This window comes from Qipengyuania sp. RANM35, assembly GCF_041021145.2.
GTDB classification, from domain to species: domain Bacteria; phylum Pseudomonadota; class Alphaproteobacteria; order Sphingomonadales; family Sphingomonadaceae; genus Qipengyuania; species Qipengyuania soli.
Window position 1 is genome coordinate 2654416 of sequence record NZ_CM196433.1, and the last position, 56849, is coordinate 2711264.

Annotated in this window: 51 protein-coding genes (2 of these 51 only partly in view); 25 read left to right on the forward strand and 26 right to left on the reverse strand. The window is 64.9% G+C overall.

Going from position 1 to position 56849, the window contains the following annotated elements; genetic code table 11:
* The 9 genes from RAM60_RS13355 to RAM60_RS13395 form a co-directional block, all read right to left on the reverse strand.
* Positions 1-2715 carry the 5' portion of an NAD-glutamate dehydrogenase domain-containing protein gene (locus RAM60_RS13355; protein WP_369027321.1) on the reverse strand. It extends 1983 nt beyond the left edge of the window, so 2715 of the gene's 4698 nt are visible here — the first part of the coding sequence; it begins with the start codon at positions 2713-2715; its stop codon lies off the left edge, out of view.
* Positions 2716-2902: 187 nt separating this feature from the next.
* Positions 2903-3880, reverse strand: a complete 978-nt coding sequence (locus RAM60_RS13360) for an LLM class flavin-dependent oxidoreductase (protein ID WP_369026354.1) — start codon at positions 3878-3880, stop codon at positions 2903-2905.
* Positions 3877-4716: a tetratricopeptide repeat protein gene (locus RAM60_RS13365; protein ID WP_369026353.1), complete on the reverse strand. Its 840-nt coding sequence runs from the start codon at positions 4714-4716 to the stop codon at positions 3877-3879. Before RAM60_RS13365 ends, RAM60_RS13360 begins: the two co-directional genes overlap by 4 nt.
* Positions 4713-5456 carry an alpha/beta fold hydrolase gene (locus RAM60_RS13370; protein WP_369026352.1) on the reverse strand — a complete coding sequence of 248 codons (744 nt, stop codon included), beginning with the start codon at positions 5454-5456 and terminating at the stop codon, positions 4713-4715. Before RAM60_RS13370 ends, RAM60_RS13365 begins: the two co-directional genes overlap by 4 nt.
* Positions 5457-5501: 45 nt before the next feature.
* Complete coding sequence (locus RAM60_RS13375) at positions 5502-6578, reverse strand: M48 family metallopeptidase (RefSeq protein ID WP_369026351.1); 1077 nt, start codon at positions 6576-6578, stop codon at positions 5502-5504.
* A 4-nt stretch (positions 6579-6582) separates the two neighbouring features.
* Positions 6583-7674, reverse strand: a complete 1092-nt coding sequence (locus RAM60_RS13380) for a YjgN family protein (RefSeq protein WP_369026350.1) — start codon at positions 7672-7674, stop codon at positions 6583-6585.
* A 67-nt stretch (positions 7675-7741) separates the two neighbouring features.
* Positions 7742-7936 (reverse strand): helix-turn-helix transcriptional regulator, encoded by a 195-nt coding sequence (locus RAM60_RS13385; protein ID WP_200981816.1) that lies wholly within the window; start codon positions 7934-7936, stop codon positions 7742-7744.
* The gene (locus RAM60_RS13390; RefSeq protein WP_369026349.1) at positions 7933-8538 is read right to left on the reverse strand and encodes a hypothetical protein; all 606 of its coding nucleotides are present in this window, start codon (positions 8536-8538) and stop codon (positions 7933-7935) included. Before RAM60_RS13390 ends, RAM60_RS13385 begins: the two co-directional genes overlap by 4 nt.
* Positions 8535-8714, reverse strand: a complete 180-nt coding sequence (locus RAM60_RS13395; RefSeq protein ID WP_369026348.1) for a hypothetical protein — start codon at positions 8712-8714, stop codon at positions 8535-8537. The genes RAM60_RS13390 and RAM60_RS13395 overlap by 4 nt, the downstream gene beginning before the upstream one ends.
* A 160-nt stretch (positions 8715-8874) precedes the next feature.
* Here RAM60_RS13395 and RAM60_RS13400 point away from each other — a divergent pair, with 160 nt between their 5' ends.
* The 3 genes from RAM60_RS13400 (at position 8875) to RAM60_RS13410 (ending at position 13553) form a co-directional block, all read left to right on the forward strand.
* Complete coding sequence (locus RAM60_RS13400) at positions 8875-10536, forward strand: alkaline phosphatase D family protein (RefSeq protein WP_369026347.1); 1662 nt, start codon at positions 8875-8877, stop codon at positions 10534-10536.
* Between the two features lie 260 nt (positions 10537-10796).
* Entirely contained in the window at positions 10797-12794 is a 1998-nt protein-coding gene (gene thrS, locus RAM60_RS13405) for a threonine--tRNA ligase (RefSeq protein ID WP_200981819.1), read from the forward strand.
* An 18-nt stretch (positions 12795-12812) separates the two neighbouring features.
* Positions 12813-13553, forward strand: coding sequence for a TSUP family transporter (locus RAM60_RS13410; protein ID WP_369026346.1), 741 nt, complete (start codon positions 12813-12815; stop codon positions 13551-13553).
* A gap of 71 nt (positions 13554-13624) precedes the next feature.
* On the opposite strand, the gene RAM60_RS13415 is transcribed toward RAM60_RS13410, so the two are convergent.
* Genes RAM60_RS13415 through RAM60_RS13425 form a run of 3 tightly spaced genes read right to left on the reverse strand, consistent with a single transcriptional unit; the run spans position 13625 to position 16489 of the window.
* Positions 13625-13756: a hypothetical protein gene (locus RAM60_RS13415; RefSeq protein ID WP_281388118.1), complete on the reverse strand. Its 132-nt coding sequence runs from the start codon at positions 13754-13756 to the stop codon at positions 13625-13627.
* A gap of 58 nt (positions 13757-13814) precedes the next feature.
* Entirely contained in the window at positions 13815-14783 is a 969-nt protein-coding gene (locus RAM60_RS13420) for an agmatine deiminase family protein (protein ID WP_369026345.1), read from the reverse strand.
* An 8-nt stretch (positions 14784-14791) separates the two neighbouring features.
* Positions 14792-16489, reverse strand: coding sequence for a M28 family peptidase (locus tag RAM60_RS13425; RefSeq protein WP_369026344.1), 1698 nt, complete (start codon positions 16487-16489; stop codon positions 14792-14794).
* A 107-nt stretch (positions 16490-16596) separates the two neighbouring features.
* On the opposite strand from RAM60_RS13425, the gene RAM60_RS13430 reads away from it, so the two are divergent.
* From RAM60_RS13430 to RAM60_RS13465, 8 genes are all read left to right on the forward strand, one after another.
* Positions 16597-19275: a bifunctional [glutamine synthetase] adenylyltransferase/[glutamine synthetase]-adenylyl-L-tyrosine phosphorylase gene (locus RAM60_RS13430; RefSeq protein ID WP_369026343.1), complete on the forward strand. Its 2679-nt coding sequence runs from the start codon at positions 16597-16599 to the stop codon at positions 19273-19275.
* Positions 19275-19751, forward strand: coding sequence for a peroxiredoxin (locus tag RAM60_RS13435; protein WP_369026342.1), 477 nt, complete (start codon positions 19275-19277; stop codon positions 19749-19751). Before RAM60_RS13430 ends, RAM60_RS13435 begins: the two co-directional genes overlap by 1 nt.
* On the forward strand, positions 19748-20548 hold the full coding sequence (locus tag RAM60_RS13440) for a ferritin-like domain-containing protein (protein ID WP_369026341.1): 801 nt from the start codon (positions 19748-19750) through the stop codon (positions 20546-20548). Before RAM60_RS13435 ends, RAM60_RS13440 begins: the two co-directional genes overlap by 4 nt.
* Before the next feature lie 126 nt (positions 20549-20674).
* Positions 20675-21373 carry a M23 family metallopeptidase gene (locus RAM60_RS13445; protein ID WP_200981826.1) on the forward strand — a complete coding sequence of 233 codons (699 nt, stop codon included), beginning with the start codon at positions 20675-20677 and terminating at the stop codon, positions 21371-21373.
* Between the two features lie 148 nt (positions 21374-21521).
* On the forward strand, positions 21522-23069 hold the full coding sequence (locus RAM60_RS13450; protein ID WP_369026340.1) for an acyl-CoA synthetase: 1548 nt from the start codon (positions 21522-21524) through the stop codon (positions 23067-23069).
* Positions 23069-24370 carry a cytochrome P450 gene (locus RAM60_RS13455; protein WP_369026339.1) on the forward strand — a complete coding sequence of 434 codons (1302 nt, stop codon included), beginning with the start codon at positions 23069-23071 and terminating at the stop codon, positions 24368-24370. Before RAM60_RS13450 ends, RAM60_RS13455 begins: the two co-directional genes overlap by 1 nt.
* Before the next feature lie 172 nt (positions 24371-24542).
* Positions 24543-25163: an OB-fold-containig protein gene (locus RAM60_RS13460; protein ID WP_369026338.1), complete on the forward strand. Its 621-nt coding sequence runs from the start codon at positions 24543-24545 to the stop codon at positions 25161-25163.
* Positions 25164-25183: 20 nt separating this feature from the next.
* A complete protein-coding gene (locus tag RAM60_RS13465; RefSeq protein WP_369026337.1) occupies positions 25184-26929 on the forward strand; it encodes a flotillin family protein in 1746 nt (581 codons plus the stop codon).
* Positions 26930-26986: 57 nt separating this feature from the next.
* On the opposite strand, the gene galU is transcribed toward RAM60_RS13465, so the two are convergent.
* On the reverse strand, positions 26987-27871 hold the full coding sequence (gene galU / locus RAM60_RS13470) for a UTP--glucose-1-phosphate uridylyltransferase GalU (RefSeq protein ID WP_369026336.1): 885 nt from the start codon (positions 27869-27871) through the stop codon (positions 26987-26989).
* Between the two features lie 131 nt (positions 27872-28002).
* Between galU and murA the strand changes: the two genes are divergently transcribed.
* A complete protein-coding gene (murA, locus tag RAM60_RS13475; protein ID WP_369026335.1) occupies positions 28003-29286 on the forward strand; it encodes a UDP-N-acetylglucosamine 1-carboxyvinyltransferase in 1284 nt (427 codons plus the stop codon).
* A gap of 62 nt (positions 29287-29348) precedes the next feature.
* Positions 29349-29570, forward strand: coding sequence for a hypothetical protein (locus RAM60_RS13480; RefSeq protein WP_369026334.1), 222 nt, complete (start codon positions 29349-29351; stop codon positions 29568-29570).
* Here RAM60_RS13480 and RAM60_RS13485 read toward each other — a convergent pair.
* Positions 29564-29845, reverse strand: coding sequence for a ribbon-helix-helix domain-containing protein (locus RAM60_RS13485; protein WP_369026333.1), 282 nt, complete (start codon positions 29843-29845; stop codon positions 29564-29566). The two genes, RAM60_RS13480 and RAM60_RS13485, sit on opposite strands and share 7 nt — an antisense overlap.
* 115 nt (positions 29846-29960) lie before the next feature.
* On the opposite strand from RAM60_RS13485, the gene RAM60_RS13490 reads away from it, so the two are divergent.
* The gene (locus RAM60_RS13490) at positions 29961-30692 is read left to right on the forward strand and encodes a DUF4019 domain-containing protein (protein WP_369026332.1); all 732 of its coding nucleotides are present in this window, start codon (positions 29961-29963) and stop codon (positions 30690-30692) included.
* 40 nt (positions 30693-30732) lie between these two features.
* On the opposite strand, the gene phbB is transcribed toward RAM60_RS13490, so the two are convergent.
* Together phbB and RAM60_RS13500 are read right to left on the reverse strand one after the other, a co-directional pair.
* Positions 30733-31458, reverse strand: a complete 726-nt coding sequence (gene phbB / locus RAM60_RS13495; protein ID WP_200981835.1) for an acetoacetyl-CoA reductase — start codon at positions 31456-31458, stop codon at positions 30733-30735.
* A gap of 150 nt (positions 31459-31608) precedes the next feature.
* Complete coding sequence (locus RAM60_RS13500) at positions 31609-32370, reverse strand: hypothetical protein (protein ID WP_369026331.1); 762 nt, start codon at positions 32368-32370, stop codon at positions 31609-31611.
* A 335-nt stretch (positions 32371-32705) separates the two neighbouring features.
* Between RAM60_RS13500 and RAM60_RS13505 the strand changes: the two genes are divergently transcribed.
* From RAM60_RS13505 to holA, 4 genes are read left to right on the forward strand one after another with little or no spacing between them, the layout of a single operon-like run.
* A complete protein-coding gene (locus tag RAM60_RS13505; RefSeq protein WP_200981836.1) occupies positions 32706-33155 on the forward strand; it encodes a DUF3576 domain-containing protein in 450 nt (149 codons plus the stop codon).
* 58 nt (positions 33156-33213) lie between these two features.
* Positions 33214-35727 (forward strand): leucine--tRNA ligase, encoded by a 2514-nt coding sequence (gene leuS, locus RAM60_RS13510; protein ID WP_369026330.1) that lies wholly within the window; start codon positions 33214-33216, stop codon positions 35725-35727.
* The gene (gene lptE, locus RAM60_RS13515) at positions 35727-36227 is read left to right on the forward strand and encodes an LPS assembly lipoprotein LptE (RefSeq protein WP_369026329.1); all 501 of its coding nucleotides are present in this window, start codon (positions 35727-35729) and stop codon (positions 36225-36227) included. The genes leuS and lptE overlap by 1 nt, the downstream gene beginning before the upstream one ends.
* On the forward strand, positions 36224-37267 hold the full coding sequence (gene holA / locus RAM60_RS13520) for a DNA polymerase III subunit delta (protein ID WP_369026328.1): 1044 nt from the start codon (positions 36224-36226) through the stop codon (positions 37265-37267). Before lptE ends, holA begins: the two co-directional genes overlap by 4 nt.
* On the opposite strand, the gene RAM60_RS13525 is transcribed toward holA, so the two are convergent.
* The 4 genes from RAM60_RS13525 to RAM60_RS13540 are packed head-to-tail and all read right to left on the reverse strand — an operon-like array spanning position 37264 to position 40260.
* Positions 37264-38391 (reverse strand): nucleotidyltransferase domain-containing protein, encoded by a 1128-nt coding sequence (locus tag RAM60_RS13525; protein ID WP_369026327.1) that lies wholly within the window; start codon positions 38389-38391, stop codon positions 37264-37266. The two genes, holA and RAM60_RS13525, sit on opposite strands and share 4 nt — an antisense overlap.
* A 7-nt stretch (positions 38392-38398) precedes the next feature.
* Positions 38399-38950, reverse strand: coding sequence for an LptA/OstA family protein (locus RAM60_RS13530; protein WP_510639873.1), 552 nt, complete (start codon positions 38948-38950; stop codon positions 38399-38401).
* A complete protein-coding gene (gene lptC, locus RAM60_RS13535) occupies positions 38950-39618 on the reverse strand; it encodes an LPS export ABC transporter periplasmic protein LptC (protein WP_369026326.1) in 669 nt (222 codons plus the stop codon). Before lptC ends, RAM60_RS13530 begins: the two co-directional genes overlap by 1 nt.
* Positions 39619-39642: 24 nt before the next feature.
* On the reverse strand, positions 39643-40260 hold the full coding sequence (locus RAM60_RS13540; RefSeq protein ID WP_369026325.1) for a ribonuclease D: 618 nt from the start codon (positions 40258-40260) through the stop codon (positions 39643-39645).
* 42 nt (positions 40261-40302) lie between these two features.
* Here RAM60_RS13540 and ung point away from each other — a divergent pair, with 42 nt between their 5' ends.
* Together ung and RAM60_RS13550 are read left to right on the forward strand one after the other, a co-directional pair.
* Entirely contained in the window at positions 40303-40983 is a 681-nt protein-coding gene (ung, locus tag RAM60_RS13545; RefSeq protein ID WP_369026324.1) for a uracil-DNA glycosylase, read from the forward strand.
* A gap of 74 nt (positions 40984-41057) precedes the next feature.
* Positions 41058-42536: a serine hydrolase domain-containing protein gene (locus tag RAM60_RS13550; RefSeq protein WP_369026323.1), complete on the forward strand. Its 1479-nt coding sequence runs from the start codon at positions 41058-41060 to the stop codon at positions 42534-42536.
* A 1-nt stretch (position 42537) separates the two neighbouring features.
* On the opposite strand, the gene RAM60_RS13555 is transcribed toward RAM60_RS13550, so the two are convergent.
* Positions 42538-43317, reverse strand: coding sequence for an SDR family NAD(P)-dependent oxidoreductase (locus RAM60_RS13555; RefSeq protein WP_200981846.1), 780 nt, complete (start codon positions 43315-43317; stop codon positions 42538-42540).
* 86 nt (positions 43318-43403) lie between these two features.
* On the opposite strand from RAM60_RS13555, the gene RAM60_RS13560 reads away from it, so the two are divergent.
* Together RAM60_RS13560 and RAM60_RS13565 are read left to right on the forward strand one after the other, a co-directional pair.
* A complete protein-coding gene (locus RAM60_RS13560; RefSeq protein WP_369026322.1) occupies positions 43404-44186 on the forward strand; it encodes an enoyl-CoA hydratase in 783 nt (260 codons plus the stop codon).
* Between the two features lie 70 nt (positions 44187-44256).
* Positions 44257-45264, forward strand: coding sequence for a hypothetical protein (locus RAM60_RS13565; RefSeq protein WP_369026321.1), 1008 nt, complete (start codon positions 44257-44259; stop codon positions 45262-45264).
* Here RAM60_RS13565 and RAM60_RS13570 read toward each other — a convergent pair.
* The 5 genes from RAM60_RS13570 to RAM60_RS13590 all read right to left on the reverse strand — a co-directional run bounded on the left by RAM60_RS13570 (position 45221) and on the right by RAM60_RS13590 (position 54668).
* On the reverse strand, positions 45221-46204 hold the full coding sequence (locus tag RAM60_RS13570) for a YeeE/YedE thiosulfate transporter family protein (RefSeq protein ID WP_369026320.1): 984 nt from the start codon (positions 46202-46204) through the stop codon (positions 45221-45223). The genes RAM60_RS13565 and RAM60_RS13570 overlap by 44 nt on opposite strands.
* Before the next feature lie 54 nt (positions 46205-46258).
* Positions 46259-47695, reverse strand: a complete 1437-nt coding sequence (locus tag RAM60_RS13575) for a glutamate synthase subunit beta (protein WP_369026319.1) — start codon at positions 47693-47695, stop codon at positions 46259-46261.
* The gene (gene gltB, locus RAM60_RS13580) at positions 47695-52350 is read right to left on the reverse strand and encodes a glutamate synthase large subunit (RefSeq protein WP_369026318.1); all 4656 of its coding nucleotides are present in this window, start codon (positions 52348-52350) and stop codon (positions 47695-47697) included. The genes RAM60_RS13575 and gltB overlap by 1 nt, the downstream gene beginning before the upstream one ends.
* Before the next feature lie 239 nt (positions 52351-52589).
* Positions 52590-53414, reverse strand: a complete 825-nt coding sequence (locus RAM60_RS13585; protein ID WP_369026317.1) for a hypothetical protein — start codon at positions 53412-53414, stop codon at positions 52590-52592.
* A 9-nt stretch (positions 53415-53423) separates the two neighbouring features.
* Positions 53424-54668, reverse strand: a complete 1245-nt coding sequence (locus RAM60_RS13590; protein WP_369026316.1) for a TIGR04063 family PEP-CTERM/XrtA system glycosyltransferase — start codon at positions 54666-54668, stop codon at positions 53424-53426.
* 80 nt (positions 54669-54748) lie between these two features.
* Between RAM60_RS13590 and RAM60_RS13595 the strand changes: the two genes are divergently transcribed.
* The 3 genes from RAM60_RS13595 to RAM60_RS13605 form a co-directional block, all read left to right on the forward strand.
* Positions 54749-54934, forward strand: a complete 186-nt coding sequence (locus RAM60_RS13595; protein WP_369026315.1) for a hypothetical protein — start codon at positions 54749-54751, stop codon at positions 54932-54934.
* A complete protein-coding gene (locus tag RAM60_RS13600; RefSeq protein WP_369026314.1) occupies positions 54927-56309 on the forward strand; it encodes a DUF5935 domain-containing protein in 1383 nt (460 codons plus the stop codon). The genes RAM60_RS13595 and RAM60_RS13600 overlap by 8 nt, the downstream gene beginning before the upstream one ends.
* Positions 56310-56422: 113 nt before the next feature.
* Positions 56423-56849, forward strand: partial view of a MaoC family dehydratase gene (locus tag RAM60_RS13605; RefSeq protein ID WP_200981855.1) — the 5' portion only. 23 nt of this gene lie beyond the right edge of the window; the window shows 427 of its 450 coding nt (coding positions 1-427); it begins with the start codon at positions 56423-56425; the stop codon falls past the right edge of the window.

A 56849-nucleotide genomic window follows, 5' to 3' on the forward strand; every position in this document is an offset into this window, starting at 1 on the left:
GTCGTAACCCTTTGAGCCGCCGCTGGCGAAGGCATCGTCGAGCCAGAAATCACGGGCTTCGGCAATGCCGTTGGCGATGTCGGAGAAAGTCGCGGTGCCCTTGTCGGCGGCGACCACGAAATAGGGGTCATCACCGTCCGTGATCACGACGTCCTGAGGGTGGACGACCTTGTCGTTGACAATGTTGTCGGTGACCGAGAGCAGCGTGCGGATGAAGATCTCGTAGCTGGCACGGCCTTCGGCGGCCCAACCCTCGCGGTCGGTGACCGGGCTCGGCAGCTGCTTGGGATAGAAGCCGCCCTTGGCCCCTGTCGGCACGATAACCGCGTTCTTGACCCGCTGGGCCTTCATCAGGCCGAGGATCTCGGTGCGGAAATCGTCGCGCCGATCGGACCAGCGCAGGCCGCCGCGGGCGACCGGGCCGGAGCGCAGGTGGATGCCCTCGACGCGGCGCGAATAGACCCAGATCTCGCGCCAGGGAACGGGCTTGGGCAGGCCGGGGACGAGTGCGGAATCGATCTTGAAGGCCAGCGCCTCATGCGACGCCGGGGCAAACGCATTGGTGCGCAGGATCGCGTCGATAAGCGCATTGTAGAGGCGTAGCAGTCGGTCGTCGTTGATCGCCTTGACCTTGCCCAGCCCGCGCTTGATCGCGGCGCGCGCTTCCTCGATCGCGGCCTCGCGTCCCTTGCCGAATGCGGGATCGTGGCGCGCGGTGAAGAGCGCGACGAGTGCGCGCGTCACATCGGGCGCCGCAGCCAGGGCATCGACGACGGTATAGATCGTGAAGCTGGTCCCGGCCTGGCGCAGGTAGCGGTAAAAGGCGCGCAGCCAGTTGGCCTCGCGCGCAGACAGTCCGGCTTCAGGCACGAGGCGGTTGAACGGGTCGTTCTCGGCCTCGCCATTGAGCACCGCAGAGATGGCTTCCTCGATCGCTGCATCGCGTTCGATGAGGTCCCTGGGATCGCTGCTGTCCTTCGACTGCAGCTTGAAATCGTGGATCGTGCCGAGGCGCCCGTCGTCGAGAACGGTCGGCATTTCCGACTGCACGTGAAAACCGAAGTTCTCGAGCGCAGGGACGCCCTCGGACAGCGGCAGGCTTCCTTCCGACTGATAGAGCTTGAGGCGCAAGCAACCCACGGCCTCGCGGTCACAGAAATACATGCGCGCGCCGCGCACGACTTCCTCGCTCTCGAGGCTGGCGCCGAGATGGTGGAGGCGGGAAATGTCGAGTGCTGCCTCGCGCACGCCGAAACGGCCGCGAAACGCAGTCGGGAAACTGTCGGCAAAGCGCAGGGCGAGGGCAGCCGCACGCAAGGGCTCCTCGAACTGGGCGAGTTCGGCTTCGACAGCTTCGCTCCAACCGCGCAGCAGCGTCTGGAGCTTTTCCTCGAGCACATGCTCGTCGGGCACGCCCGCGCCATCGCGGATGTCGAGTACGAAGCGCAGCATGGCAAGGTTGCCGCCTTCGACCTCGAGGCTCCAGTCGAGCAGCCGCGCCGAGGCGCCGTCTTCGAGCAAGGCCTGGATTTCGAGGCGAACCTGCGTTGCGAGCATGTCGCGCGGCAGCCAGACGAAAGCGAAGAGGTGGCGGGCGAGCGGCGCTTCGACCAGCGCAAGGCGCGGGCGAGGCCGGTCGACCAGGCTCATCATGGTGGTCGCGACACGCTCGACATCTTCTTCCTGGAAGCCGATGAGCAGGTCGTGAGGAAGTGCGGTCAGCGCGTGCACCAGCGCCTTGCCGGCATGGCCGGTGTCATCGAAGCCATAGCGGTCGTGCAGCTCTTCAAGCTGCTGGCGCAGGCGCGGAACGCTGCGCGGCGAGGTCGCCAGCGCCGCACTGGTCCACACGCCGGCATGGATCGACAGCGCAGTGAGCTTGCCGCCCTCGCGGATCGGCACGAGGAAGAGGTCGAGCGGTACGCGGCGGTGCACGTGGCTGAGGCGGTTGGCTTTGATGACCAGCGGCACGCGCGTGTTCGCCTTGTTCTCGAACCAGGCGAAAGCGCGATCGTAGGAAGCGTCGGCAAGCAGGTCCGCCGCGCTCTTGCGGCAAATCCCGAGAGCATGATCCTGCTCGCCCGTGCGATGGCGGACGAGGTGGCCAAGCTGGGTCAGCATGCCCGAATTCAGCCATTCGAGAAGGGCCGCTCCCTCGCTGTCGAGGTCGGCGATGCGCTTGGCATCGGCTGCCATGGCCTTCTGCAGCTTGGGCCAATCGTTCACTGCAGCGCGTACGTCGGCCAGCGTTTCGCGCAGGGTCTGTTCGAGCAGGCGGCGGGTCTTCGCATCGACGCGGGCGGTCTCGATGTAGATCATCGATTCCCAGTCGGCATCCTCGGGATCTCCCTCGGGAATCCTGGCGAGCGTGAAGTCCTTCTTGCGCTCGACCGGGACGACCGGGTGGACCAGCCGGTCGATCGACAGCCCCATGGCGGCAATCGCCGCTGCGACCGAATCGACGAGGAAGGGCATGTCATCGTTGACGATGGCGATGCGGGTAAAGCGGCGATCCTCGGTCGCGCTCTCCACGGTCATCGCCGATTTGCCGAACTCGCGTTGCAGGGCGGTTGCCGAAAGGAAGCCGGCAGCATCGCCCAGCTTGGCTTTCTCGAAAGGCGTGTCGCCGCGTAGCAGCGATTGCCGCATCCGCTCGGTAATATCCGCCAGCATTTTCCTGGAAATCTTGCCCGTCTTGGCCTTTTCGGCACTCATCGAACCCATCGGGGGCCTCTCGTCTCTCGGCGTACGATCATTTCGCAACCGCGTAACTTCCGAGTCGTGCGGCAGCGAGGTCTGATGGCGCGCCTAGGCCTCTTGCCTCAGGTCCGCAAGGTGACGTGCACGGCAAGGCGCAATCGTATGCACGTTCTGCGAGCACGGAACGCGACGCTACGGCTTCTCAGCGTTGCAGAGCGCCCATCGCCAGTTCGAGCGAGCGGATGCGTGCGGCAGGATCGAAGGTGCTGCCCCCGAAAATGATCTCGTCGGCCCGGGTTCGCGTGATGAAGGCGGCAACCAACTCGCGCACCGTCTCCGCAGTGCCGATCACGCTCGCCTGGCCGATATGGGCGAGCATGGCCTGCGCGTTCGCGGGGAGGCTCTCGCGATATCCGGCGACTGGCGGCGGCAGCTTGCCCGGGCGACCGGTGCGCAGGGCGACGAAGCTCTGCAATTGCGAGCTGGCGAGAAGCTCGGCCTCTTCCGCAGTGTCGGCGACAAAAAGGTTCATCGCGGCCATGACGTGCGGTTCGGGACAGGCATCCGACGGCCGGAACTGGCGCCGATACAATTCGAGCGCGGCATCGAGATGGTCCGGCGCGAAATGGCTGGCAAAGGCATAGGGCAGGCCCAGTTGCGCTGCCAGTTGCGCGCCGAAAAGGCTCGACCCGAGCATCCAGAATTCCGGATTCGCGCCAAGGCCGGGAGTGGGATGGATGGTGGTTTCGCCACGCATCAACGCCATAAGTTCGACGACGTCCTGCGGAAACATCTCCGCCGCGCGATGGAGGTCTTTCCGCAGTGCGCGCTGGAGTTCGGGCCCGGCGCCGGGTGCCCGCCCAAGGCCGAGGTCCACGCGTCCCGGAAACAGCGCATCGAGCGTGCCGAACTGCTCGGCAATCTGGAAAGGCGTGTGGTTGGGCAGCATGATGCCGCCCGACCCGATGCGGATGGAGCTAGTAGCATTGCCGATATGCGCCAGCACGACCGATGTCGCGCCGCCGGCGATACCTTCCATCGCATGGTGTTCGGCCACCCAGAAGCGCTTGCAGCCCGCGTTCTCGGCTGCCCTTGCCAGCGATACCGCCGCGTCCAGCGCCTCGCCCACCGTGCCGCCTTCGCGGACCGGGACGAGGTCGAGGACGGAAAAATCGGTCACTGTTTCAGCTGCTCCAGATAGGCAGTCGCACGATTGGCGAATTCGCTGTCGGGTGCAACGATCAATACCGATTCGAAACTGCGGCGTGCATCCTCACGCCGCCCGGCGAGGGCAGCGATGATTCCCGCCTCGAGACCGATGGCGGGGTTTCGTGGGTCGAGCTTGGCAGCCTCCTCGATCATCTTCTGCGCATCGTCGAGGCGCTCGAGACGCCGATCGAGCAGCGCCGAGACAAGCCAGGCGCGTGTGTTTGCAGGATTGCTCTCCCGCGCCAGCTTCAAGGCCTCGATCGCTTCGTCCATCCGTTCGCTCGCACCCAGCGAAGTGGCGCGATCGACGTACAGGTCCGAGGCAAGTTCGGCGTTCTTGATGGCAAGCGCCCCTTCGATCGCGCTGGCGAAAAGGGGCTCGGCAAGCGCAGGCTTGCCGTCGGAAAGGGCGGCATTGCCTGCCATGGCCTTGAGGCGCGCACTATAGGCAGCAAACCTGTCGGCAGCCTCGCCGCTGGCGACCTCGAAGATCTGGCGGGCCTCGTCGAACCGTTCGAGACGCACGAGCGCGATGCCGAGGCAATGTGCCGAGCGGACGAGGTCGAGGTCGTTCTTGGCGGACAAGCGCCAGGCATTGGCGATGTCGAGCGCGGTCTCGGGATCGCTTTGCGCGCTCGCGAGGCAGTCGGCGAACTGCTTCTGGCTCTCTTCAGGCAGGCTGACCGTCACTGCGGGCGCGGGTACGGTCTTGCGATCGCGCAGTTCTGGTGGAGTGCCCGGAAACGCATCGAGGGTGGGATTGGGGCCGACCTGCAGCAGGACGAGCGAAAGGATGCCGGCGATCAAGAAACTGTCTCCAAAAGGGCCGCGACCGTGCGCAAGAGCAGGGCGATGTCCTGCTCCCGCGAAAGTCGGTGGTCGCCATCCTTTACCAACGTCACCTGTACGGCTTCCGAACGCAGGGCGCGCGCCAGTTGCATGGAAATGTCCCACGGCACGTCCGCATCGCGCTGGCCGTGGATCAGGTGGCAGGGCGCATCGATGGGGATAGTGCTGCCCAGTTGCAGCTGCGACTGCCCGTCGGCGAAGAAACCGGGATGCATGGGCGTGGGCTCGGGCCCGTAGGGGTTTTCGTCGTAGACCGGCTCACCCGCCGCGAGCCTGGCCTTGTCGCTCGCGCTGCGGCCCCATTCGGTGAAATCCGGCGCCGAAGCGATGCCGATAAGGCCGGCGAGGCGATCGCCCAGCGCCTGCCCGACGAGCAGCATCAGCCATCCGCCCATGGACGAGCCGATAACGATGATCCGACCAGAGGTGCTCGCCTCGACCAGCGCGAGCACCTCGTCACACCAGCGCGACAGCGTGCCGTCGGCGAAATCGCCGTCGCTGGCCCCGCAGCCCGAGTAGTCGAGGAGCAGGCATGCCCTCCCGTTCGCCTGTGCCCAGTCGAACAGCGCGGTCGCCTTCCCCCCGGCCATGTCGGACATGTAGCCGGGCAGGAAGACCAGCGTGGGGCCCGAACCCGGCGTGTGACGGAAAGCGATCCGACGCCCGTCGGGAAGCTCGTGGAATTGCACTTCGCTCATGACGATGTCCTGTCGAGCCTGACGCCTGCCTTTGCAAGGCCGGTGTCAGAAGAGCTCGAATTCCTCCACGTCGGGATCGTCCTTGCACATCGACTTGAGTGCTTCGAACTCGGCCGCGGTCAGGACAGGGCGATAGGTTTTGTCCTTCTTTGCTGCGGCCTTGAACTCGCGGGCGCGTTCGCCTGCTGCAGGGTGGCTCGCCAGCCAGCCGACCACGGCGTTCTGGTCCTTGCCCTCGCCGCTTTCCTCGGCGACGCGTTCGAAGAAGTCTGCGGCTCCGAGAGGCGAGATGTCGCTCTCCGCGAGACGTGCGCGGGCATACTGGTCGGCCTCGCGCTCGGCATCGCGGCTGTATCCCATCGAAGCCACTCCGGCCATGGTGTCACCCACGCCGGTATTGGCCCCGGCGAGGAGGACAGAGAGGCCGAACTGGCGCATCAGCGCGGTCATCACATGGCGTTCGCGCACGTGTCCGACCTCGTGCCCGAGCACGCCGGCGAGCTCTTCGGGGGTCTCGGCCTGCTGGACGATGCCGTCAAACAGCAGCACCTGTCCGCCCGGCAGGGCGACGGCGTTGACCATGCCGATGTTCGCCACTCCGGCGTTGACCTGCCTCGCCGCCGGATCGACTGCGTCGAGGAGTTTCTTCAATGCGGCGTCGCCCTGCGGCGTGTGGCAGATGCGACCACCGAAATCGCCGATCATCGCCTGCCCCAGATTGCGCTCCCAGCTGTCAGGGATACGCGGGCCGAGCCAGTCGGGTGCGGTCATGAACAGAGCCACCGCGGCGGCGCTCGCTACGGCGAAGATGGCGACTGCGCGGCCGATGCCGAGCCGGTCGACCCAAGCGCCGTATTCGCTTTTCGCGGGCAGGTGCGCGGCAAGTCCGGGTGGGAGGTCTGCAGGCAGGATCAGGCGGAAATCGGGCGCACTCTCGCGGCGGTAGAGAATGCGGCCGGGTCGGGCTTCGAGGAAGTGCAGGTCGGCCGCCGCGAACTCCATGCGCGACGTCGATCCATCGACCACGAAGCCCCCGCGTCCGTCCCATTCGAGATGACCTTCGTGGCGCAGCGCATTGGTGCCGTCATACCATTCTGCTGCGCAACGAAAGCTGTCTTCCATGGGATCAGATAGCCCCCATGTCGAAGGCGTCCAGCAGCCCTTCGCCGTGTTTCGAAGTGGTGGTTGTCGACTGGGTCAGCTCGTCGAGCAGGATTTCGCCGCCCGCCTCCATGTGGGTCATGAAGAACTTCCAGTGGCGATAGGTGAGGAAGACGAATCCCAGGCCGAAGGTGAAAACAACCAGCAACGCATCGCCGACGAGCAATTTGACCCAGTCCATGGTCGAAGCCTCGAAGCTGAATTGCAGATTCCGCCAGCGCGTCGATCCCACAACCTCACGGTAGTATTTCGCATAGAAGGCGACGGCGATCAGGCCGAGGCCGAGGTAGAAGAACAGGGCAAGGCCAATGATGCCCAGCACTCCGCCGACGGCCATTCCGTCCTCGCCCCCCACGCCATAGCCCGCGAGCATGCCCATGCCTGCCATGGCGACGCCGCCGACGAACAGCACGAAGGGCGCAAGGTAGAACAGCAGGAAGCGGCCGAAGACATTGCCGGCTTCCGAATCCGCTTCGAATTCGTAGGGGCCGAAGCTCATCCTGTTCCAGCGCTCGTTCCACAGGCTGGTCATCGACCAGGGAATGAGGAGTCCTGCCGGGATCCAGCCCGCCATGGTCTTCCACATGTAGGAAAGGCCGTAGAACATGCCGTTGTCGTCGCTGCCACCACGGATGCCGCGCCAGCGCGTGCGCGAAAGGCGGTAACGCAGGCCTCGGAAGCGGGCGACGCCGATGAGGTAGAAGATCGCGACCATCGACCCGAACAGGAGCAGGAGGCCTGCGATCTCGTATCCGCGCGCGATCAGCGCCTGCGCGCCGAAGCTGACGATGAAATAGGGGACGCCAAACAGCGCGAGCACAATGAGGAAACCGAGGAACAGCTCCATTCCCGTGCCCGCCCATTCGAGGTTCTCGTCGACGAAGCGGCTGCGCGACCACAGGTAGCGGCGCTCCCGCGCGGTCGCCCAGAAACGATAGATACCCAGCGTGACAATGGTCAGGAGCAGATTGGTCAATGCAATCGGCGCAAACTCGCGCCAGTTGCCCTCGAAGACGAAGGCGCTCTGCGCCTCCTCGTTATCGCCCGATCCCTGCATGTAAAAACCCCCTCGAACCCTGCAATACAGCTTCGGGAACTCGGGGGTTTTGTCAATCGCGCCACGATTATTGTTCGCGAATGAAAATTTCTTCGATGGCGAGGCCGAATACATCGGCGATGCGGAAGGCGAGCGGTAGCGAGGGGTCGTAGCGACCGGTTTCGATGGCGTTCACGCTCTGGCGGCTGACCTCGAGCCGGTCGGCAAGGTCCTGCTGGCTCCAGTTGCGTTCGGCCCGGAGCACCTTGAGGCGGTTCTTCATGCGCAGCCCCCGTCGCCGGCCATCGTGACGCGGTTGTAGATCGTCCCCGCCACCAGGCCGAGGCACCAGATCGGGAAAACGTAGAAGATCGGCAAGCGCGGGACTTGCGTGAGCAGTTCGAGCATGCCCCACACGCTCGCCACGGCAAGCAGGAAGCCCGTGGCGACGATGAACTTGCGGACTTCGAGGAGGCGCAGGTACTCGTCATCGAGTTCGACCAGCAGCCTGCCCAATGCCCAGATCATCGCCAGCACCGCCGCGCCGGGAACGAGCGCAACCATGATCGGGGCGAGCGTTGGCGGAGCATCGTCGGGGAGCAGTCCCACGGCCAGCAGGATTGCCGAAATATAGGCCGCAGCCGCAACTCCCATGCGCCGCATATAGGCATTGTAGGCCGGGTGACGCTTGGAGGACTTCGCGCTGCGGAGTTTCATCACGAGGCCGATGACGAGCAGGCCAAGCGGAACGATGCCGAGCACCCGGGCGGTCGCGGGGTCGATGGCCCCGCTGGCTCGCAGCGCCAGTATCGCGAGACCTGTCGCGACTGCGGCGATCCCGAGCTTCTGGAAGCGAGGCAAGCCTGCCTTTTCTTCCCCGGTCATGCCTTGCAACCCCGCAAGGCGCAGCCCTTGCCGGGCTTGAGGACCGCCAGCGCGATGCCGGGGAGGAGGATGAGCATCGCATCGCCCGAGTCGCCGCTGACGGTGCCCTGTGAGACGCCGAAGGCGACGAAGATCATGCTGACTGCGATAGCGCAGACGAGGATCAACCGGTTCATTGGTCAAGTTCCCTTTCTATGGTGTAAAGGGTGTTTTACATAGATTCGTGACGATGTCAATGTTCCTTGTCATAATGACCATGAACCTTTCCAGCCAAAGGATTGTTCTTGTCATCGGGCGGTCATCGCGAGAAGGCAGTGGACGGAGAGAGGAGACCCCATGATCGCCACCGAACCGCCGCAGTCTGCACCCCTGGCCGCACTCGATCGCCGCACCCTGTTCAAGGCAGGCGCCTTCGGCATCGGCCTGGTAGGTCTCCAAGGCACCCTCCACGCGGCAAGTCGGGGCTTCAGCCACGGTGTCGCCAGTGGCGAACCCGGGGTCGACAAGGTGCTGCTGTGGACGCGCTTCGTCGGCGACCAGTCGACTGCGCTGGAGTTCCAGCTCTCCGAAACGCTCGATTTCGCAAATCCCGTTTCCGGCGGCAGCGCGATCGCCCAGCCGGAAAACGACTGGTGTGCCAAGGCCTGGGCTGACGGCCTGCGCGCAGGAACATGGTACTATTACCGCTTCGTCGCGCCCGACGGCTCGATGTCCGATATCGGCCGCACCAAGACGCTGCCCGAGGGCCCGACCGAGAAATTCAGGATGGCGGTGTTCTCCTGCTCGAACATCGGCTTCGGCTGGTTCAACGCCTATGCCCATGCGGCGGCTGCGAACGAGTTCGACTGCGCTTTCCACCTCGGCGACTATTTCTACGAATACGCCCCCGGCACCTATCCCTCGGCGAACGAAGTCGCGCCGGGTCGCACCGTGTGGCCGCCGCAGGAGCTCGTCCACCTTGCCGATTACCGCGCGCGCTTTGCCGCCTATCGCAGCGATCCGGACCTGCGCCGCCTGCACCAGGTCTATCCGCTGATCAGCGTTTGGGACGATCACGAGACTGCCAACGATTCATGGGAAGGCGGCGCGGAAAACCACCAGCCCGCCAGCGAAGGCGAATGGAGCGTGCGCAAGGCCGCCGCCATCAAGGCCTATCGCGAATGGATGCCGGTATCGGACGAATCCTGGGCGAGCTACGAGATCGGCGACCTGGCGACGCTGTTCCGCCTCGAAACGCGCCTGACCGCGCGGGCCGAACAATTCTCCTACGGCAAGATCCTGGCCGGAACGACCAAGCCCGAAGAGGCCATGGCTGCGCTGTCGGCGTTCAAGGACGGTGCCTGGCGCGATCCCTCGCGCGAACTGCTCGGAATGGCGCAGCAGGGCTGGCTCGCCGACGGAATGCGACAGTCGGCAGGGGCGGGCAAGCGCTGGCAGGTGCTGGTGCAGCAGGTGCTGATGGGTAGCGTGGCGACTGCGACCAGCCTCATCGATGCCCTGCCCGACGACCTCCCCGGCTATATCCGCCAGCGCATCCTTTCGGGCGCGCTCGCTTCCGAGGCGGGACTCCCGCTCAACATGGACGCATGGGACGGTTATCCGATGGCGCGGGAGAAGGTGTTGGCCGCGGCGCTGAACGCCAATGCCAATCTCGTCAGTCTTGCCGGCGACACGCACAATGCCTGGGCCTTCGACCTCGACCTCGACGGGGAACCGGTGGGTGTCGAATTCGGCGGCCATTCGGTGACCTCTCCGGGCTTCGAGAGCTACCTGCCGTTCCTCAAGGCGGACACGGTCGAGAGTGCGACGGTAGAACGCAACAAGCAGCTGCGCTGGATGGATTCCTCCCGCCGCGGCTACATGGCGGTCGAACTCACGCCCGAGGCCGCGACGAGCGAGTACCGCTTCGTCTCGAGCGTCAAGGAACGGGGCGCAGGGGTCAATGCGACCAAGCGGATATCGAGCCCGCACGGCACCCGCGTGCTCGACGTGGGTTGAGAAATTAACCCGCACGCGCTATCTCGTCCCGCATGACGCAAGTGCGCATCACGACCACTACCACCACTACCCCGGTCATCCGGGGGCGGTCGGTCGCGCGCTAAGCGAACCGCCGCCGCCCGGTTTCGGGCGGTGGGCGTTTCCTCCCGAAACCTGTTTTTCTCGCAAACGCCGCTTCAAGCGCGCGCTCCCTTGTGCCATGGCGCGCGGCAACGGGCGAGGGTCTAGGCTCCGCGCCAAGCAAACGGACGACGAGTAACATGACGGAACTGCTCAAGATCAGCCTGCCCGACGGTTCGGTGCGCGAAATGGAACGCGGCAGCACGCCCGCGGACGTCGCCGCGGCCATCGGGCCGGGCCTCGCCAAGGCGGCCATCGCGGCACGCGTGGACGGCGAACTGCGCGACATCAACCGCCCCTTCGAAGGCGATGCCGAACTCGCGCTCGTCACCAGCCGCGACGAGGAAGATGCGCTCGAACTGGCGCGTCACGACTTCGCCCATGTCCTCGCCGAAGCGGTACAGGCGCTGTGGCCCGGCACGCAGATCACCTTCGGTCCGGCGACGGACGACGGCTTCTATTACGACGTGAAGGCACCCGAGGGCCGCGAGCCGTTCGGCATGGATGATTTGCCCGCGATCGAGGAAAAGATGCGCGAGATCATTCGCGCCGACAAGCCGCTGACGCGCGAGGTCTGGAGCCGCCAGCAGCTCATCGACAAGTGGGAAGCCGACGGCGAGGTCTTCAAGGCCGAGTGGGCGCGCGAACTGCCCGAGGGCGAGGAACTGACGGTCTACCGCTCGGGTGACGACTGGCTCGACATGTGCCGTGGGCCGCACCTTGCGAGCACGGGCAAGCTCGACCCGCAGGCCTTCAAGCTGATGCGCGTCGCCGGTGCCTACTGGCGCGGCGACCAGCGCAATCCGCAGCTGACGCGCATTTACGGCACGGGCTGGCTCAACAAGAAGCAACTCGATGCGCATCTCCACCGGCTGGAAGAGGCCGCCAAGCGCGACCACCGCAAGCTGGGCCGCGAGATGAACCTGTTTCATTTGCAGGAAGAGGCCCATGGCTCGGTCTTCTGGCACCCGCAGGGCTACGTCATCTACCGCATGCTCGAGGACTATATCCGCCGCGCGGTGCAAGGGGCCGACTGCCGAGAGGTCAAGACGCCGCAGGTGATGGACGCGCGCCAGTGGGAGAAGTCAGGCCACTGGGGCAAGTATCGCGAGAACATGTTCGTCATCCCCGACGAGGTGCCCAACACCGAGGACGAGGGCCCGATCGTCTCAGACGCCGCCGAATGGATGGCACTGAAGCCGATGAACTGCCCCGCGCACGTCCTGATCTTCAAGCAGGGCATCAAGTCCTACCGCGACCTGCCGCTGCGCCTGGTCGAGAACGGCTGCTGCCACCGCAACGAACCGCATGGCGCGCTTCACGGCCTCATGCGCGTGCGCCAGTTCACGCAGGACGACGGCCACATATTCTGCCGCGAGGACCAGATCGTCGAAGAGGTACGCAACTTCTGCGAACTCGCCGACAAGGTCTACAAGGACTTCGGTTTCACCTACGCGGTGAAGCTTGCCCTGCGCCCCGAACAGCGCTTCGGTTCGGATGAGGACTGGGACAAGGCCGAGAACGAACTGCGGCAGGCAGTGATCGACGCCGGCCTCGCGACCGAGGAATACGGGTGGGAGGAACTGCCGGGGGAAGGCGCTTTCTATGCGCCGAAGCTCGAATGGCACCTGACCGATGCCATCGGCCGTACCTGGCAGGTCGGCACGATCCAGTCGGACCGTGTCCTGCCCGAGCGCCTCGATGCGAGTTACATCGGCGAAGACGGCGAACGCCACCGTCCGGTGATGCTGCACAGGGCGATTTTCGGCTCATATGAGCGCTTCATTGGCATCCTTATCGAGCATTTCGCCGGTCGCCTGCCGACCTGGCTCGCTCCGACGCAGGCGGTCGTGGCGACGATCGTCTCGGACGCGGACGGCTACGCGAAGGAGGTCGAGGCCAAGCTCGAAGCGGCGGGTATCCGCGTCGCCGCCGACCTGCGCAACGAGAAGATCAACTACAAGGTTCGCGAACATTCGCTCGCCAAGGTCCCGCACATGCTGGTCGTCGGCATGCGCGAGGCAGAGGAGGGCACGGTCGCGGTCCGCACGCTCGGCGAACAGCACCAGAAGGTGATGAGCCTCGACGAGGCGATCGCCATGCTCAAGGCCGAGGCGACCCCGCCCGACCTGCGCTGACACGCGGCGTAGCGGCAGGTGGAAATCGCGGGCTTCGCATTGTGGCAGGTGGGGATTGCGCTCGTCGCAACCTTCGCCTCTGCCTATGTGCGCGGCCTCGCGGGCTTCGGGCTGGCAATCCTGCTGGTACCGGTCCTCGCGCTGGCGCTGAAGCCGGTCGAGGCGGTTCTGATCGCCAATGTGCTTGGCCTGACCATCGGTCTCACCGAAATCCGCCACCTCATCAGGACGGCAGAGAAGTCGGCGTTCCACATTGCGGGTATCGTGATCCTGACCACGGCCCCGGGCATGGCAGTGCTCTCGATCACGCCTGCGCCTGTTGCACGTTTCCTCATCGCGCTGGTCGCGCTTTCCGCATTCATCGCGGTTCTTCTACCGCCGCGGGCGCCGGAAATGCCGGGCAGGGTCAACACGCTGCTGACCGGCGTCGCGAGCGGATTGCTGACCGGCTTTGCGGGGATGCCTGGCCCGCCGGTAGTGCCCTATTACGTCGGCCGAGCCATCCCGCGCGAAGTCGCCAAGGCGTCGATGGTGCTGGTCTTCACAGCCGCTTCGAGTGCGGGGATCGCCTCGGGTGTGGCGCTGGGCACGATGCACTGGCGCTTGCTGCTGCTCGCTCTGGCGCTGTTTCCGGTTGTTCTGGTCGGCAATGCACTGGGACGTCGCGCACTCGGCAAGATCAGCGACCGGGCCTGGCGCATTTTCGCGGCCGTTGTGCTGGGTGCCGCGTCGTTCGCAGCGCTTCTCAAGCTTATCTGACGTGCCCAAGAAAAAAGCCGTCCCCTCATGACAGGGAACGGCTTGAACTAGGGTATTTGTATTCCAGCGGGCTAGAGCGGCAGGAAAGGTCCTGCAGCCACCAGCGCGAGGGCCGAACCGCACACGATCGCAACACGAGCCATTTCTTCCGCCAGGCGAGCGGGAGCGAAATGGGTGCGAGCGAGGGCGATTGCCTGGGCCATGGACCCATTCTCGACCGATTATGCTAACGAAAAGTTAACGCGTCGGTTCCCGCACAAATCAGACTGACGGCATTTGCTGGCTGGCGCAATGAAAACCGCCGCCTCCAGCCAACACTGCGTCCCCTGGCAGACCGATGGTCGCCCGGTCCGGAAACAGCTCCGCGATTGCTGCCACGCCATCTCCGTCGTGCGGACTGCCAAAGGTCGGCACCACTACAAGATGGCTGGTGATCGCAAAATTGGCATAGCTGGCGGGTTCGATCCGGTCGCCGCTGGTGATGAGGCCGGGTGAGGGAATTTCCTTCACGATCACGCCCGCCTCCTCGGCCCGCTGCTTGGCGTCGGCATAGATCGCTGCGTTCGGATCATCGCTTCCCGTCGCTCTCGGCAGGCACAGTGTGTTCGGCGCTACGAAGCGGGCGAGATTGTCGACATGGCCGTCGGTGTGGTCGTTGATCAGGCCTTCGCCGAGCCACAAAACCCGGTCGAAGCCGAGGTCGGATTTCAGCCGCTCCTCGATCTCTTCGCGCGACAGTTGCGGGTTGCGGTTGGGATTGAGCAGGCACTCCTCGGTCGTCGCGACGAGCCCGGTTCCATCACCATCGATCGCTCCGCCCTCGAGGATCCAGTCGCAAGTGGTGACCGGCAGGCCGGCATCGCGGGCCAGTTCGGCACCGATCGTCTGGTCTCCGTCCATCAGATACTTGCCACCCCAGCCGTTGAACCCGAAGCGTCGGGCGCTGCCGTCGCCGACTACGAGCGGTCCTGTGTCACGCAGCCAGACATCGCCGTAGTGGCGCCGCTCCAGCTTCACTCCACCGGTGACCAGCGAACGCGCCCGCGCCTCGTTGACCGCATCGCGAACCAGAAGGCGCACCTCCTGCCCGCTTTCGGCCACCGCGCTGGCGAAAGCCGCAATCTGCTCCTGCGCGCGCGGAAGCACTTCAGGCCATTCGTCGGCGTCATGCGGGAAGCCGATCCACAGCCAGTCCTGCTTCGCCCATTCGGGCGGCATCATCGCAGTCATCGTGGTTCTCAGCAGCCCTTGTCGTCGGAAGCGCAGGTCTCGTCACGCGTGGCCTTGAACTCGTCGCCTTCGACCCAGTTGGGCCAACCCTTCGACATCGCCATGCTGCGGCCGATCCTGTAGTAGAGCTGGAGCTGCTGCATCAGGCCCGAGAGGTCCCAGCCGGCGTCGAATTCGTCGCTCGGCTGGTGGTAGCGGTTGACGGTGTAGTCTTCCGACAGCTTCGCGCCTGCTTCCTTGCCGCCGTTCTCCAGGTCCTCGCCTGCGTCGATATAGAGCATCGGCACGCCGCGCTTGGCCATGCTGAAGTGGTCGGAACGGTAGTAATAGCCCTTCTCCGGCGTGGGTTCGGGGGTGCCGGTGCGTTTTTCCGCGCCCAGTGCCCAGTCGAGGAACTTGTCGAGTTCGCTCTTGCCGCCGCCGACGATGGTCACGTCGTTCGAACGACCGCCGGGGATGAGGCCGTCAATGTTGAGGCCGCCCACCGTCTGCGCCAGCGGGAAGACCGGGTTCGCGGCATAGTATTCGCTGCCGAGCAGTCCCGATTCCTCGGCTGTGACCGCCAGGAACACCTGGCTGCGGCGCGCCGGGCCGGCCTTTACGCTTGCCTCGGCCAGCGCCACGAGGGCTGCCGCGCCGGTGGCATTGTCGACGGCGCCATTGCAGATGTCGTCGCCCGATGCATCGGGCTTGCAGCGTCCGAGGTGGTCCCAATGCGCCGAGTAGAGGACGTAATCCTCCGGCGCCTCGCTGCCCTTCAGCATGCCGACGACGTTCTGCGATTCAAAGGTTCGGATCGCATTGCCAAAGCCGGTGGAGGCCTTCACGCCTAGCGAAACCGGTTTGAAGCCCTTCTGCTTGGCAGCGGCGGTCAGCTTGGTGAGATCCTGTCCGGCGGCAGTGAAGATCTTTTCCGCTACAGGCTTCTGCACCCAGCCATTGATCAGCGTCTGGTCCGCACCCTTGTCGCCACGCTGCGCGTGAACCTGCGGGCCGGTCCAGGAAGATTCGACCACGTTCCAGCCATAGGCGGCGGGGAAAGTATCGTGGATGATGATTGCGGCTGCCGCGCCCTGCCTTGCCGCTTCCTCGTACTTGTACGTCCAGCGACCATAGTAGGTCATGGCCCGGCCGTTGAACTCACCCGTCAGCCCTTCGGTCTCGTAGTCCGGATCATTGACCAGGATGACCGCCGTCTTGCCCTTCATGTCGAGGCCGGCATAGTCGTTCCAGCCCTTCTCGGGCGCATTGATGCCGAAGCCGACGAAGACGAGTTCGCTGTCCTTGAGGTCGACCCGCTGGTTCTCGCGATAGGTCGCGCCGACCCAGTCCGTGCCGTAGGCGAAGCTCATTGCCTTGCCGTCCTTGCCCGTTACCGAGAGCGGAGCGAAATCCTCCCCGGTAATCTCGACCAGCGGCACCTTTTGAACCCAGCTGCCGTTGTTGCCCGGCTCGAGCCCGGCCTTCTGGAACTCCTCGATCAGATAGGCGACGGTCTTTTCCTCTCCCGGCGTGCCCGGCGCGCGGCCCTCGAATTCGTCGGAGGACAGCTTCTCGACAACGCGCTTCATCGTGTCTTCCGACAATTCGCCGGCGGGGACATCGGGGACGTCGAAACCAGTTGCGGCGTTCGTATCCGTATCCGCGCCCATCGAGCAGGCGGAGAGCAGCAGCGCAGCCGTGGCGGCAAGGGTGAGGCGTTTCATCTGGGGAGGTCCTCTCGCATGAATCCTTCGATTGCGGGGGCTTGTGTCAGCATGGCGACACAAGGGCAAGCTTGCGCGGCGAGGGTTGCGGCGGCAGGGGTGTGGCGATGGCAGCGGACTGGACATCGGCACTGGATCGCGCGCGCAACCACGCGCCGTTCCTGGCGCGCGCGCTAGAGCGGCGGCCCGAACTTGCCGCCATGCTGGCCGAAGGACGCGGGGACGATGCGTTGCTTGCCGCCAAGTCGGTTGACGAGAGTGACGTCGCGGTGGCCCTGCGTCGTGAGCGGCTCGCGCTCGCCCTTGTCCTCGCAATCGGTGACCTTGCCGGTGCATTCGATCTGCCCAAGGTCGTACGCGAGCTATCGACTTTCGCGGACCGCGCCCTGCATGCTGCCATTGGCGATGCGATCGCACGGCGTGTGGAGGGCGCGAATCCTGCGGGCATGATCGGCCTTGCCCTCGGCAAGCATGGTGCGGGCGAACTCAACTATTCCTCCGACATCGACCCGATCCTGCTTTTCGACCCGGAAATGCTGCCACGCCGCGAGCGCGACGAACCGGGGGAGGCGGCGCAGCGCTATGCCCGCGAGATAGTACGCCTGCTCTCGGAAGTTACGCACGAGGGCTATGTCTTCAGGGTGGACCTGCGCCTGCGCCCCGCGTCCGAGGTCAGCCCGCTGGCGCTGTCGATCAATGCGGCGACTTCGCATTACGAAAGTTCCGCGCTGGCGTGGGAGCGCGCAGCCTTCATTCGTGCGCGCGCCTGTGCAGGAGACATCGCCGCGGGCGAGGCATTCCTCGACCACATCCGCCCCTTCGTCTGGCGACGGAGTCTCGATTTCGGAGCGATCGACGAGATTCGCCGCCTCACTCGCCGGATCCGCGACAAGCAGAGTGGCCCGATCGCACCGGCACCAGGATACAACCTCAAGCTTGGACGCGGCGGCATTCGCGAAGTGGAGTTCTTCGCCCAGACCCACCAGCTGATCCACGGCGGGCGCGATCCTTCGCTGCGCGTTCGCGGAACGAGGGCGGCGCTCGATGCGCTTGCGGCGACGGGCAGGATAGGCGCGGACGATGCGCGCATTCTCGGCGAGGCCTATGATGCACTGCGCATCATCGAACACCGGTTGCAGATGGTGCAGGACCAGCAGACGCATTCGCTGCCGGCGGGCGATGCACTGGATAATGTCGCCCGGTTGCACGGCCTGGGTCATGGCGATGAACTTCTCGATTACCTGCACGGGCATACAGAGGCTGTGGGCGATCGGTTCGACGCATTGCTCGACGAGGAGAGGATATCGGTCCCGCGCAATGCACCCCACATCGAGGTGGCGGAAGCGCCGGTGCGTGAGGTCGATCCGGATATTGCCGAACGGCTGAGCCAATGGAGCGATGGCCGCTATCCTTCGCTTCGCAGCCCTGCGGCGCTGGAAGCCTTCGACGTCATACGACCGGCCCTTCTCGCGTCGGTGGCCTCATCCGACGATCCGCAGGCGGTAATGGCGCGATGGGAATTCATGCTCGCGCGCTTGCCGACGGCGATCAACCTGTTCCGCCTGCTGGAGGCTCGGCCCGGCCTGTTCGACCTCGTGGCCGACTGCCTGACTCTCGCTCCGCCGCTCGCCGATGAGCTTTCCCGGCGACCCGACCTGCTCGATGCCCTGATAGATCGGACCGCGCTCGACCTGCCCGGCAGCGTTTCGCAACTGGTCGAAGCGATGCAGAGGAGCGAGCGGGGGGACGACTACGAAAAGCGCCTCGACCGCATCCGCATAGTGACCGGCGAAACGCGCTTCGCCCTCGGCATGCAGCTGATCGAGGGGGCGCAGGATCCTCTCGACATCGCCGCCGCCCTCTCGCGCACGGCCGAGGCGGCGCTGCGTGTGGCTCTCGATGCTGCAAGTGAGGAGTTCGCGACCAAGCATGGCCGGATCGAAGGCAGCGAAATGCTCGTTCTCGGTCTCGGGAGGCTCGGCGGGGGCATGCTCACCCATGCGTCGGACCTCGACCTCATCTATCTTTTCACGGGAACCCATGAAGGCGAGTCCGATGGTGCGCGTCCGCTCGGCGCGACACTGTACTACAATCGTCTCGCCCAGCGGGTGACCGCCGCGCTGAGCGTCCCGACTGCGCAAGGCGCGCTCTACGAGGTCGACACACGATTGCGACCACAGGGGAACCAGGGGCCGCTCGCCGTGAGCATCGAGAGTTTCGAGCGCTACCAGTGCGAAGACGCCTGGACCTGGGAGCACATGGCGCTGACCCGCGCGCGCGTCATTGCGGGGAGCGAGGAGGCCAGCGCGAAACTGCAGGAAGTCGTGACCTCGATCCTGCGGCGACCCCGCGACCCTGAGAAGTTGCAGGCCGACATTCTGGAGATGCGCGGCGAGATGGCGGCGCACAAGCCGCCGAAGGGCCCGCTCGATGCAAAACTCCTGCGTGGCGGGTTGGTCGACATCGAGTTCCTTGTCCACTTCCTCCAGCTCCGCGATGGCAAGGGATTGTCGCCGGACTTGGGCTTGGCCATTGAAGCATTGGTTGGGGCTGGCCTGCTGCCGCATGAAATCGTCGAGGCTCATGGCTTGATGGGCCGCTTGCTGGTCGGTACCCGGCTGCTCGCGCCCGATCTTGCAAGGCCGAGCGATGCTGCTGCCGCCCTGCTCGCAAAACTCAGCGAGTGCGACGACTATGCCGCGCTGGAAGCCGCTCTCGATCGTGGACGCAGAGAAGTTGCGGATGCGTGGAAGATCGTGTTCGGCGAAAAACTGGAGATCGATTGATGAGCAAAACGTTTCCCGGTGTCGGTGACGCCATGCCCGACATCGCGATGGAAACGCCCGATGGCGGCATGGTACGGCCATCCGACTTCAAGGGTCGCAAGGCAGTGCTCTTCTTCTATCCCAAGGACGACACGCCGGGCTGCACGACCGAAGCCAAGGACTTCTCGGCGCTCAAGAGCGAATTCGACAAGGCGGGCATCGCCCTGCTGGGCGTGAGCAAGGATCCGCCCAAGAAGCATGAGAAGTTCATCGCCAAGCACGGCCTGACAGTCGACCTTGTGTCGGATGCCAAAGAGGGCGGGTTGTCCGATGCGCTTGGCGCCTGGGCCGAAAAGCAGATGTACGGCAAGACCTATATGGGCATGGTCCGCTCGACATACCTGCTGGGTGCAGATGGCCGGATCGTGCACATCTGGCCGAAAGTGAAGGTCAAGGGCCACGCCGAGGAAGTGCTGGCGACTGCGCGCGAAGGATGACGTCACAACGTCGCAGTGTTGCCCGTGCAATCCGCGAAGCGCTCCTGACCCCCGATCCGACGGCAAAGGTTTTCGCCACGAGACAGGTCGCACGCGATTGGCGTTTGGGGCGACTGGAATTCGCCTTCGACGTCACGATGCCAGACCGGCCCGCCTGGCCGGACGAACTCGAACTCCTGCCGCCTGGCCGGATGCCCAAGCGCGGCAAGATGGGCAATCACCGCAATCGCATCGCCCTATGGCATTCGCTGGCCCACATCGAATTCGTGGCGATCGACCTGGCGCTCGACATGGCCGGGCGATTCGGCGAATCGATGGGTCAAGTCTTTGTTTCCGATTTCCTTTCTGTCGCCGCGGACGAGGCGATGCACTTCGCGCTGCTGGCCCGGAAACTCGATTCACTTGATTCGCGCTACGGGGCGTTGCCTGTGCACGACGGGCTGTGGAATGCCGCTACAGAGACGTCCCATGACGTCATTGCGCGGCTGGCCATAGTGCCCATGGTTCTGGAAGCACGCGGCCTCGACGTCACGCCGGCGACGCTCGAAAGGGTGCGATCGCAAGGTGATGAAAACGGGGCAAAAATTCTGAAACGAATCCTTGACGACGAAATCCGCCACGTCGCTTTCGGCTCAAAGCATTTTCATGCGATCTGCGGGGGTCGAGGCGAAAACCCAAGAGAAACATGGCAGAATCTCGTCCGGACGCACTTTTCGGGGGTGTTGAGGCCACCATTCAACGACTCAGCGCGTTTGGCAGGCGGCCTGCCGCGCGAGTTCTATGGCGCTATTGCCTGATTAACTTTTTCACCGATAACCCAAACTCACGAGTTGCCGGGGGGTTCCGGCGAGTTTTGAAAAGATCGGAATGAGCGTTGGGGCGCTCCTCCGGTCTGGGATCGAAAGGCGCGACAAAGCGCCGAAATGGACGGGTTTGCAATGTTCTCCAAGCGCTTCACGCTTGCCCTTACGATGGTCGCTGCCACTTTCGGCATCGCTGCCGCTCCGGCCCACGCAGGTGATACCAACACCGCGGCCGTCGTTGGCGCGATCGACACCAGCAAGATTTCCGGCACCGCGCAGGATGGCGACGATGCCCAGTTCCAGCAGCTCTTCGCCAAATGGGAAGAGCCGACCAGCGTCGGTCCGGCCAAGCTTCGCGTTGCAGTGCCTTCGCGCATGCCGCTTGAAGATACCCGCCTGACCAGCGATTTCGGCATGCGTACGCACCCCGTTCTGGGCGGTCGCCGCAATCACAAGGGCGTCGATCTCTCGGCGCCGAGCGGCACCCCGATCTACGCCACTGCCGACGGTTTCGTCAGCAAGGCCGAATGGTATTCGAGCTACGGCAATTACGTCTCCATCGAACATGGCGCCGAGCTCCAGACCCGTTATGCCCACATGTCGCGTATCGCGGTCGCACCGGGCACCCGGGTGAAGAAGGGTGAGATCATCGGCTACGTCGGTTCGACCGGCCGTTCGACCGGCCCGCACCTTCACTATGAAGTCCGCATCGGCGGTGAAGCCGTCAATCCCATCCCCTACATGGTCGAATCGGAAGCCCAGCGCGCCTATGCGCTTGCCATGGGCAAGGGCGGCCAGGGTGACGGCGACGACAACTGAGTTGTCTGCGTCCCGAGGGACATGATGAAAAAGGGGTGACGGGAAACCGTCGCCCCTTTTTTCTTGCCCGCGACAGAGGCTTGGGTAGGTTTCTTCCTGCAACCGGACGAGTCCCGCAAAGGCGACCTCCGGATGGGAGAGAAACATTATGCATCCGATTGCCCACGCCGCAGCCCGTCCCGACCATCCCGCGCTGGTGATGGCCTCGAGCGGCGAAACCGTCAGCTTCGCCGAGATGGACGATTACGCCAATCGCTTCGCCCAGTTGATGCGAGCGCGCGGATTGGGGCGGGGTGACCACGTTGCCATCCTGATGGAGAACAACAAGCACTACCTCCAGCTGGTCTGGGGTGCCCAGCGCTGCGGCATTATGATGGTGCCGATCTCGACGCGACTGACGGCGCCCGAGATTTGCTACATCCTTCAGGACAGCGACACGAAGCTGCTCATCACCTCGACCTACTTCGACAGTGTGCTGCCTGCGATCCGGCAGGAATGTCCCGACCTTCCGATGCTGCTCGTCGGCGGCCAGAGTGACGAGAGCCTCGAAGCCGCGCTCGCTGCCCAGGAAGCAGGGCCGATCGCGGACCAGCAGCCTGGCCAGTACATGCTCTATTCCAGCGGCACCACCGGGCGCCCGAAAGGTGTGCGTCCCGCCCCTCCGGCAGACGAGGACATCCAGGCGGTCACGCCGCTCATGGGGTTGGCGGTCATGGGGGCTGGCTGGCCGTCCGACGGCTCGATGGTCTACCTCTCGCCTGCGCCGCTCTATCACGCCGCGCCGCTTGGCTGGTGCACCACCGCCCATCGCCTTGGCGCGACCGTGGTCGTCATGGAAAAATTCGATCCCGAATTCGCGCTCGCCACGATCGAGAAGTACAAGGTAACCGACAGCCAGTGGGTGCCGACCCATTTCGTGCGCATGCTCAAGCTCGATCCCGAGGTGCGCACTCGCTACGACCTGTCGAGCCACCAGCGCGCCATCCATGCTGCCGCACCCTGTCCGGTCCCGGTCAAGCGCGAGATGATCGAATGGTGGGGTCCCATCATCATCGAATATTATGCCGGTTCGGAAGGCATCGGCATGACCATGATCAAGTCGGAAGACTGGCTCGCCCATCCTGGCAGTGTCGGCAAGGCAATCTACGGCCAGATCCACGTTTGCGATCCCGAGGGCAACGAGCTTCCGCCGGAGACCGACGGCCTGCTGTTCTTCGAGAACGACATCGTCCCGACCTATCACAACGATCCGGGAAAGACCGCCGAGGCGATGCATCCCAAGGGCTGGATGACGCTCGGCGATATCGGCCATCTCGATCCCGACGGCTATCTCTACCTGACCGATCGCAAGAGCCACATGATCATTTCGGGCGGGGTCAACATCTATCCGCAGGAGATCGAAAACCTGCTGGTTACCCACGACAAGGTGATGGACGCAGCGGTAATCGGTGCGCCCTGCCCCGACTTCGGCGAGAAGGTGGTCGCGGTGGTCCAGCCCATCGACATGGCCGACGCGGGTCCCGAACTCGAGGCCGAACTCCGCGATTTCCTCGCTCCCAACCTGGCCAAGATCAAGATGCCCAAGCTGTTCGACTTCCGCGCGCAGTTGCCGCGCGAGGCCAACGGCAAGCTCTACAAGCGAGAGCTGCGCGACGAGTACAAGGCCATGGCCGAAGCCGAGACGGAGCAGGCGTGATGGCAACGCAGGAGAAGCCCCGTCTCGATCCCGTCACTGCCCGTGCAGTAATCGATCCCGCTAGCTATGCCGCTTGGGACCCCCTGCTCGACACTTTCGACCGGCTGCGCGAGGAAACACCGGTGGCCTGGGTCGAAGCCAATGACGATGCGATCCATCCGCCCTTCTGGCTGGTCACGCGCTATGACGACGTGATGCGCATGTCGAAGGACAATGCGACCTTCCTCAACAATCCGCACACGGTGGTGTTCAGCCTTACCGAGGGCATTGAATTCGCCAAGGCTTTCAGTGGTGGCAGCGAACACATGGTGGCCAGCCTCGTCACTTTCGATGCGCCCATCCACATGAAGTACCGCAAGCTGACGCAGGAATGGTTCATGCCGAAGAACCTGCGTGGCATAGAGGATGAAATCCGTCACATAGCCCAGGCGACAGTTCAGAGGATGATCGATGCAGGTCCCGAAGTGGATTTCTGCAAGATCGTCTCGGCCCCTTATCCGCTTCACGTTGTGATGCAGATTCTTGGGGTCCCGGAAGAAGACGAGCCGCGGATGCTCACGCTGACCCAGCAGATGTTCGGCGGTAGCGACGAAGACCTCAACCAGTCCGGCATGAAGGATCTGCCGCCCGATGTGATCACCCAGATCGTCGCCGGAGCGGTGAAGGACTTCGAGGCCTACTTCGCCAAGTTGACGGCAGAGAAGCGTGCCAATCCCACTGGCGATGTCGCGAGCACGATCGCCAATGCCGTGGTCGATGGCGAGCCGCTCAACGATCGCGACATGATGGGCTATTACATTATCGTCGCAGCCGCTGGCCACGACACCACCAGCGCCAGCACGGCAGGCGCGATGCTTGCCCTTGCGCAGGACCCGGACCAGTGGGCCAGGGTCAAGGCCGACCGCTCGTTGCTTGGCGGTATCGTCGAGGAAGCGATCCGCTGGACCACGCCGGTGCAGCATTTCATGCGCACTGCGGCTGAAGACACCGAAGTCGGCGGGCAGAAGATCGCCAAGGGCGACTGGCTGATGATGAACTATGTCGCGGCCAACCATGACCCGGCAGTGTTCGACGACCCGCGCAAGTTCGATGCGGCGCGCAGCCCCAACCGGCATCTCGCCTTCGGGGCAGGGGCGCACCAATGCCTCGGCCTGCACCTTGCCCGGCTCGAAATGCGCATCCTCTTCGAGGTGCTGCTCGACCGGATCGAGAGCATCGAACTCGCGGGCGAACCGGCGCGGTCGAAGTCTACCTTCGTGGGTGGATTGAAGACCCTGCCCCTGCGCTTCCAGGCTGCCTGAAGCCCGTTCTTCTCGGCCCCAAAATCGAACTCGGTTCGTCGCATATTCCTACCGGCTGATCCCCCCAATCGCTAGATTGTGGGCATGGAATAAGACGACGGACGAACACTTCTGGACTTCGGTCCCGAAGTCGTAGTCCTTCACCCTCGATAACGAAAAGAAAGGAGGGGGAATGACATTACTCGAACCATACAATGCGCCGTTTGCGGCGGCGCTTGTCTTGATGCTGGCCCTGCTCGTCATCCAGTTGTTCGGCGTTCTCGACATCGACATCGATGTGGACGCCGACGGCGATGGTGCCTTGCATGCCGGGCCGGTCGACGGACTGCTCACCCTGCTGGGGCTGGGCCGCGTCCCGCTGACGATCTGGCTGGTGGTGTTCCTGCTCCTCTTCGCTGGGGTCGGCGTGGGCATCCAGCAGCTGGCGGAAAGCTTTACCGGTGCGCCGCTCGACCGCGTCCTCGCTGCAGTGCTTGCCGCAGGCGGGGCGATCCCGGCGACTTCGGCGATCGCCCGCCCGCTTGGCCGCATCCTGCCGCAGGACGAGACCACGGCGGTCGACGTCGGCACGCTCGTCGGCCGCAGGGCCACGATCACCGACGGCATCGCGCGCAGCGGTTCGCCCGCCCGCGCGCGGGTGCAGGACATCCATGGCCAGGCGCATCACGTGATGGTCGAACCGCACGAACAGTCATCCGAGCTCCACGCCGGCGACGAGGTCCTCCTCGTCCGGCGTGAGGGCAACCAATTCTTCGCGACCGCGCTCGCCGAGCGCAGCCTGTCGCCCAACTGAGTTTCATCCAAGGAGTGGAAATGCAAAACCTGATCGACTGGGGAATTATCGCAGGATCCGTCGTAGTCGGCATCCTCATCATCGGCCTGTTCCTGGCCAAGCTCTATCGTCGTGCATCGAAGGAAGTTGCTTTCGTGCGCACCGGTGTGGGCGGCGAAAAGGTGGTGATGAACGGCGGCGCGCTGGTGCTGCCGGTGTTCCACGAAACCATGCCCGTCAACATGAACACGCTGGTGCTGCCGGTGGTGCGCCGCGACAGCGAGGCGCTGATCACGCTCGATCGCCTGCGCATCGACGTGAAGGCGGAATTCTATGTCCGCGTCCGTCCCGATGCCTCGGCGATCGCCATGGCGGCGCAGACGCTGGGCCAGCGGACCATGCAGCCCGAGCTCCTGAAGGACCTCGTCGAGGGCAAGTTCGTCGACGCGTTGCGCTCGGTCGCTGCGGGCATGAGCATGAACGAGCTGCATGAACAGCGCGCAGATTTCGTCCAGAAGGTGCAGCAGGTGTCGTCCAACGACCTCGCGATGAATGGCCTCGAACTTGAATCGGTTTCGCTGACCGGCCTCGACCAGACCAGTATCGAGCACTTCAACGCCAACAATGCCTTCGACGCCGAAGGCCTGACCAAGCTGACCGAGCAGATCGAGGCGCGCAAGAAACTGCGCAATGACATCGAGCAGGACACGCGCGTGCAGATGGAGACGAAGAACCTCGAAGCCGATGCGCGCAGCTTCCAGATTGCCCGCGACAAGGAATATGCGCGGCTGGAGCAGGAACGCGAGGTCGAGGTGCGGCGCGCTGCGCAGGCTTCCGAGATCGCCCGCGAACAGGCCGAGCGTACCCGCGAGGCCGATGCCGCGCGGATCGAGGCCAAGAAGCAGGTCGACGCGCAGCAGATCGAGGCCGACCGGCTGGTCGAGGAGGCGCGGATCGACCAGACCCGTGCGCTCGAAATTGCCCGGCAGGAACAGCAGATCGCGGTCCAGAACAAGAGCCGCGAGGAAAGCCAGGCCAAGGCCGAAGCCGACGAAGCTCGCGCCAAGGCGGTGCAGGCGGAGGAACAGGTCGTCACCAGCCGCGAGAGCGAAGTTGCCGAGCGTAACAAGAAGATCGAGCTGATCGAAGCGGCCAAGATCGCCGAACGCGATGCGATCAAGATCAAGGTCGAGGCGGAAGCCGAGAAGGATGCCGCCACCAACCGCGCCGAGGCCATGCGCCGCGAGGCGGAAGGCGAGGCCGAGGCCGAGAAGCTGCGTGCCGAAGCTGCGCGCGTGCGCTTCGAAGTCGAGGCGGCGGGCCAGCGGGCGATCAACGAGGCGGCGAACATCCTCTCGTCCGACCAGATCAGCCTGCAGACCAAGATGGCGCTGCTCAAGGTCCTGCCCGACCTGGTGCGCGAGAGCGCCAAGCCGATGGAAGCGATCGAGAGCATCAAGATCGTCCAGGTCGACGGCCTCACCAATGGCGGCGGCAAGGCGTCTGGCGGCGCAGCCGGCGTCGGCGGCAGCGGCAACCTCGCCAGCGACGCGGTCAGCGCCGCACTCGCCTACCGCGCACAGGCACCGGTGCTCGACGGGCTGATGAAGGAACTGGGTCTCGACGGCTCGTCGCTCGACGGCCTGGTCAAAGGCCCGGCCAAGGCCGAAACTACTCCGCGTCTTGCCGAGGTGATGGAAGACGTCGCCGCGCAGGTCGAGGAAGTGGAAGCTAAAGCTGCTGCCAAGCCTGCAAAGAATGGTGGAGGCGAAAAACCCTCTGCCTGACCTTCCGGACTGACACGGAAAAGGGGGCGCTTCGGCGTCCCCTTTTTCTTGTGAAGGCTAGTTCGCCAGCAACCGCTCTGCGATCGCGCGCACCTCGGCACCCATGTCCTCGCGTTCAAGCGCCAGCGCCAGCGTCGCCTCGACGAAACCGGTCTTGCTGCCGCAGTCGAAGCGGCGTCCGGCAAAGGTCACTGCGTGGAAGGGCTGTTCGCCGATCATCTTGGCCATGGCATCGGTCAGCTGGATCTCGCCGCCAGCACCCTTCTCCTGCGCCTCGAGCACGCGCATGACCTCGGGCTGGAGAATGTAGCGGCCGGAAATGATCTTGTTGGACGGCGCCTGTTCGACCGGCGGCTTCTCGACCAGTCCGGTAACCTCGGTCAGTGTGTCCGACACGTTCGCGCCGGGAGCGATCACGCCATAGCTCGACACGTCCTCGCGCGGGACTTCGAGTACCGAAATCAGGTTCCCGCCGACTTCGTGATAGGCCTCGACCATCTGCTTCATACAGCCGGTCCCGCCCTTGTTGGCGATCATCAGCTCGTCAGGCAGGAAGATTGCGAAAGGCTCGTTCCCGACGATCGCACGAGCGCACCAGATCGCATGGCCGAGGCCGAGCGGGACCTGCTGGCGCACGGTGATGATATCGCCCGGCGTCGCGCGGGTCGGGTCGAGTGCCGAGAGGTCCTTCCCCCGCTCGCTCATCGTGTGCTCGAGTTCGTAAGCGACGTCGAAATGCTCGACGATGGCGGTCTTGCCGCGACCGGTGACGAAGATGATCTGCTCGATCCCCGCCTCGCGCGCCTCGTCCACCGCATACTGGATCAGCGGCCGGTCGACGATCGGGAGCAATTCCTTCGGGATCGCCTTGGTCGCGGGCAGGAACCGCGTGCCGAGGCCGGCGACGGGAAAGACGGCTTTCTTGATGGGTTTGTGGGTCATCGGGCGCAGGGGTAGGTTCGCGGCGGCGGTCGGTCAATCGCCATCCGGTGGTAGCGCGCATGGCTATTGCCGGTCCGCGACAGCAGCGTGACGCTTGCCAGCGGCGCAGGCGGGTTTATGGAGTTGCCCCCATGGACAAGCTCATCATCCGTGGCGGGAATCGCCTTTCGGGCACGATCCCGATCTCGGGCGCCAAGAACGCCGCTCTCACGCTCATCCCCTGTGCCCTGCTGACCGACGAGCCGGTGACGCTGCGCAATCTGCCGCGCCTCGCCGATATCGACGGGTTCCAGCACCTGATGGGACAGTTCGGTGTCGCCCACACGATCGCGGGGCATCGTCCGGAAGACTTCGGTCGGGTCATGACCATGGAGGCGCCGCGCATCACTTCGACCGTCGCGCCCTACGATCTCGTGCGCAAGATGCGCGCCTCGATCCTGGTGCTCGGTCCAATGCTGGCGCGCATGGGCGAGGCGACCGTGTCGCTGCCCGGCGGCTGCGCCATCGGCAACCGTCCCATCGACTTGCACCTGAAGGCGCTGGAGGCCTTCGGCGCGCATATCGAACTGGCTCAGGGCTATGTGAAGGCCTCGGCCCCCGAAGGCGGCCTGCCCGGCGGCGAGTACGACTTCCCCGTGGTCTCGGTCGGTGCGACCGAGAATGCGGTCATGGCCGCGGTGCTGTGCAAGGGCACAAGCCGTCTCATCAACGCCGCGCGCGAGCCCGAGATCGTCGACCTCTGCAATCTCCTCGTTGCTATGGGAGCGGAAATCGAAGGCATCGGTACGTCGGAACTCACCATCCATGGCGTCAAACGTCTCCACGGCGCGACCTATCGCGTGATGCCGGACCGTATCGAGGCAGGCTCCTACGCCTGCGCCGCGGCGATCACTGGTGGCGAGGTTCTGCTGGAGGGCGCGAATTTCGACGACATGGCCTCGACCATCCACGCGCTGCGCAACATCGGCGTTGAAGTCGAGCAGGTGAAGGGCGGCGTCCATGTCGCTGCCAACGGTCCGCTCAAGGCGCACAACCTCACCACCGCGCCCTTCCCCGGCCTCGCCACCGACATGCAGGCGCAGCTGATGAGCCTGCTGTGCAAGGCGGAAGGGACCAGCGTCCTCAAGGAAACCATCTTCGAGAACCGCTTCATGCACGTGCCCGAGCTGGCGCGCATGGGTGCGAACATCGAGACCGAAGGTCGTACCGCCATCGTGCGCGGTCCGGTGCAGCTCACCGGCGCCGAGGTCATGGCGACAGACCTGCGCGCATCGATGAGCCTCGTCATCGCAGGGCTCGCGGCAGAGGGCGAGACGACCGTGCGCCGCCTCTACCATCTCGACCGCGGCTACGAGCGCCTTGAAGAGAAGCTCCAACTCGTCGGCGCGGATATCGAACGCGTCGGCGACGACTGAGCCAGGCTGACGGACCTTTCTCTCGTCCCAAGCGTTGGGTCGCAAAGGAAGGAGTCTGCATCATGCTACTCAAGCTATTGACGCTCGGCGGCCTCGGATACGCCGGGTACAAGTATTACGAAAAGAATCAGTCCAAGCCGGCCTTCGCTGGCAACCAAGGCAATGTCGCCATCCGCGACGCCGGCCCCGATGCCATGCGCGACGACAATGGCCGGAACTGGACCAAAACCGACGAGGAAAGCGACCAGAGCTTTCCGGCGAGCGATCCGCCCGCCAACTACTGACGGTCGAAACCGAAAGCCGAAGGGGCGAGCGGAGCGATCCGCTCGCCCCTTTGCTGTGTCACCAGCCAGATGCGGATCGCTCCGGCGAGGCCCGGGGGATTGTCCGCCTTGATGCGTTCTGCGTCGATCTCGCCCACGAGTGCATTGATCGACTTGCCGCGCTGGGCAGCTGCTTCGCCCAGCATATCCCAGAACATCGGTTCGAGACTGATCGAGGTGCGGTGTCCGGCGATGCGGACGGAATACTTTTTCGGGGGGTGGTAGGGGGGAATCATCGGCGCCGCCCTACACACCGCACCCTCGCGACACACTAATTTTTTGGGGTGGCAGGCGCTCGGGGCTGCCGATAATCCATTGCCCATTGTGGCAAGCTGCGCGACGATATCCCGGATGGACGGCCTAGAAGAGCTGACGGACAAGGAGAAGGAAACTCTCCGCCTGATCGTTCGCGGGCACGACGCGAAATCGATGGCGAACGAGCTTTCGCTCTCGGTTCACACGATCAACGAACGCTTGCGCGAGGCGCGTCGCAAGCTGGGCGTGACCAGCAGTCGCGAGGCCGGTCGCCTGCTGCTGGAGAGCGAGGGCGGAGACCACCAAAATCTTGGAGACAAGGATTTCGGGGAGGTCGGGAGCATCGAATCCGGGGAAGTCGGCCGGGTCGCGGCAGGCAAACCCGCTCGCCGTATCCTTGCAGGAGTTCTTGTCATGATGACCATGTTTGCGGCCGGGCTGATCCTTACCTCATTCCTCGCCGAACCAGCCCAGAATGCTGCGCCGGTCGAGGTGTCTGCCAGCGATGCCGCTGTCGTCGCCGCCGCTCGCGACTGGCTGGCGCTCACCGATGCGAGCGATTGGGAGGCGAGTTTCGACGCCACCGGGAAGACTTTCCGCGAAGCCAATACTCTCGCCGGTTGGACGAATGCCGCGAAGCAGGTGCGCGGGTCCCAAGGCGCGTTCGTATCGCGTGAGTTGCTTACCGTCCGCTATCTCAACGCGCCGCCGCACGGCTACGAGGAGGTCACCTTCGCGACGCGTTACGAGAATTCCAAGGTGATCGAAACCGTCACCCTCCAGGAGGAAGACGGCGCATGGAAGGTTGTCGGCATTTTGGTCGACTGACCAGACGGGGCGCCCGGTCCATTCGGGCGCCCGCCAGAATTCAGTACATGTGCTGGCCGCCGTTGATGCTCATGGTCGAGCCGGTGACGAACTCGGCGTGTTCGGAGCACAGGAAGCTGACGCCGCGGGCGATTTCGCTCGCCTTGCCGAGACGGCCGACCGGGATTTTGGCGACGATCTTTTCCAGCACGGGTTCGGGTACGGCAGCCACCATGTCGGTGTCGATGTAGCCCGGTGCAATCGCGTTGACGGTGATGCCGAAGCGCGCGCCTTCCTGCGCCAGCGCCTTGGTAAAGCCGTGGATGCCGCTCTTGGCGGCGGCATAGTTCACCTGCCCGTACTGGCCTGCCTGGCCGTTGATCGAGCCGATGTTGACGATCCGGCCCCAGCCGCGATCCTTCATGCCGGGGAAGGTGGCCTTCGCCATGTTGAAACAGCCGCCGAGGTTGGTGCGCATGACCGCGTCCCAGTCGTCGTAGCTCATCTTGAGCAGCGTGCCGTCGCGCGTGATGCCGGCATTGTTCACCACGATATCGATCGGGCCGTATTCTTCGGCAACCTTGGCGCAGCCTTCCTGTACCGCCTGGAAATCGCCGACGTCGAACTTGACGGTCGGGATGCCGGTTTCCTCGGTAAAGCGCTTGGCGGCTTCGTCATTGCCCGCATAATTGGCGATGACGGTGCAGCCGCGCTCGTCGCGCAGGCGTTCGCAGATGGCGCGGCCGATACCCCGCGAACCGCCGGTTACGATGGCAACACGTCCCATAATGCAGTCTCCCAAGCTTTCCGTAGCGTTAGCCACGGTCCTAGGCGTGCAAGTGTTACGGTGCAAAGGCAATCCGACCTTCGCACGAGGCGTTCAATCGTATTCTTGGCAGATGCAATCTTGGGAAGGGGCGCGCCGTAGCGAGCCGGATCAGAAGCGGATCTGGGTTCCGACGTAGACGGCCTGGTCGTCCTCGACGCCATCGGTCAGCGGGGCCAGGCGGTTACGATCCTGCGAGACGCGCACACCGGCGGTCACATCGAGATTGCGGCCGAGGCGATAGGAACCGCGCAGGTCGACGCTCTGCTCGCCAGCCGATTCGTAGGTGCGCGGGGCGCGACCGGTAGCCGATTCGTTGGCCAGCGCGATGCGTGACTGGAAGCGGCTGGGCTTGCCGGCGCGCTTTTCCTCGGGCCGGAATTCGGCGAGGTCGGGCATGGCGATGTCGCGGAGACCTGCCGGCACCTCGACCTGCTTGGTCGGCTGGGCGAAGCTCTGGTAACCGCGGGCGACGCCGAGGTTGTAGCTGGTCGGCGCGATCTCGAGCGCGCGTTCACGGCCCTGTTCGGCGCTGGCCGAAGCGATAGTGTTCCGCACCGAAATGGCGCGGGCACTGGCGGCATCGACGCGGACCGCAACAGTCACGGTGCGTTCCTTGCCGCCGAGAACCTTGGTCGCGGGCGTGAAGCGCAAGCCATCTTCGCCGAGGATCTTCGCCACCTGGCGTGCCAGGGCAGGATCGACGCGAGCGGGCGTGAAAGGCAATGAGCCCAGGGTTGCAGGAGCAGCGATGGCCGGACGACCGCTGTCCACGGCCATGACGGTGCCGGGCACTGCAAACGCAAGGCCGGCAGCCGCGAGCGCCGCGGGAATCGCCCGCTTCGTGCCCTTGCTGTTTGCCCTGGTTGCCATAGTGGCCCCGTGTGTCCTTTCAATCCGTCCCCGCTCTAAGCAGATCGGCGATTAACCTCGCCTTGCTCCACCAATGCGCGGGAGACTCGACTCCCTATTCCCAAGCTAGGGTGCCGGTTCCTTTTTGGCCAGCTTTTCAACAGGGCTATTCAGGCGATTAGTCGAAAGTGTTGCGCAGTTTCCACATGACTCGACTGTCTCGTTTCGCCCCAACGCAAGAATTCATCACCGGTTCACGCCAGAGACGCGCAATTGGGGGTTCGCGGCGCTATGCCTTGCCCGCACGTGTGCAGGCTTTATAGAGCCGGAAACACCGCTTGTTACCAAGGATCGACATGAGCGCTTTCGCCAATCTTCGCCGTCCCGCCATCCTCGCAGTGGCCGTTGCTGCAACTGCCAGCCTTGCGGCCTGCGGCGGAGGCGATCGTCCCAAGGCGGACCTTGCCGCTTCGCGTGTCACCACCATCGGCGTGAACTCCTATCTCTGGCGTGCTGCGCTGGAGACGGTCAGCTTCGCCCCGCTGCTCAACGAAGACAGCAATGGCGGCGTGATCGTAACCGATTGGTATGCCAATCCGTCAAACCCGGGTGAGCGTGTCAAGCTGACGGTGACGATCCTCGACCAGGACCTTCGCGCCGACGCACTGCGTGTCGCCGCCAGCCGACAGGTCGCCCAGGGCGGTGCCTGGGTCGACGCGCCGGTACAGGCTGCCACTGTGCAAAAGCTGGAAGACATCATCCTTACCAAGGCACGCGAACTGCGCCGTCAGGCGATCAAGGGTTAAGCTGCGAACCCGCGCATAGCGGGTTCCAATTGCGTACGATTTCCTTAAGGGCGTGCGCATGACCGACACCCGTTTCGATCCTTCGAAAGCCGACACGCGCTGGCAACAGGCGTGGGATGCCGCGCAGACGTTCCGCGCGGACAGCAATTCGAACAAGCCCAAGAGCTACGTGCTCGAGATGTTCCCCTATCCCAGCGGGCGCATCCACATCGGCCATGTGCGCAACTACACGATGGGCGACGTGCTGGCGCGCTACAAGAAGGCGACCGGGCACGAGGTGCTGCACCCGATGGGCTGGGACGCCTTCGGCATGCCAGCCGAGAATGCGGCGATGGAAAAGGGCGTCCACCCGGGCGGCTGGACCCGCGCCAATATCGAACACATGAAAGCGCAGCTGAAGCGCCTCGGCTTCGCGCTCGACTGGAGCCGCGAGTTCGCCACCTGCGATCCCGAATATTACGGGCACGAACAGGCTCTGTTCCTCGACATGTACGAGGCGGGCCTCGTCTATCGCAAAGAGAGCGAGGTCAACTGGGACCCGGTCGACATGACCGTGCTTGCCAACGAGCAGGTGATCGACGGCAAGGGCTGGCGCTCCGGCGCAGAGGTCGAGAAGCGCAAGCTCAACCAGTGGTTCCTCAAGATCACCGATTTCGCCGAAGACCTGCTCGACGGGCTCGGCACGCTCGACGACTGGCCCGACAAGGTCCGGCTGATGCAGGAAAACTGGATCGGCAAGTCGCAGGGCCTCGAATTCAGCTTCGACCTGTCGAACGGCGACAAACTGCCGGTTTACACCACGCGGCCCGACACGATCTTCGGAGCAAGCTTCGTCGCGGTCGCGGCCGACCATCCGGTTGCGCAATCGCTCGACAGCGATGCCGCGCGCGAGTTCATCGCGCTGTGCAAGAAGGGCGGGACCACTGCCGCCGAACTCGAGACTGCGGAGAAGCTCGGCTTCGATACCGGTATCACTGCGAAGCACCCGTTCACCGGGGCGGACCTGCCGGTGTTCATCGCCAACTTCGTGCTGATGGATTACGGCACGGGCGCGATCATGGCGGTCCCAGGTCACGACCAGCGCGACTTCGAATTTGCCACCAAGTACAGCCTGCCGATCCCGCGGGTCGTTGCGGCCAGCGCCGAGGATGCCGGCAAACCCTTCGCCGGCGAGGCCGAAGCGGGTGAGGGTGTGCTCGTCAATTCGGACTTCCTCGACGGCATGAGTGTCGAGGATGCCAAGCGCGAGATCATCCGCCGGATCGAGGCCGAAGGTCGCGGGCAAGGCAAGACCGTATGGCGCCTGCGCGACTGGGGCGTCAGCCGCCAGCGTTACTGGGGCACGCCCATTCCCTTCATCCATTGCGGCACCTGCGGCGTCGTTCCGGTGCCCAAAGGCCAGCTGCCCGTAACCCTCCCGGAAGACGTCGATTTCCAGATCCCCGGCAACCCGCTGCTGCGCCACCCGACCTGGAAGCATGTCGATTGCCCCAAATGCGGCGGCAAGGCGGAGCGCGAGACCGATACGCTCGATACCTTCACCAACAGCTCGTGGTATTTCCTGCGTTTCGCCAGCCAGCCGGCGGACAGGCCCTTCGACCGCGACGAGGTCGCCAAGTGGATGCCGGTGGACCAGTACATCGGCGGCATCGAACACGCGATCCTGCACCTGCTCTACGCCCGCTTCTGGACCCGTGCGCTGGCCCACATTGGCATGCTCGACGTGAAGGAGCCTTTCGCTTCGCTGTTCACGCAGGGCATGGTGACGCATGAGACCTATTCGCGCCGTGAAGGCGAGCGCGAGGTCTTCTTCAGCCCCGAGGAAGTAATCCGCACCGGCGACGGCGCGACTTTGAAAGAGGGTGGCGAGCCGGTCCAGATCGGCCGCGTCATCAAGATGTCCAAGTCGAAGAAGAACGTCGTCGACCCCGACACGATCATTGACCGCTTTGGCGCCGATGCCGTGCGCTGGTTCATGCTGTCGGACAGCCCGCCCGAACGCGACCTGCCGTGGTCCGAGGCCGGGATCGAGGGCTGCAGTCGTTTCGTCCATCGCCTGTGGCGCCTGTTCGCGGCCTATGAGGCCGGAGCAACAGGGGAGGACAAGGCGCTCGACCGCAAGACCCACCAGACGGTCGATGCAGTGGCCAGGGACATCGAATCGCTCGGCTTCAACAAGGCCGTGGCGCGGATTTACGAACTGACCGGCGCGGTCGAGAAGGCCGGCGCCTCGGCCAGCCGCTCGAACGCCATCCGCACGCTGGTCCAGCTTGTCGCGCCGATGATGCCGCACCTCGCCGAAGAAGCATGGGCAGGAATGGACATGGAAGGCATGGTCGCCGATGCCGACTGGCCGGCAGTCGATCCGGCATTGCTGGTCGAGGACGAGGTAACCATCGCTGTCCAGCACATGGGCAAGCTGCGCGACACTTTGACCGCGCCCAAGGGTGCTTCGAAGGAAGACCTTGAGGCAATGGCTCTGGCTTCGGAGAAGGTGCAACGCTCGATCGACGGGGCTCAGGTGCGCAAGGTCATTGTCGTGCCCGACAGATTGGTGAATATCGTCACCTGATGCGTCGCGCCCTCATCCTTCTCGCCAGCCTCGCGCTTTCCGCCTGTGGCCTTGCGCCCATGTATGCCGGTGGCGGCAGCGGTGCCGTGGCGCAGGGCCTCGCCGCGGTCGAGGTGCCGGCGATCGAGGGACAGGCCGGATGGCTGGTGCGCAACGCGCTCAACGATCGGCTCGGCGCGGCGGGGGCCGCGACCCCCGAGTATCGGCTCGAAGTGCGGCTCGACGACGAACTCGAAGGTCTTGGCGTGTTGCGTGACGATACCATCAGTCGCGAACGGCGCACGCTGCGCGCCCGTTATCAGCTGATCGAGCTTTCGACCGGCGAAATCCTGCTCGATGCGACCGCCGGGTCGGACGCGGGCATCGACGTAGTATCGAGCGAATATGCAACCATTGCCGCTGAGCAGACTGCCCTCGAAAACCTCGCAGAACAGGTTGCCGAACGCATCGTGACGCGCGTGGCGCTGACCCTGCGCCGCGGCGCCAGCTCCGAGCAGTGAAGCTCACCAACCGCGATTTTGCGGCCAAGGGGCGCGGGGCAGCCGGCTCCTGCTCGATCTTCTTTTTCTGCGGCCAGGACGAAGCCGGGGCCAGCGCGGCCGCCAACGATCTTGCGACCTGGCTTCCCGAACCCGGCGAACGCGTGGAATTGAGCGGTGCGGAACTGCGCGGCGATCCTGCCCGCCTGGGTGACGAGGCACGCTCGACCTCGCTGTTCGGCGACAAGCGCCACATCTGGGTGCGCGCCACCGGAGACGATGCGCACGATGCGCTCAAGGTCCTGACCGAGACCGGCGACATGGGCGCGGGCGAGGCTTGTCCGGTGATCGTCGTCGCCACGTCCGCTACCGACAAGTCGCGCACCGCCAAGCTGCTCGAGAAGCGCAAGGACGCGCTGGTGGCGCTATTCTACCCGCCCGACCTGCGCAGCGTCGTTCCCGCCGTCCGCGCGATGGCCGATGCTGCGGGCGTGCGTCTGGGCGGCGATCTCGCCGAGCGGATCGCACGCGGCGCCAATCTCGATGTCCGCCTTGCACAGAGCGAGGTGACCAAACTGGCGCTCTATCTCGACGCCAGCCCGCAAAGCCCGGTCAATGCCACGGCGGAGGATCTCGATGCGATCGGCGCGGCCAGCGACGAGGACGGCTTCATGCCTCTCGTCAATGCGGTGATGGGCGGGCAGACCAATCGCATTGCGCCGGAAATCGCGCGCATGAAGCAGCTCGGCCTCAACCCCGTTGGCGTGTTGCTGGCGTTCGAGCGGCGCGCGGCGCAACTGGCGCGCATTGCGGCGGAACTGGGCTCGCGGCCCTACACCGATCTCGACAAGGGGGCGAAGGCGCGGCTCGGCATCTTCTACAAGGAAGAGCGCGAGATCGGCACCCAGCTTTCCCGCTGGCGCCAGCGCAACAATCTCGACCGCCTGACCTTGCGGCTGGTCGAAATGCACCGCGAACTGCTGACCAACAGCCAGGCCGCCGAACTGCTGCTGGCCCAGGGCCTTACCGGCATCGCCCGCGTTGCCGGGGCGGGGCGCTAGCTCTCCAGGAAATCATCTACTGCGGCAATGGCAGCCATGCGGTCGCTCGCGCCGAAGGTCGATCGCAGGACGCCGGCCGCCTGGCGACCAGCCCAGCCGAGATAGTCGCCGAGGCTTTCATGCCGCTCCCGCCGTGCCAGCGCCCGCCCGATCTTCGCGCCCAGAGGCAGGGAGGAGCGGGCCGCCTTGGCCGAAGCGATATCGTCTTCGCGCGCCTCGAGCGGCTTGGCGAGGAGCAGCGGCAGGTGCTCGACGAGGTCGCCGGGAATCGCGACGGGCAAATCGGGCCAGGGCGCGTCGATTCCCGCCCATCGCCGCGCGCCGGCAAGGCACAGAGCGAGGTGCGCCAGCCAGCCTTCCGCGCCTGCGCGGACCCATGCGGCTTTCCAATCGATACGATGTCGGGAGACGAGATGGGCGAAATCGGCCAGCATGAGTGGTCCGCCGTCAAAGCGATGGAAGCCGGCGTGCACGGCAAGGTGCATCAGCTGGTCGACGGGACCCGGATAGCGAAGCGCAGGATGATCCGGATCACCTGTCGCATGGGCGAAAAGGTTGGCGGGTTGTGGAGGGGTCCGGCCATCTTCGTCCCACAGCCGCGCGTGGAGGTCCACAACCACGCCTCCGGGCGAGGCCAGCGGGGGCAGCGCCTTGAAGCGCGCAAGCCAGCCTTCTGCCCCGAGCGGCCCCGGCCCATCGTCCGCATCGTGTTGCCAACCTTCCTCAAGCAACAAGGCATAGGCATCCAGCGCGCTCGTGCCGGGCAGGAACAGGTCCAGGTCGCGTAGCGGGCGCAAGGCCGGTTCGGGCCAAGCATGCCACGCCAGCCACGAGCCCTTGAGGGCGAGGAAGGGCAGGTCGTGCTGCGCGAAGAGGTCGGCGACGCCCAGCAATTCGCGGCGCTGGAGCAATGCTTCTACGGCGCTGGCGCGATAGGCCTGTGCCCAGTCCTCGCGGATCCGGACCGGTATCGCCTCATCCTGGCCATGGAGGCGGTGCAACAGGGGCTGGACCCGGTGCTCTGCCGCACGCAAGTCGAGCGCGTCCCATTCCCCGAAGGCGGCGTCGGGCCGCTTCCCTCCCGCAAGTTCGACGAGGACGTATTCGAGCGGCGCGTCCGCCACCGCGCAATCAGTTCTGCGGAACGGAGAAGGTCCCGCTCACGCGGCCGCCGGAGGTCGACGTCTGGCCGGTGACCGAGGAAGAGCCGCTGGCCTTGCCGTCGACGCTGGAGACGCCGCTCGCGAGGTCGATGACCAGCCGCCCGCCGTTGAGCGTGTCGCCGCCGCGATTGAGGCGGACATTTCCAGCCATGGTGATGATGCGGCGATTGAAGTCGTAGACCGCCGTGTCGCCCCGTGCGCGCTCGTTGCCGCGGCTGACGTCGACGCCGCCGGTTGCCATGATGCGCTGGATCTTGAGCGACCCGGCATCGGAATAGTTCACGATCGTTCGCGCCGCGTTGAGGCTGAGTCCGGCCTGCGTGATCTGGACATTGCCAGACAGCACCACGCGGTTCTGGCGATCCTGAAGCTCGATGCGGTCGGCGGCGTAGGACACGGGCGCGTTGGAATTGTGCCCGGCAATGGCCTGCGCGCTGAGCTGCACGCCGCCAAGAGCAGCCAGCGTGGCGAGGAAACCGGCTGCGCCCCAGCGCGCCATGGTCGGGAAATGCTGCTTCATCAGGGCATCCTCAGCTTGCCCGGCGCCATGCGCAGGCGCGCATTGCCGGAAAGGGTAATGGTGCGGGCCGACATATCGGCAGTAAGGCGGTTGGCGCTGAAAGTTCCGGCAGGAATCGCGCCCTCGACCCCGCCGGCGCCGACCAGTGTCTTGGCCTCGAGATCGACCGAAACGTCACGCGCCATCATGCGATAGCCGTCGGCCGCCTGCATCTGGACGGGGCCGATCACCGAGACGACCGATTCGTCGATATCGTACTGGCCCGCCCCCGCGGTCAGTCGTGCAGGGCCGTCATTGAGCAGGATTCGCGCGACAAGGTCGTTCATGCGAACGATTCCTTCGGCACTGGAACGCTGCACGGCCTCTCCGGCAGTGAGCGAGAAGGGACGACCGTCCTTGTCCTCGCCGCGATAGAGCGCGTTGTCGACGCGCAGGCGCTCGCTGATCACCGCCACCTTGTTGCGGTCGAGCAGGAAGCTGATTTCCCCGCGCGGACTGAGCGGCGAGATGATCATCAGCGCGGCAAGGACGCCGACGCCCATCGGCAGCGCACGAGCGAGGAAAGCGACGAGCCGGTCGTGCGAGCCGCCGGGTTCGGCCCAGTGCTGGCGCTCGTTGCGCAGCTCTGCGGCTTCCTGCGTCTCGATCCGGCGTTGCTTCCTGGCCATGGCGTTTGCCTGCTCCGGCGCTCCTTACGCGTGGCTGAAGATGTCGTGTTCGGCCCAGCCGGCGATGTCGAGGCGGGCGCGGGTGGGGAGGAAATCGAAGCACGCCTGCGCGATGGCAGTCCGGCCTTCGCGTTCGAGCCTGCGGTCGAGCTCGTCCTTCAAGCGGTGAAGATAACGCACGTCAGAGGCGGCATATTCGCGCTGTGCGTCGGAAAGTTCGGGGCCGCCCCAGTCGGACGACTGCTGGGCCTTTGAGATAGTCCCGCTCAGCACTTCCTCGATAAGGTTCTTGAGGCCGTGGCGGTCGGTGTAGGTGCGCACCAGCTTGCTGGCGATCTTGGTGCAATAGCAGGGCGCTGCCATGACCCCGAGATAGTACTCGATCGCGGCGAGGTCGAAGCGGGCGAAGTGGAACAGCTTGAGCCGGGCGGGATCGCCGAGCACCGCCTTGAGGTTGGGCGCATCGTAAGTGCTGTTCGGGCCGAAGCGGACGAGATGCTCGTCGCCATTGCCGTCGCTGATCTGGACGACGCACAGCCTGTCGCGCTTGGTGACGAGACCCATCGTTTCGGTGTCGACCGCTACTGGCCCGTCCGCCAGCACGCCGGCCGGCAAGTCTTCTTCGTGGTAATGCACTGCCATGGGGTGGGCCTTAGGCGGATTGCGCTCTAGAGGGAAGGGACGATGGCGGAGATGGTTCCTGACAGCTGGAAGCCGGTGCTCGACCCGGTCCTGGCCACCGCAGAAGCGCGGCGGCTGGGCGGCTGGCTGCGTGCCGAAGAGGAGGCAGGCAAGTCGATCTACCCTCCGCGCGGATGCCGCTTGCGCGCGCTCGAGCTGACTCCGCTGGAGGCAGTGCGCGTCGTGATCCTGGGGCAGGACCCCTATCACGGACCGGGCCAGGCCATGGGGCTATGCTTTTCGGTCCCGCAGGGCGAGCGTGTGCCGCCCAGCCTCGTTAACATCTACAAGGAGCTAGAGGGCGATTGCGGCATCTCGCGCCCGGACCACGGCGACCTTACGCGCTGGGCACGGCAGGGCGTGCTGCTGCTGAACAACACGCTGACGGTCGAGGCAGGCAATGCCGGCAGCCATGCGGGCCGCGGGTGGGATGCGATCACCGACGCCTGCGTTGCGGCGGTGGCCGAGCAAGCGGAGCCGTCGGTCTTTATCCTCTGGGGCAGCCATGCCCAGGCCAAGGCGAAGCGCATCGCCGCCTTGCGCAACGGCAGGCACTGCCTGATCGAAAGCCCGCACCCCAGCCCGCTGTCGGCACACCGCGGCTTCTTCGGCTCGCGCCCCTTCAGCAGGACCAACGAGTTCCTTGCCTCAAACGGGCGTGGAACGATCGACTGGACGCCCTGAATCCCCTCGCCTTTCCACCCAGCGACCTCTGTGGCAGTCTTCCGCGAGGAGATTCGCAGGGGAGGGAAAAGGGCATGAAGAACTGGCTCAAGGCGGGGGCGTCGCTGGCTCTCTTGTCAATGGCAACTCCGGTGCTCGCCAAGGCGCACGAGGAAAATGGGCAGGCCAATGCCGCCGAAGCGCAGAAGGCCGCGGCTCTGGCCGAAGCCCTGAGGGCTGCCGACCTGTGGGTCGAAAGCCAGCGCCAGTACCTCAAGATCCCGGCGGTCTCCGTGGCCGTGGCGCAGGGCGACAAGACGGTCTGGGCCAAGGGCTTCGGCACCACCGACCGTGCGGGCAGGCATGCTGCCACTGCCGACACGATCTATTCGATCTGCTCGATCTCCAAGCTGTTCACCTCGGTCGCGCTGATGCAGCAGTGGGAGCAGGGCAAGGTCGCGCTCGATGCGCCGATCACCGATTACCTACCTTGGGCCAAGCTTGCTGCCGATCCGCGCGAAAGCGTTCCGATCACCCTGCGCGGCGCATTGACCCACTCGGCCGGCCTGCCGCGCGAATCCGACTTTCCCTACTGGACCGCTCCCGACTACCGCTTTCCCACGCAGGCAGAGATGCGCGCGAAAATCGGTAGCCAGTCGCCGCTCTACCCGGCCGAGACCACCTGGCAGTACTCCAACCTCGGGCTCACCCTTGTCGGCGAGACGGTGGAAGCCGTCAGCGGCACTCCCTACGCCGACTATGTCCGCGCCAACATCCTTGCGCCGCTCGGGCTCAAGGACACGCGCCCGAACCTGCCGAAGGACCTCTACGGCAAGCAGATGGCAGTGGGCTGGGGTGCGCTGAAGCCTGACGGTACGCGGCCCGAGATCGGGCCGTTCGATACCGCGGGCATCACTCCGGCGGCCGGCTTCACCTCGAGCGTCAATGACCTCGCCCGCTTCGCCAGCTGGACCTTCCGTCTCGCCAAGAGCGGCAAGGCGGAGGTCCTGCGCCCCTCGACCCTGCGCGAAATGGAGCGAGTGCATTATGTCTCGCCCGACTGGAACACCAGCTGGGGCCTGGGTTTCGCGGTTCGCAACCAGAACGGGACCACGGTGGTCGGGCACGGCGGCAGCTGCCCGGGTTATCGCAGCGCGCTGCGTATCGCGCCGTCCGAAGAAATGGCCGTCGCCGTCGCGATCAATGCGATGGACAATCCCGATGCGATCGCCGGGAATATAGCGGCGCTCATCCAGGCACGCGGAGCTGCGGCGAACTACGACCCAGTCGAGGGTGTCACCCTCGAGGATTATGCAGGGGTTTACGATGCGCAGCCGTGGACGGCCGAATTCATGGCTATCCCCTGGGCGGGTGGCCTGATCCAGATCGACCGCGACAGCACCGAACCTGCCGATCGCATCTATCGCCTGAAGCCGCTGGCGAAGGACCGCTTCCAGGTCGTGTCCGACAAGGGCGAGCTGCGCGATACCGTGACTTTCGAGCGCGACGCTTCCGGCAAGGTCGTGGCGCTGGTCCAGCACTCCAACCGTTATCGCAGGGTGCGCGGACTCTAGCTCAGAAGATCGAATAGCCGCCGTCGATGACCACCGAATCGCCGGTGTGGAAGCGGCTGGCATCGCTGGCGAAATAGACAGCGATGCCGCTGAAATCCTCGCCCTCGCCCCAGCGGCGCATGGGCACGCGGCCGATGGCCTTCTCGTTGAATGCGTCCCAGGATTGGAGGCGCTCGGTCATCGGGGTGGCGATCCAGCCGGGCAACACCGCATTGGCGCGGATGCCGTAGCGCGCCAGTTCGACTGCCGTACCCCGGACCATCGCCAGAACTCCCGCCTTGGTCGAGGCATAGGCCTGGTTGGCGGGGGCGCCATGGATGGCAGAAACGCTCGATGTGACCAGCAGCGATCCGCCCGGATCCCCCGCACCGGCACGCTCGACCATGTGTCGCGCAGCCTCGCGGAAGGTCCAGAAGACGGCGTCGAGATTGACCGTGGTCACCTTGCGCCATTGCTCGGTCGTCTGGTCGACCAGCGGAGCGCCTCCCCCGACCCCGGCATTGGCGATGCAGGTATCGATCCGCCCGAGGCGCGAGAGGCACTCGGCCATGGCACCGACCACCTCGCTCTCGTCAGAGACGTCGACTTCGAGTGCTTCGATGCGCGTTCCGTAAGCCTTGAGCTTCTCGGCTGCTTCCGCGTTCTTGTCGGGTTTGCGACCCCAGATCGCGACGTCGGCCCCCGCTGCGGCCAATCCCTCCGCCATGCCGAGCCCGATGCCCGAATTGCCGCCAGTTACCACTGCCACCTTGCCGGTGAGGTCGAAGGGTTTGAATGCCATGTCGCGTGTCTCCTCTCTCGAATTCGCAATGAAGGGCACCCAAGGATGGATTGCAAGCAGCAACCGAATGGCTAGGCTGCGAATCCATGACCGACCTCATCCTGACCGAGATCGCCGACGGTATCGCCACCGTCACCCTCAACCGCCCCGAGGCGATGAACGCGCTGTCCAAGGCGCTGCGCCACCGGCTCTACGAGGTCATGACCGCGCTCGATGCCGACGACAGCGTCCGCGCGGTAATCCTGACCGGCGCGGGCGAGCGGGCCTTTACTGCAGGTCTCGACCTCAAGGAATTGGGCTCGCAGGAAGGCGCATTGGGCGCGGCCAATGCCGAGGGTGCCGACGAGAATCCGGTCAAGGCTATCGAGGTCTGCCGCAAGCCGGTGATCGGCGCGATCAACGGCGTTGCCATTACCGGCGGGTTCGAGGTGGCGCTGGCCTGCGACGTGCTCATCGCCAGCACCAACGCGCGCTTCGCCGATACCCATGCGCGGGTAGGCATCGTGCCGGGCTGGGGCCTGTCGCAGAAGCTCAGCCGGATGATCGGCATCAGCCGCGCCAAAGAACTTAGCTTCACCGGCAACTTCCTTGACGCCGCCACGGCCGAGAAATGGGGCCTCGTCAATCGCGTGGTCGCGCCGGGGGAACTGCTGCCCACCGCACGCAAGCTCGCCGCCGACATGGCGGGCATCGATCCCGATTTCCTCGCCAGCTACAAGAAGCTCATCGACGAAGGTTATGCCGCGAGCTTCGGCGAAGGGATGAAGCTGGAACACGCACGCTCTTCCGCTGCTAACTCCGCAGTCAGCCCGGAAGAAGTCGAGGCGCGCCGCGCTGCCGTACAGGCGCGAGGGCGCACGCAAGGGTAGTGCGCGGATTGCAATAACCGGTGTCGAAAGCACACTTCGGACTTCGCGCCGCTTCGCCTATGACCGGGCCATGGAACGGCAGCTCCCCGCCCGCCTGACCGGTCTCGCGCCGATCGTCCTCCCCCTCATCGTCGTCGCGCTCGCCCGCGCCATGACCTTTACCGACTGGGCGGTCGCCAACGCCTTCTGGGCCGCACTGCTGTTTGCATGGCTGGTCACCGACAGCCTGTTGCTGGGCACTATGGTGCGGGCCAGGCCGAAGCGCCCGGGCCTCCATGCCAGCCTCGGCGCGCTTGCGACCGCAGGAGTGATCGTCCTGTTCGGAGCGGCTGAGCCGGTGCGTGCGTCGATCAATTCGCTGCCGCAGATCGTGGTGGCAGCAGGCCTCACTATCGCGCTGTTTATCGGATGGAGCGCGGTGCGGTTCGCAATCGAATTGCGTGAGGGCAAGGATGTGGACGCGGCCGTTATTGCCGCCTTCCCCCAATCCATGGCGCCCGTGATCCGTTTTGCCAGTGTCGAATCAAGAATGATGAGACTGGCGCTGTTCGGCTGGCGGCGAGCGCAGGACATTCCCGTGGGAGCAATTGGCTTCTCCTATCACCGCTACCTCCTGCCGATGATCTGGACCTTGCTGGTTTTGCAGGGGATCGAACTGGCGGTGATGCATTTCCTGCTGCTGCAATGGAATCCGACCGTGGCGTGGATCTGGTTCGCGCTCGGCATGGCAGGTGGGTTGTGGATCATGGGGCTGGCGCAGAGTTTCCGCATCTACCCGGTGCTGCTGACCGAAGAGGGGCTGCGTGTGCGCAGTGGGATCATGGCCGATCTCCTGGTCCCCTATGCGGCGATTGGTGCCCAGGTCTCGGGCTTTGCTCGGGAGCAGGTGAAAGACGGCGGGACCTTCAACCAGGCGGTGCTCTCGTGGCCCAACGTGATGCTGGCGCTCGACCATCCGCTTCGCGTGAAGCCGCTGATCGGGCGTGAGCGCGAAGTCAGCGCCGTGGCCATGCGAATCGACGATAGCGCCGCCTTTACCGAGGCGCTCGCCGCCCGCTGCTATGGGGCAGGAAAGTAAGCGCGATCACTGCAGTCATCGCGGCAAACGCCACCCACCCGCTGGGCGAGGCCGAGGGCATCGAATAGAGCAGCAGCGTCCCGTTTCCGCCCGGGACCAGCGCGGCGCCGGCGCCCATCAGGAGCCCTCCCGGCGCATTTCCGGTCAGTGCCCGCCGGGTCGGAGGCCTGAGGTGGAACTTGCGCGTCCAAACGGCGGCATAAACCGCACCTGCCAGCATCGCGAACGCACCTGCTATCGCCTTGCCATCGGCATGGTTTGCGGCATCGCCCAGCAGCCAGGCGCCCTCGCGATTGAGCAGCGAGCCCACCGTCCAGCTGCCCGCCAGAGTGCAGAGCACCCCGCCGACCATGCCGACCACCAGCATGGCCGGGATCGGACTGAGCTGCACTTCGCGGCGGTGAAGCGCGCGGATGAAGTTGCGCCAGTAACGGGGCCTCAGTGCGGGAGCTGCAAGCACCACGAACAGGGCGAGGACAATCCCGCCCGGCACAGTCGGCCGCATGAGCAGTGACTCGGCAGGGACGGAGAGCATGGTCGTCCGAAAGGCGAGCGTCGCTCCGCCAACCGCCGCAACACAGGTGACAAGGTAATTGAGCTCACCACTCGCAAGGCGACCCAGCGTGCCGAACTGGCAGGCGCCGTTGATGCGCGCGCCGATGCCAAAGAGTGCACCGCCCGCCAATGTCGCAAGGGTGATCGGGAAACTAGGTGCAAGCATCCCCTCGCCGGGAAGGGCCCAGGAAAGCGGCAGGACCACGCAGCCCGCGGCACCGGCCGTGACGACAAAGGCGCGCAATCGCAGCGTGCGGCCGAGGACGACGGCCTGCCGCGTTCCCTCGACCATGCAGACGCTGCCGCGACGCAGGGCAAAGCCGACGACGAAGGCGAGCGATATCGCCAGCAAGGACAGCGTCGATGCCCCGATTGCCTCTTCCATTTTCCCCTGTCCGCCCCAGACGCGGCAGAGGTTACGCCCGACCGGGCGCGAGGGCTAGCTCGGGAGTTCGGTTGCGCCCATCAGCGCCAGGTCCACCGCTCGGGCGCACTGGCGGCCTTCGCGGATCGCCCAGACGACGAGGCTCTGCCCGCGGCGCATGTCGCCGCAGGAAAAGACGTTCGCCTCGCTGGTGAGGTACCACTCGGTATCGGCCGCGACGTTGCCGCGCGCATCGAGGTCAACCCCAGCGCGGTCGAGCAGGCCGCGGCGCTTGGGTCCGGTGAAGCCCATCGCCAGCAGGATAAGATCGGCCTTGAGCGTGAACTCGCTCCCGGCGACCTCCTGCATCCGCCCGTCCTTCCACTCGACACGCACGCATTCGAGCCCGGCCACATCGCCGTTCTCTTCGGTCACGCGCTTGGCGAGCACCGCCCAGTCGCGCTCGACGCCTTCCTCGTGGCTGGAGGAAGTGCGCAGCTTCAGCGGCCAGTCGGGCCAGGTCAGCGCCTTGTCTTCCTTTTCCGGCGGCTTGGGCATGATCTCGAGCTGGGTCACGCTCGCCGCGCCCTGCCGGTTGCTGGTGCCGACACAGTCCGATCCGGTATCGCCGCCACCGATGACGATGACGTGCTTGCCCGTCGCGGTGAGCGAACCGCGCGGCGCGGCGCGCACCTCGTCGTCGCCCGCATTGCGCTTGTTCTGCTGGGTGAGGAATTCCATCGCCAGCCGCACGCCCGGAAGCTCTGCGCCCGGCACGTCGAGCATCCGCGCTTCCTCCGCACCGCCCGCAAGGACGACCGCATCGAAATTCTCCTGCAGCGCCTGGAAGCTGACTTCGACACCGACTTCGCTGCTGGTGCGGAACTGGACGCCCTCGGCCTCCATCTGCACGGCGCGGCGGTTGATGAGGTGCTTCTCCATCTTGAAGTCGGGAATGCCGTAGCGGAGCAGCCCGCCGATGCGGTCGGACTTCTCGAACACGGTCACCGCATGGCCGGCGCGGGCAAGCTGCTGCGCGCAGGCGAGTCCTGCCGGACCACTGCCGATCACCGCGACCGACTTGCCGGTGCGCTTTTCGGGAAGCTGCGGCTTGATCCAGCCTTCCTGCCAGCCCTTGTCGACGATGGCGCATTCGATCGACTTGATCGTCACCGGTGAGTCGATGATGTTCAGCGTGCACGCCGCCTCGCAGGGGGCGGGACAGATGCGGCCGGTGAACTCGGGGAAGTTGTTGGTCGAGTGCAGGACCTCGAGCGCGCTCTTCCAGTCATCCTCGTAGACGAGGTGGTTCCAGTCCGGGATGATGTTGTTCACCGGACAGCCGTTGTGACAGTAGGGAATCCCGCAGTTCATGCAGCGGCTGGCCTGCGTGCGCAGTTCATTGCCGCTCAGCGGAACGACGAACTCCTTGTAGTTCTTCAGCCGTTCGGCGGGATCTTCGTAGGTGCGATCCTTGCGCTCGAACTCGAGGAAGCCGGTTTCCTTGCCCATTATTCAGCCGCCTCCATCGCAGCCTGTTCGCGCTCTTCCTCGAGCAGCTTCAATGCCTTGGCGTAATCGCGCGGCATCACCTTGCGGAAGTTCTTGAGTTCGCCCGCCCAGTTGTCGAGCAGAGCCTTGGCCCGGGCCGATCCGGTGTGGAGCAGGTGCCGTTCGACCAGGATCTTCAGCCGCTCGGCATCGTGGTAGAGCGGGTCACCCATGCCGGCATTTTCGACCGATACCGCGCGTTGCTGCGGCTTGCCCCAGCTTTTTTCCGCGCCGGGTCCGTCACCCGGGGCAACATCGAGGATGTCCACCTGCGCGGGGTTGCACAGCTGGGCGAACTTGCCTTCGGGATCGTAGACATAGGCCACGCCCCCGCTCATGCCCGCGGCGAAGTTGCGCCCGGTCTTGCCCAGCACGCAGACTGTGCCGCCGGTCATGTATTCGCAGCCATGGTCGCCCGTACCCTCGACCACGGCGACGGCGCCCGAGTTGCGGACCGCGAAGCGTTCGCCCGCGACACCGGCGAAATAGGCCTCGCCCGCGATTGCGCCATAGAGCACGGTGTTTCCGACGATGATGTTCTCGCCCGGCTTGCGCGGAGCATTCTCCGGCGGGCGCACGGCGATGCGACCGCCCGACAGGCCCTTACCGACATAGTCGTTGGCATCGCCGGTCAGGCTCAGCGTCACGCCATGGGCGAGCCAGGCACCGAAGCTCTGTCCGGCAACACCGGTCAGGTCGATGCGAATGGTGTCCTGCGGCAGTCCCGCATGGCCATAGGCCCCGGCAATCCGGCCCGACAGCATGGCGCCAACGGTTCGGTTGACGTTGCGGATGGGGCGAGTGAGCTGGACAGCCTGGCCGCTTTCGATGGCCGGCTTGCAGGCTTCGATCAGTTCGACGTCCATCGCCCCGCCGAGGCCGTGATCCTGGCCTTCGGTCTGGTGGAGCGGCTTGCCTTCCTCGAGCGGAACGGCGTGGAGGATGCGCTTCAGGTCGACGCCATGCGCCTTCCAGTGGCGCTCCACCCGGCGCATGTCGATCCGGTCGACGCGGCCGACCATCTCCTCAACCGTGCGGAAACCCATTTGCGCCATGATCTGGCGCAGTTCCTCGGCCACGAAGAAGAAGTAGTTGATGACATGCTCGGGCGTGCCGGTGAAGCGCTTGCGCAGCACCGGGTCCTGCGTGGCGACGCCGACAGGGCAGGTGTTGAGGTGGCACTTGCGCATCATGATGCAGCCCGCCGCGATCAGCGGAGCGGTGGCAAAGCCGAACTCGTCCGCGCCCAACAGCGCGCCGATGGCGACGTCGCGGCCCGTGCGCAGGCCACCATCGACCTGCACCGCGATGCGGCTGCGCAGATCGTTGAGGAGCAGCGTCTGCTGGGTTTCGGCAAGGCCGATTTCCCACGGGCTTCCGGCATGGGTGAGCGAGGTCAGCGGCGATGCGCCGGTCCCGCCTTCATAGCCCGAGATCGTAACGTGGTCGGCCTTGCACTTGGACACACCCGCAGCGACCGTGCCGACGCCGACCTCGCTGACCAGCTTGACCGAAATACGCGCCTTGGGCTGCACGTTCTTGAGGTCGTGGATCAGCTGGGCGAGATCCTCGATCGAATAGATGTCGTGGTGCGGCGGGGGCGAAATCAGGCCGACGCCCGGGGTCGAGTGGCGCGTCTTGCCGATGACCTTGTCGACCTTGTGGCCGGGCAGCTGGCCGCCTTCGCCGGGCTTCGCACCCTGCGCCATCTTGATCTGGATATCGTCCGAATTGACGAGATATTCGGCCGTCACGCCGAAGCGTCCCGAGGCGACCTGCTTGATGCGGCTGCGCATCGAATCGCCATTGTCCATCGGCAGGAAGCGGTCAGGCTCCTCGCCGCCTTCGCCCGTGTTCGAGCGTCCGCCGATGCGGTTCATGGCGATGGCCAGCGTTGTGTGCGCCTCGCGGCTGATCGAGCCGAAGCTCATCGCGCCGGTGCTGAAGCGCTTGACGATTTCGACCGCCGGTTCGACCTCGTCGAGGCTCAATGGCTGGTCGGCGGGCTTCAGTTCCATCAGCCCGCGGATGGTCAGCAGGCGTTCGGACTGCTCGTTGATCGCCTCCGCGAACTCGGCATAGTTCTTCGGGTTGTTGCCACGCACCGCGTGCTGCAACTGGGCGACCGAATGCGGGGTCCAGGCATGGGCCTCGCCACGGATGCGGTACTGGTAGATGCCGCCGACATCGAGCATCCCCGCATAAAGCGGGTTGTCGCCATAGGCCTGCGCGTGGCGCAGAACGGCTTCCTCGGCGACTTCCTTGAGGCCGATGCCCTCGATGGTCGTGGCGGTGCCGGTGAAGTAGGTGTCGATGAACTCGCTCGACAGGCCCACCGCGTCGAAGATCTGCGCACCGCAATACGACTGGTAGGTCGAGATGCCCATCTTGGACATGACCTTGAGGATGCCCTTGCCGACCGCCTTGACGTAATTCGCCTGCACCTTGGCGGCGTCCATTTCGGGAAAGCGTTCGGCCCGCAGCGCCTCGAGCGTCTCGAAGGCGAGGTAGGGGTTGATGCCTTCCGCGCCATAGCCTGCCAGCGCGCAGAAATGGTGCACTTCGCGCGCTTCGCCGGTTTCGATGACGAGGCCGGTCTGCATGCGCAGGCCCTGGCGGACGAGCTGGTGGTGGACCGCGCTGGTCGCCAGCAGCGCCGGCATCGGAATGCGGTCGGGGCCCTGTGCGCGATCGGACAGGATAAGGATGTTGGCATCGCCGAGCACTGCCTCGGTCGCGGCCCAGCACATTTCCTTCAGTGCCATGGCGAGGCCTTCGGCGCCGGTGCTGGCATCCCAGGTGATGTCGATGGTGGCGGTGCGGAACGCACCGTCGAGCGCGACCTCGACCGAGCGGATCTTGGCGAGGTCGGTGTTGGTCAGGATCGGCTGGCTGATCTCGAGACGCTTGTGCGTACCGCCGTCGCGACCGAGCAGGTTCGGGCGCGGGCCGATCATCGACAGCAGGCTCATCACCAGTTCCTCGCGGATCGGGTCGATCGGCGGATTGGTGACCTGCGCGAAGTTCTGCTTGAAATAGTCGTAGAGCAGGCGGCTGCGGTCGCTCAGCACCGCGATGGGCGTGTCCGTACCCATCGAACCGATCGGGTCTTCGCCCCCGGTCGCCATCGGCTCAAGGAACTTCGAGATGTCTTCCTGCGTGTAGCCGAAGGCCTGCTGGCGATCGAGGAGCGACTGTTCCGACTGCGGAATTTCCGAAAGGTCAGGCTCGATGTGGTCGAGGTCCTCGAGCTTGTACTGCGCCTTCTCCAGCCACGCTTCGTAAGGCTGCGCGGCTGCGAGGTCGGCCTTCAATTCCTCGTCCTCGACGATGCGGCCCTGTTCGAGGTCGATCAGCAGCATGCGACCCGGTTGCAGGCGCCACTTGCGGGTGATGTCCTCGTCCCTGAACGGCAGCACGCCGCTTTCGGACGCGAGGACGACGAGGTCGTCCTTGGTCGTGCACCAGCGCGCCGGGCGCAGGCCGTTGCGATCGAGGCAGGCACCGATCTGGCGGCCGTCGGTGAAGCACACGGCGGCGGGGCCGTCCCACGGCTCCATCAACGCGGCGTGGTATTCGTAGAAGGCGCGGCGGGCCGGGTCGATTAGCGGATCCTTGGCCCAGGCTTCGGGCATCAGCATCATCATCGAATGGGCGAGGCTGTATCCGCCGGTCAGCAGGAGCTCGAGCGCATTGTCGAGGCAGGCGGTGTCCGACTGGCCGTGCGGGATCAGCGGCCACATCTTGTCGAGGTCGGCGCCGAGCAGTTCGCTTTCCATCGTACGGCGGCGGGCTTCCATCCAGTTCACATTGCCGCGAACCGTGTTGATCTCGCCGTTGTGCGCCATGAAGCGATAGGGGTGGGCAAGGCGCCAGCTGGGGAAGGTGTTGGTGCTGAAACGCTGGTGGACGAGGCCGAGCGCCGACACGCAGTCTGGATCGCGCAGGTCGTCGTAGAAACTGCCCACCTGGGTTGCCAGCAGCAGGCCCTTGTAGACTACCGTGCGGCTCGAGAAGCTCGGGATGTATGCGGTCGCAAGCCCTTCGATGCCATGCTTGGCCTCAAGCGCCTTGAGAGGGTTGAGCGTCTGCTTGCGGATGACGACGAGCTTGCGCTCGAAAGCGTCCTGGTCGGCGCAGTTTTCACCGCGGGCAATCACGCACTGGCGGATCACCGGCATGGAATCGACCACCGCCTTGCCAAGTCCGTCGAGTGTCGTCGGGACATCGCGCCAACCGACCACGCGCTGGCCCTCCTTGGCCGCGAAGCGTTCGAGCTGGCCCTGTACGAAATCGCGCGCTTCCGCTTGTTGCGGGAGGAAGCACATGGCCACCGCGTAGTGACCCGGCTGGGGCAGGTCGTGTCCGCCCGCCTCGGCCCACTTGCGGATCAGGGGATCGGGGATCTGGATCAGTATGCCTGCGCCATCGCCCAGCAGCGGATCCGCGCCGACCGCGCCGCGATGGTCGAGATTGGCCAGAATCTCGAGCGCCTGGGTGACGATGCCGTGGCTCTTCGCGCCCTTGATATGCGCGACCATGCCGACGCCGCAGGCGTCATGCTCGTTGCGGGGGTCGTAGAGACCCTCATTCCCCAGGGGCGGCGTGCGTCCCATAAGCGAAGCGTCCTCCTCCATGCCCGCCGACTCGTCCCGCTGCGGGAGGTGTCAGGGGCAAGTCACTTGGTACCACAGGCACCGGTAAAATTGCGCGAGCCACCGTCATGGCTGCACGATTGTGATTTTGCAACTGCGAAGGCTGAAGCAAAATTTCAGTCGGCCAAAGATTTTTGCCGACTTCCAGGGAGGGGTTGTCGCTGAATTCGTATCCGCCGCGCCATGGCGCTTTGGTCGGATTACTGGGGCTTGCCGACCTGCGACAGGCGGTCGAGCGCGCTGCGCAGGGCAGCTTGCGCATCCTCGTTGGCTTCCGGCGCGCTTGCCGGGGCGGATCGGTCCGCCTCTCGGCGCAGGAAGGCGATCACCGGATCGAGTTCGCCATCATCGACTGGCGCGGGCTCCGTTGACGCAGCCCGGCTCGCATCGAGAGCGCGCTTGAGCCGCTGTGTAAGCACTGCAAGCGGCAGGTCGCCCAACGCTTCCGTTTCTTCGGCCTCCTCAGGCATGACAGGTGCCGGCTCTCGAGCTTCCGCGAGCGCGACTTCTTCGGCGGCGATTACCACCGGCTCGACCTCAGCCCCGGCTTCGTCATCGACTTCGTCGAATTCGGCGAAGTCCTCGTCGAAGAGTTCCTCGACGGGCGCCGGATCGCGATCTTGCGGCTCGTCTCCGAAATACTCGCGCGGGCTGAAGGGGCGGCGCGGTTCTTCCATCTCGGAAGGAGTTTCGACGACTTCGACGGCATCGCCACCCTGCCAGGCGACCTCATCATATTCGTCCTCGTCGTCGAACTCGCTCGCGCTGTTGAGCGCGGCGACGCGCATCGCGAGCACGATACCGAGGGCGAGGCCGAAGAGCGCTGCAGCGCCAGCAAGGATGGCCTTGCCCACGACACCCACAGGGATCAGCGCATCGATGCCGAGTGCCTGGCGGATCGAGGTGTGAATACCCTCAGGCATCACGAAGAGACCCGCACCGAGCAAGGCGGCAAACCACAGGCCCACGGCCCAGCGGAATGCCGGGTGGCTGCTGATCGGTCGTTTGCTCGCGGTGCCGTTCATGGGCGGGTGCTATCCTTGGGTTTCTGCCTTCCGGAACGGGGCAGGTAGGCCTTCCACTCGCTCGCGTCCTAGCAGTTCTTGGTAAACACCGAGATAACGTTCGACGTTCCGCCCCCAGTCGTGGCTGGCGGCGACATGCGCACGGCCGCGATCGCGCATGGCAGGCCATTCGGCACGCGCGTCGATGAAATCGGCGAGGGCTGCGGCGATGGCGGCAGGGTTGTCGGGAGGGAAGAGTTTCCCGGTCACGCCGTCCTCGATCAATTCGCGATGCCCGCCGACGTCGCTGGCCGCGACGATCTTGCGCTCGGCCATGGCTTCAAGCGGTTTGAGGGGCGTGACCAGGTCGGTCAGGCGCGACTTCTTGCGCGGGTAGGCGAGGACATCGACGAGCGAATAATAGCGCTCGACCTCGGAATGGGGGACGCGGCCGGTGAAGATGACCGCGTCTGCGAGAGGGGCGGCCTGTCGCCGCAGCGAATCGTCCATCGGACCGCCGCCGACGAGCAGCAGCTGGGCGCCAGGATGCCGCTCGCGCAGCAGGGGCATGGCAGCGATGAGGTCGTCGAGCCCCTCGTAGTCGTAGAAACTGCCGATGAAGCCAATGACGGGCCCCTTCCCGATGCCGATCTTCCCGGCCAGAGCATCGTCGCGCGGTGGCGGGTCGCCGAACAGGGTCAGGTCGACCCCATTGGGGGAGAGCCCGATCTTGTCGCCATCGTGTCCGCGGGCGATGAGGTCGTCGCGCAGGCCGCGGCAGATCGTGAAGACCGCGTCCGCGCCTGCAACAACCCGGTTTTCAAGCGCGCGGGTCAGGCGATACTTCAGCGAACCCTCGGTCCCGGTACCGTTGCCGACAGCCGCATCTTCCCAGAACGCCCGGATTTCATAGACGAAAGGAATTCCGAGCCGCCGCGCGGCGCGCAGCCCGGCCATGCCGCACAGCGCGGGCGAATGGGCGTGAATGACGTCGGGGCGCCACTCTCTGGCTAGCTCCTCGATCCCGTGACGCAGCTGTTCGATTTCGCGCCATTCACGCAGTACGGGCGGCCCTCCCGGAGCTTTGCCTGCGCGATGAAAGGTCAGGCCCTCGACGGTCTCAGTGGCGGGTCCCTCGGCGACGTGGCGCGCACCGGTGATACCGCGTACCTCGACGCCCTTCGCCTGCAGGCTCTTGAGGATTGCGCGCGTGCGGAAAGTGTAGCCCGAATGGAGCGGCAGCGAATGGTCGAGGATGTGGAGGACGCGTGTCATTTCCTGCGCCATGTGACACAACAGGCTTAACACCGCGTCAACCGTAAGCTGCTAGGCGGGGCGCAAGGAAGACCGCACGCTTGATCGACTATTTCGCCCTTGGCCTGACTCATGCTTTGATCATGATCGCACTCGCCCGCACGCTGGTGCGGCCCGATCTCGATCGCGAGGAAGCGATGGCGGACGAGGCGCAGGTCGCAGACGAGCCGGCCGAACGGTCCAAACGCCGTAGCGCACGACGGCGCCGGGATGGTGCCGGTGCTTGACCTCGCCCTCTTCCTGACCGTGATGCTGCTTTTCGCGATGGGACTGCGGCGGCCCTTCATCTGGGTGCTGACCTATCTCTATATCGATATCCTGGCACCGCAGAAGATCAGCTGGGCGCTGCTCGCATCGGTCCCCATCTCGCTGATCGCCTTCATCCTGGCCTTTGCCGGATGGATCATCGGCGACACCAAGGCGAACACGCAATTCACCTTGCGACAGGGATTGCTGCTGGCGCTGCTCTGCTGGTGTTTCATGACGCTGCAATGGGCCGACTACCCCGAGTTCGCGCAGGAAAAGTGGAACTGGGTGTGGAAGGCGCTGGTCTTCGCGATCTTCCTTCCCGTGACCCTGACGACCCGCCTGCGGTTCGAGATGACCTCGCTCATCATGGTCCTGACTGCTGGCGCGATAATAATCTCGGCGGGCATGAAGACCGTGCTGGGCGGTGGCGGTTACGGCAATCTATCGCTGTTCGTGAACGACAATTCGAACGTCTACGAAAGCTCTACCCTTGCCACGATCGCCATCGCGATCATCCCCCTTATCCTCTCGCTGGTGAAGAACTCGACCGTCTTCCCGACCGACTGGCGGGTGAAGGCATTTGCCGGGCTGCTGATCTTCGCCTGCCTGATGATCCCGGTCGGAACCGAGGCGCGTACGGGGCTCATCTGCATCGGAGTCCTCGGCCTGTTGATGCTGCGCGACGTGAAAAAGCGGATGCTCTATATCACCGGTGCTGCGGCCCTCGGCCTCGTCGCGCTGCCGTTCCTCCCGGCAAGCTTCTATGAGCGCATGTCGACGCTGAACTCGGTGGAAGAGGACCAGTCGGCCTCGACCCGCATGCAGGTCTGGGCTTGGACCATCGATTATGCCGCAGAGCACCCGCTCGGCGGCGGTTTCGATGCCTTTCGCGGCAACAGCTTCACCTACCAGATGCCGGTGGTCGAACGGAACGGTTCGACCGTCTCGGTCAGGTATGAGCAAGTCACCGACGGCGGCCGTGCCTACCATTCATCGATCTTCGAGATGCTGGGCGAGCAGGGCTGGCCCGGCCTGCTCACCTGGCTGGCACTGCATGCGATCGGGATCTGGCAGATGGAGGTCATCCGTAGGCGGTGGCGTGATCGACGGGCACCTGCCGAGCAGTGGCAATCACCCCTGGCAAGTGCGCTTCAGTTTGCGCAGATCATCTACCTTGTCGGAGCAACCTTCCAGGGAATTGCCTTCCAGCCCTTCATGCTGATGCTGGTCGGAATGCAGATCGGCCTGTGGACCTATTGCAAGAAACGCGAATCAGCCAAGCAGGAGTCGGTTCGCAAGGCAGCGCGCGATGCACGGCGCGCTGCCGCATCGGCCAAGCCCGCTATGCCGTAACGGCAGGATTCGCGCGGGTTGCGCGGCCCCTCTCCATGCGCCAAGAGTCCCCCCGCACCGCGCGGCCGGAGTCGCGCGAAACCGTCAAATTCGGCTTGTTAGAGGAGAGGCCCATGACCCCGCAGGAACTCGCAACCAAGGTCGGCGAAAACATCGGCACCAGCGAATGGGTGGCCATGGACCAGGACCGCATCAACATGTTCGCCGATGCGACCGGCGACCATCAGTTCATCCACATCAACGAGGAAGCGGCCAAGATGACGCCGTTCGGCGGCACCATCGCCCATGGCTTCCTGACCCTGTCGATGATCCCGTACCTCAGTGCCAATTCGAGCCTGCCCAAGGTCGACGGTGTGAAAATGGGCGTCAACTACGGCGGCAACAAGACGCGCTTCATTGCCCCGGTCCGCTCGGGCAAGCGCATTCGCGGCCACTGGAAGCTGCTCGAACTGGTCGAGAAGCGTCCCGGCCAGTGGCAGCAGACTCACGAGATCACCATCGAGATCGAAGGCGAGGACAAGCCCGCCCTGATCACCGAAT

Excerpts from the sequence above, each read along its gene's own strand:
- murA (WP_369026335.1), top strand. The coding sequence starts at position 28,003 with ATGGACAAGCTCATCATCCGTGGCGGGAATCGCCTTTCGGGCACGATC.
- RAM60_RS13420 (WP_369026345.1), bottom strand. The coding sequence starts at position 14,783 with ATGACTGCGATGATGCCGCCCGAATGGGCGAAGCAGGACTGGCTGTGG.
- RAM60_RS13385 (WP_200981816.1), bottom strand. The coding sequence starts at position 7,936 with ATGAAGAACCGCCTCAAGGTGCTCCGGGCCGAACGCAACTGGAGCCAG.
- RAM60_RS13465 (WP_369026337.1), top strand. The coding sequence starts at position 25,184 with ATGCAAAACCTGATCGACTGGGGAATTATCGCAGGATCCGTCGTAGTC.
- ung (WP_369026324.1), top strand. The coding sequence starts at position 40,303 with ATGGCGGAGATGGTTCCTGACAGCTGGAAGCCGGTGCTCGACCCGGTC.
- RAM60_RS13375 (WP_369026351.1), bottom strand. The coding sequence starts at position 6,578 with ATGGAAGACAGCTTTCGTTGCGCAGCAGAATGGTATGACGGCACCAAT.
- RAM60_RS13565 (WP_369026321.1), top strand. The coding sequence starts at position 44,257 with ATGGAACGGCAGCTCCCCGCCCGCCTGACCGGTCTCGCGCCGATCGTC.
- RAM60_RS13560 (WP_369026322.1), top strand. The coding sequence starts at position 43,404 with ATGACCGACCTCATCCTGACCGAGATCGCCGACGGTATCGCCACCGTC.
- RAM60_RS13455 (WP_369026339.1), top strand. The coding sequence starts at position 23,069 with ATGGCAACGCAGGAGAAGCCCCGTCTCGATCCCGTCACTGCCCGTGCA.
- RAM60_RS13575 (WP_369026319.1), bottom strand. The coding sequence starts at position 47,695 with ATGGGCAAGGAAACCGGCTTCCTCGAGTTCGAGCGCAAGGATCGCACC.
- RAM60_RS13430 (WP_369026343.1), top strand. The coding sequence starts at position 16,597 with ATGGCAGCGGACTGGACATCGGCACTGGATCGCGCGCGCAACCACGCG.
- leuS (WP_369026330.1), top strand. The coding sequence starts at position 33,214 with ATGACCGACACCCGTTTCGATCCTTCGAAAGCCGACACGCGCTGGCAA.
- RAM60_RS13530 (WP_510639873.1), bottom strand. The coding sequence starts at position 38,950 with ATGAAGCAGCATTTCCCGACCATGGCGCGCTGGGGCGCAGCCGGTTTC.
- RAM60_RS13450 (WP_369026340.1), top strand. The coding sequence starts at position 21,522 with ATGCATCCGATTGCCCACGCCGCAGCCCGTCCCGACCATCCCGCGCTG.
- RAM60_RS13395 (WP_369026348.1), bottom strand. The coding sequence starts at position 8,714 with ATGAACCGGTTGATCCTCGTCTGCGCTATCGCAGTCAGCATGATCTTC.
- lptE (WP_369026329.1), top strand. The coding sequence starts at position 35,727 with ATGCGTCGCGCCCTCATCCTTCTCGCCAGCCTCGCGCTTTCCGCCTGT.
- phbB (WP_200981835.1), bottom strand. The coding sequence starts at position 31,458 with ATGGGACGTGTTGCCATCGTAACCGGCGGTTCGCGGGGTATCGGCCGC.
- galU (WP_369026336.1), bottom strand. The coding sequence starts at position 27,871 with ATGACCCACAAACCCATCAAGAAAGCCGTCTTTCCCGTCGCCGGCCTC.
- RAM60_RS13505 (WP_200981836.1), top strand. The coding sequence starts at position 32,706 with ATGAGCGCTTTCGCCAATCTTCGCCGTCCCGCCATCCTCGCAGTGGCC.
- RAM60_RS13590 (WP_369026316.1), bottom strand. The coding sequence starts at position 54,668 with ATGACACGCGTCCTCCACATCCTCGACCATTCGCTGCCGCTCCATTCG.
- RAM60_RS13480 (WP_369026334.1), top strand. The coding sequence starts at position 29,349 with ATGCTACTCAAGCTATTGACGCTCGGCGGCCTCGGATACGCCGGGTAC.
- RAM60_RS13500 (WP_369026331.1), bottom strand. The coding sequence starts at position 32,370 with ATGGCAACCAGGGCAAACAGCAAGGGCACGAAGCGGGCGATTCCCGCG.
- RAM60_RS13440 (WP_369026341.1), top strand. The coding sequence starts at position 19,748 with ATGACGTCACAACGTCGCAGTGTTGCCCGTGCAATCCGCGAAGCGCTC.
- RAM60_RS13550 (WP_369026323.1), top strand. The coding sequence starts at position 41,058 with ATGAAGAACTGGCTCAAGGCGGGGGCGTCGCTGGCTCTCTTGTCAATG.
- RAM60_RS13435 (WP_369026342.1), top strand. The coding sequence starts at position 19,275 with ATGAGCAAAACGTTTCCCGGTGTCGGTGACGCCATGCCCGACATCGCG.
- RAM60_RS13390 (WP_369026349.1), bottom strand. The coding sequence starts at position 8,538 with ATGACCGGGGAAGAAAAGGCAGGCTTGCCTCGCTTCCAGAAGCTCGGG.
- RAM60_RS13540 (WP_369026325.1), bottom strand. The coding sequence starts at position 40,260 with ATGGCAGTGCATTACCACGAAGAAGACTTGCCGGCCGGCGTGCTGGCG.
- RAM60_RS13570 (WP_369026320.1), bottom strand. The coding sequence starts at position 46,204 with ATGGAAGAGGCAATCGGGGCATCGACGCTGTCCTTGCTGGCGATATCG.
- RAM60_RS13380 (WP_369026350.1), bottom strand. The coding sequence starts at position 7,674 with ATGCAGGGATCGGGCGATAACGAGGAGGCGCAGAGCGCCTTCGTCTTC.
- gltB (WP_369026318.1), bottom strand. The coding sequence starts at position 52,350 with ATGGGACGCACGCCGCCCCTGGGGAATGAGGGTCTCTACGACCCCCGC.
- RAM60_RS13415 (WP_281388118.1), bottom strand. The coding sequence starts at position 13,756 with ATGGCCCAGGCAATCGCCCTCGCTCGCACCCATTTCGCTCCCGCTCGC.
- RAM60_RS13490 (WP_369026332.1), top strand. The coding sequence starts at position 29,961 with ATGGACGGCCTAGAAGAGCTGACGGACAAGGAGAAGGAAACTCTCCGC.
- lptC (WP_369026326.1), bottom strand. The coding sequence starts at position 39,618 with ATGGCCAGGAAGCAACGCCGGATCGAGACGCAGGAAGCCGCAGAGCTG.
- RAM60_RS13460 (WP_369026338.1), top strand. The coding sequence starts at position 24,543 with ATGACATTACTCGAACCATACAATGCGCCGTTTGCGGCGGCGCTTGTC.
- RAM60_RS13555 (WP_200981846.1), bottom strand. The coding sequence starts at position 43,317 with ATGGCATTCAAACCCTTCGACCTCACCGGCAAGGTGGCAGTGGTAACT.
- RAM60_RS13485 (WP_369026333.1), bottom strand. The coding sequence starts at position 29,845 with ATGATTCCCCCCTACCACCCCCCGAAAAAGTATTCCGTCCGCATCGCC.
- thrS (WP_200981819.1), top strand. The coding sequence starts at position 10,797 with ATGACGGAACTGCTCAAGATCAGCCTGCCCGACGGTTCGGTGCGCGAA.
- RAM60_RS13400 (WP_369026347.1), top strand. The coding sequence starts at position 8,875 with ATGATCGCCACCGAACCGCCGCAGTCTGCACCCCTGGCCGCACTCGAT.
- RAM60_RS13445 (WP_200981826.1), top strand. The coding sequence starts at position 20,675 with ATGGACGGGTTTGCAATGTTCTCCAAGCGCTTCACGCTTGCCCTTACG.
- RAM60_RS13585 (WP_369026317.1), bottom strand. The coding sequence starts at position 53,414 with ATGAACGGCACCGCGAGCAAACGACCGATCAGCAGCCACCCGGCATTC.
- RAM60_RS13425 (WP_369026344.1), bottom strand. The coding sequence starts at position 16,489 with ATGAAACGCCTCACCCTTGCCGCCACGGCTGCGCTGCTGCTCTCCGCC.
- RAM60_RS13370 (WP_369026352.1), bottom strand. The coding sequence starts at position 5,456 with ATGAGCGAAGTGCAATTCCACGAGCTTCCCGACGGGCGTCGGATCGCT.